Raw genomic sequence first — 56,514 nt, forward strand, 5'->3', positions numbered from 1 at the left:
AGCAAAGACGACAAGGCGCGGCGAAGAACGCGCCGGAGCAGCCCGGACAAGGGATGCAGCAGACAGGGAGACGCGCGATGAGACAACCGACGATGACGCGCCGCGGCCTGCTCGGTGCAGCGGCCGCGCTGGCGCTGGGCTACGGCCATCGTGCACGAGCCGAGGGCGATTGGCCGACCCGCATGGTGCGGCTGATCTGTCCCTATGGCGCCGGCGGCGCCAGCGACATCTCGCTGCGCCTTCTGGCGGCGGAGTTCGAACATCACCTCGGCCAGCAGTTCATCGTCGAGAACAAGCCGGGCGCCGGCAGCCGCATCGCCAACGACCTCGTCGCCCGCGCCGCACCCGACGGCTACACCCTGCTCTACGCCGCCGCGCCCTACGTCACCGCCGAAGCGCTGTTCGGCAAGCTGACCTACGATCCGGTGAAGGACCTGCGCCCCGTGGCCGGCACCGTCGTTGCGCCGATCTTCCTGATGATCAGCGCCAACGCGCCGTTCAAGACGCTGGCCGAGCTGATCGCCTACGGCAGGTCCAAGCCCGAGGGCCTGACCTTCGCCTCGCCGGGTGCCGGCTCGCAGCCGCATCTCGCGGCCGAGCTGCTGTTCCGCGACGCCAAGGTGACCGGCCTCAACATTCCCTTCCGCGGCGACTCGATGGCCTACACCGAGCTGCTCGCCGGCCGCGTCGATGCAACGCTGACCGCGATCAGCACCGCGCTGCCCTACATCCAGGCCGGCCAGTTCCGCGTGCTCGGCGTCGCCGCCACCGAGCCCAGCGCGATCTATCCGCAGGCGCCGCCCCTGCGCGAGCAGGGCCTGCCGAACGTGGTCGCGTCGGGCTGGTACGGCTTCATGGCGCCGGGCGCGACGCCGCAGCCCATCGTCGACCGGCTGTCGCGCGAAATCCTCGCCGATCTCGCCGCACCCGAGGTGAAGCAGAAGCTGCTCGCCCAGGGGCTCGATCCGCAGCCGCGCGACGCTGCAGCATTCGGCCAGTTCATCGCCGACGAAACCAAGAAATGGAGCGCGGTCATCCGCGACGCCGCCATCAAGGCCGAGTGAGTTTCACAAAGATATTCAGGGAGTGGATGTGATGAGGATTGGGACCACCGCGCTGGCCGCGCTTGCTCTGCTGTCGCTCGCGGCAACCGCGCCGGCGTTGGCCGCCGAGAAGAAGTACGATACCGGCGCCAGCGACAGCGAGATCAAGGTCGGGCAGACCGTGCCGCTGAGCGGCCCGGCGTCGGCCTATGCCACCATCGGCAAGGCGCAGGCCGCCTATATGAAGATGATCAACGACCAGGGCGGCGTGAACGGGCGCAAGATCAACCTGATCCAGTATGACGACGCCTATTCACCGCCGAAGACGGTCGAGCAGGTGCGCAAGCTGGTCGAGAGCGACGAGGTGCTGCTGACGTTCCAGATCATCGGCACCGCGCCGAATGTCGCCGTGCAGAAATATCTCAACACGAAGAAGGTGCCGCAGCTGTTCGCGGCCACCGGCGCCTCGCGCTTCACCGATCCCAAGCATTTTCCTTGGACGATGGGATTCAATCCGAGCTACGTCGTCGAAGGCCGCATCTACGGCCAATACATCCTCAAGACCTATCCCGACGCCAAGATCGGCGTGCTCTACCAGAACGACGATCTCGGCCGCGACTATCTCGCCGGCCTGAAGGCCGGGCTGGGCGACAAGGCCGCCAAGATGATCGTCGCCGAATCGTCGTACGAGATCACCGAGCCGACGATCGATTCTCACATCCTGAAGCTGAAGGACGCCGGCGCCGATCTGCTGTTCAGTGCCTCGACGCCGAAGCAGGCGGCGCAGGCCATCAAGAAGGTCGCCGAGCTCGGCTGGAAGCCGGTCCACATCGTCGACATCAATGCCAATTCGCTGGGCGCCACCCTGAAGCCCGCCGGGCTCGAGAATGCCAAGGGTCTGATCAGCGTCGGCTACGTCAAGGATCCGCTCGAAGAAGGCTTCAAGAACGACCCCGGCGTACAGCGCTATCTCGCCTTCATGGAGAAGTACTATCCCGACGGCGACAAGGGCTCGAACTTCAACGTCTATGGCTACATCACCGCCGAGCTCCTGGTCCAGGTGCTGAAGCAGTGCGGCGACGAGCTGACGCGAGAGAACGTGCTGAAGCAGGCCACTAACCTCAACCGTGTCGAGCTCGGCATGCTGCTGCCCGGCATCAGCATCACGACCTCGCCGACGGACTATCGCGTCAACAAGCAGTTGCAGATGATCCAGTTCGACGGCGCCCACTGGCAGAACATCGGCGGCATCGTCACCGACACGGCGGCGGAGTAGCAGCGGGCGTTGCAAACACGTTGCCCGGCCGACCTTGGCGTCGGCCGGTCACAGCCCCCGGATCAGCTCGGCGTCGATCAGCATGCGGTTGAAGCGGCGCGCCTCGGCGCCGTCGCCGCAGGCGTAGAACACACCCTTGCAGCGGAGCATGATCTCCTTCTGCTCGGCAAAGGACGGATCGAGCGGAATGCCGGCCGCCTCCAAGGTGACCAGCGGCAGATAGGCGGCGTCGATCCGGTCCATCACGACCGCGCTCTGGCGCGGCTCGAAATTGACGGCATCGACGGCGTAATAGGTCTGATAATAGCGCGGATCATAGCTCTCGAGCTTCTCGCCGATGCCGGCCTCGTCGAGCTTGGGATCGAGAATGTGCGGCGAGAACTCCGGCTGGTGATCGCCATAGCGCACGATCAGGAACGGCTGGTCGCCGAAGCGCTTCTTCAGGCTGGCGAGGAAGCGCTGATAGTCCGTCGCGCTCATCGCCTGGCGGCGCAGATACTCATCGATCGAAGGCAGATTGCCGGGCGCGCGCCAGGATGGCGTCAGGTCGGGCCGGAACGTCGTCTCCCACGGGAAATGGTTGGCAGCGAGATAGACGAACATGAACAGCGGCTTTCCGCGCGGCCGGTGCTGCATCAGATCGAGCGCGGCATCGTAGAAGAAGCCGTCGGGCTCGACGCCCTTGGCGCCGAGATCGCGCGCGTCGAGGAAACGATCGACGCCGACCGTGGTCTGGAAGCTGCGCGCGCTCATGAAGGCACCCTGCGCGGGATAGAGCGACACCGTGTCGTAGCCGCAATTGCGCAGCGCCAGCGGCAGGCCGCGCTCGACCCGGCCGGACGCGATCCGGGTCACGAAATAGGCGAAGCGGCCGAACGAGCGCGACGACAGGCCGGCCAGCACGTTGTACTCGGTGAACCAGCTCGGCCCGCCATTGCTCTCGGCCATGAACTGCCGCGCCTTGCCGTCGAACGACTTGAAATGGCTGCCATAGCCATCCGGCACCTTGATGCCTGGCGCCGAGCGGATGTCGAAGCTCGATTCGTCGTGGATCAGCACGATGTTCGGCCGGCGCGCGGCCGGATGACAGGAATCCGGGACGAAGGCAGCCAGACTTCGATCAGCCGTGGCGTCGGATTCCATGAAGCCGTTGGCGAGGAAGTCCGACACCGCCGTGACGCCGGAGCGGGCGAATTTCGACAGATAGCCGTCGTCATAATAGCCGCGCCAGGTCTCGTCGCGCCAGTTGAGCGAATACAGTGTCAGCGCGGCGAGACACGCGAGCTTGCCAGCCAGCGCCGGCAGCCGCGCCACGCGGAACGGATCGGCCCACCACAGCAATCCCATCAGCGGCAGCACCACCGCCGCCGCCACCAGCACCGACAGCTTCAGGTTCGGGAAGATCGTGAACAGGAACGCCGCGCTGTCGTGATCGATCAGCATCACGTCGACGAAGTTCGCGGTCATCTGGACCACGGCGTGCTTGAGCTGCGACAGCAGCACCAGCACCACGACCATGGTCAGCGCCAACGCGCCGGACACCGCAGGCCGCCGCAGCAGCACCAGCCAGAAGCAGTTCAGGATGCCCCAGGCCAGCACGAAGCCGAGCCGCGAGCCGAAATCGGTCTCGGTGTGCAGCATCAGGGCCAGCGCCGCGACATGCGGCGCGGCGACGGCGGACAGCCGGACGGCCGCGGAGCGTGTTGCGCTCGCCGCGGCGAGCGTGGTGATCGGTTGGTCGTTCGGGGTCAGTGACATCAGGCGGTCGAATGCAGGCGCCCTTCGCCGGCGCATGCCGACAGATCAAGGAAGCCTATCCTGTCATCCGACCGTAATGAAATCGTCACAAATCACAACAGCCCGGATTTGCACGGAGGGCGGCGTGTCGTCTCGCGCCACGACGAGAGGTGGCATCACTGCCGTCCTCGCGTACCGATCCTCGCCCTTTTTCAATTCTGGGTGCCGGTCTCGAGCAGCCGCTCGCGCACCAGACGCACCGCGCCGCGACTCCAGGAATAATTGGCGCCGAGGCGCAATCCGCTGTCACCGGCGGCGACGAGCGCGCCACTGTCGGCCTGGCGGACACGAAAGCCGATGATGTATTCGGTGCGGCCGATCCGCCGGACGATGCCGAGCAGCGATTGCTGGGCGCCGACGGCGCGGGCCGCCCGGGCCTCGCAATCGTCGCACTCACGCACCGGCTGCCCCGGCTTGATCTCGCCGGCCGCGTCCACCAGGCGATAGCGCCCGGACTGTGCCAGCAGCTGCCGCACCGCGTCGGTCGCCTCCTGCAGCCCCTTCTGGTCGGATTCGGTCTCGCCGAGCGCCGCGCCTGCGCTGGTGTCGTCGAGCTCGAACGGCAGCAGCGCCAGCCGGATCGGCTCCGGCGGCGCCAGTGCGTCACGGACCTGGCGCGAAACGAAGATCGCAGCGCGCTGCCAGGCCTCGTCGCTATCGCCGCGGAAGGTGAAGACCTTGTCGAAGACGACCCGATGGGAGGCGACGTCGATGGCCGCGGCGCGCGCCCACTGCACCAGCGTGGAGAGCTTCTGGACTCCGCCGGTGATCACGACGGTTGCGCCGGCCTCGGCCGCCATCTGCAGCCGGACCTCCGGGGACGCATCGGTGGGACAGGACGGCGCGCAGGACGGGCTGACCGGCCGCAGCCGCGCGTCGGCGGCGACGTCGCTGCGGAGCGCGGCGATGAATGCATCCAGCCGCCGCTGATGCGCTGCGGTCTGATCGACCGGCTCGCCGGACGTGTCGAGATAGCTGAAATCGTCGACCAGCACAGCCGGGACATCGCCGGAGGCGGCGCGGACCGGACCGGCCGCGAAAGCAAGCGCGAGAACGAGACAACGGACGACGCGACGGTTCGACATGGGATCCCCCTGCAGCGATGTCTGGCGATCCAAAGCTAGGCGCAGCGGCGCTATGGCCGCAGCGGCCGCGGTCCCGGCGCGGCACGGGAAATTTTCACGACGGTGACGGCGACCAGGCCGCAGCGCTTTTGGCCCAGGCGGTTCTGCCGTTAAATGCCGGCGGGCAGGGCTACCATGGACGTGCCGAAGATGTGGACCCGCTACGACCTCAAATACCGTCTGACCCTGCGCATCTCGGTGGTCTCGGCGCTCTGCTTTGGGGCGATCTGCGCCTATGTGCTGTTCGACACCGACCGCTCGGTGCATGCGCGCAATGAGCGGATCGCCGAGATCACGGCCAGGACGCTGCAATTGCAGCAAAGCAAGATGCATTGGGTCAACAGCCCGCCGGCCGGCTTTCCCGACCTCGATGCGGTCGCCGCCGCCGCGATGCGACCGGGCCTGTGCATCGCCTATCGCGGCGTCGACGGCGCGATCGTGCAGCGCATCTGCGGCGGCGCCGAGGCGCAGACGGACGATCCGCCCCGCGCCTTCGCGATGCTGTATCGGCGGCTGTTCGATCCAGGCCGGGAAGCGGCACGGCCGGTCAGCTTTCGCGGCGAAAGGACCGGCGATGCCGTCGTCTGGGCCGATGCCGGCGTCATGACCGCGGAGGCCTGGCGCGAGCTCAGCCGGCTGCTGCCCGTGCTCGGGACGGCGCTGGCGCTGCTGTGCATTCTGGCCTACGCCGCGCTGGCCCGCGCGCTGCGCCCGACCCGGCTGATCCGCGCCGGGCTGGAGCGGATCGCGGCCCATGATCTGTCGGCACGGCTGCCGCCGTTCGACCTTGCCGAGCTGTCGGCGATCCGCGATGCCTTCAACCAGCTCGCCGAGGGGCTGGAGACAGCGCTGGCCCAGCGCAGCGAATTGACCCGGCGCCTGATCGCCCTGGAGGACGACGAGCGCCGCCACCTCGCGCGCGAGCTGCATGATGAATTCGGCCAGTCGCTGGCGGCGATCCGGGCGCTCGCGGCGTCGATCCGTCACAGCGCGGCGCAGGATTGCCCCGCTTTGGTGGGCGAATGCGACGGCATCGCGCGCACCGCGAGCGACATGATGGACCAATTGCGCGGCGCGCTGATGCGGCTGCGTCCACCTGATGTCGACGAGCTCGGCCTCGCCGCCAGCCTCGAAGGCCTCGTCGCCGGGTGGAACAGGCGGCAGCACGGCCGCACCGTTTTCGAGATCAGCCTGTCGGGCGGCATCGACCGACTGCCCGGCATCATCGCCACCAACCTCTACCGCATCGCCCAGGAGGCGCTCACCAATGCCGTCAAGCACGCCGGAGCGACGCGCGTGCGGCTGCAGTTGACGCTTCAGGACGGGCCGGCGAGCGCGACCGTGCTCACCGTCGAAGACGACGGTCCCGCAGGTGAAGCTCCCGACAAGCCGGGCATGGGCCTGCTCGGCATGCGCGAGCGCGTCGCCTCCATGGGAGGCCAGATGAGCTTCGCGGCCGCCTCCGGCGGTGGCGCGCGACTCCGCGTCGAGATTCCGCTGCCGGCCCTGCCCGACCTCTCGCCTACCCAGCCGCAAGCGGCATGCGCGGCATGACGGCGCCCGCCGGCACCATCCTGCTGGTCGACGACCATGCCGTGGTCCGCGAGGGCTACAGGTCGATGCTGCAGAAGCAGCCGGGACTGCGCGTGGTCGCCGAAGCCGCCGATGGCGCCGAAGCCTACCGGCTGTTCAAGGAGGTCAGGCCCGATCTCGTCATCATGGACCTGACCATGCCGGGCGTCGGCGGCATCGAGGGTATCCGCCGCATCCGGCAATGGGATCGTAGCGCGCGCATCCTCGTCTTCACGATGCATGAGAATGCGGGCTTCGCGGTGCAGGCGATCCGCGCCGGCGCCCGCGGCTATGTCACCAAGAGCAGCCCGCCGGAGACCCTCGTGCGCGCCGTCATGGACGTGCTCGCCGGCCGCATCGCGATCAGCCCCGACATCGATCACGAGCTCGCGCTCAGCCGGCTCTCCGGCGAGCGGGCGGCCGCCGACGTCCTGTCCGCGCGCGAGTTCGAGGTGATGCAGATGCTGCTGGCCGAACGGACCACCGACGAGATCGCGTCAGCGCTGCATCTCAGCCCGAAGACGGTTGCCAACCTGCACTCGCTGATCAAGGACAAGCTCGGCGTCGCCAGCGACATCGAGCTGGTACGGCTGGCGCTGCGGCAGGGCCTGCTGACCTGAGCCCGCAGGGCTCACGTCAGCGCAGGGAATGTCAGGAGTCGTCGGTGTCGATCTGCGGCGTCGCGGCGGCTTCCGACGCTGGCTCCGTGACGGGATCATCGATCAGGTGAAGCTCGCGCCCGAGCCGGCGCTGCACGCTCATCACGGCGCGGTCGACGTCGCTGATCAGGCTATCGCCGAGAACGACGTGCGGGATCTCCCAGTTGCGGCCACTGCGCACGTCGAGCGCATGAACGGCCGGCACGCGTGCCGTCTCGCACCCCGGCTGCGCGCGAATCTCCTCCTCGACCAGGCGGGTCAGCTCCGCCTGGGTCTTGCCGATGGTCGTCATCGCCGGCATCAGGCCCTGATCACCGGCGTCAGACCGAGCCGCTTGGCAATGATGCGATCGACGGTCCGCTTCGGAAGCACCCGCACGATCCATTGCCTGATAGCATCGGGCGCGATCTCGTAGCGCACCCTGGGCGCCGGCAGGGTCAAGGCGTCGGCCACCCGCGCGGCGATGGTCTCGGCCGGCAGCCCGGTCTTGCCGAGATGCAGCATGAAGCCACGAATCTTCTGCAGCGCCGGGAAGAACGGCGAGGCCTGATACGGCGACAGGTCGACCTCCTCGGCCTTGGCCCAGATCGGCGTCTTCACCGCCCCCGGCGCGATGACGATGACGTCGATGCCGAACAGCATCAGCTCGCGGCGCAGGCTCTCGGATAGCCCCTCGACCGCATGCTTCGAGGTCGAATACGGCGCCATCAGCGGGTTGCCGTTGCGGCCCGCGACCGAGCTGATCATCACGATCCGGCCGCGCTCTCCCTTCATGGCCGGATCGGCGCCGAGCAGCGGCGCGAACGCCTGGGTCGCAATGACCGGACCGATGACGTTCACTTCCATCTGATGGCGAAACTGCTCGATCGGCAGCTCCGTCACCGGCCCCGCGACGGCGATGCCGGCATTGTTGACCAGACCGGCGAGCGTCTCGCCCTTGAGCGCCGCTCGCACCTCGCCGGCGGCCGCCTTCACCGCCGCTTCGTCGGTCACATCGAACAGCAGCGGCGTGAAGTTGGCGCCGAGCTCGCTGCGCAGACGGTCTGCATCAGCCTGCTTGCGAACGCTGCCGAACACGTGGAAGCCACGCGCGAGCAAGAGCTTCGAACAGGCGAAGCCGATGCCGGTGGACGCGCCGGTGATGACGACGGATTTCATGGCGACCTCAACGATTTGCGCGGCGATTATCGCACGGGATGCAGCGCGATGCTGGCGCTGATTTTTCGCGCGAGATCATCCCTCTTCCGAGCCCGCCCTGGAACACCGGGAGACCGCACGCAGCGCACGGCGCATCAGCAAAATGGCCGCGGCAAGAATGGGGTTTAAGTTTCAATGCTTGGGAGGATGACAGCTGACGTGAGATCGAGGGCAGCGAGCAAACTGGATGAAGGAAGGTCCGTGACATTATGAGATCATTAACCTTTCCGTTTCGCTGGCCTGTCGTCGCCGCGTCCGCGGGGAGGTGTTCGGGCCTCATTCCATCGCCTGTCCGGCGAATCTCCGGAAGACCGCGCTCCAGCTCGTCGTCCCCCTCTACGCGTATCGCCTTAATTTTCCGTATCCGTGTTTCTCCGGGGTACTACGTCCTCCGACCCTAACGCGTTGTTATCGCCCGTGCCGAAAACTGCTCCGGCCGAGAGCCTTGCAGCGGGATCACAAGCGCGTCGCTGTCGCTCCGGCCATCCGGACAAACGAGCGCGATCGTGTCACAGCCAGAACAGCTCCCGCCTTCAGAACACTCCATCATCACCGAGCTCGAAGAGGCCGTCCGCAGCGGCCCCTCGGCGAAGCGCGTCAACACGCTGCGCCAGGTCACCAATCTGTTCCTGCATGACGGCGAACGCCTCACCGAGGACCAGATCAAGGTGTTCGACAATGTGCTGTGCATGCTGGTCTCGCGAGTAGAGACCCGCGCGCGGGCCGAGCTCTCCAAGCATCTCGCGCCGGTCGACTACGCGCCCGTCGAATTGATCCAGCAGCTCGCCCGTGACGACGAAATCTCGGTGGCCGAGAGCGTGCTGATGCACTCGAGCCGGCTGACCGAGCATACGCTGGTCGAGGTCGCGGCGACCAAGGGCCAGGATCACCTGATGGCGATCTCCAGCCGTCCGCATCTGACCGAGGCGGTGACCGACATCATCGTCGACCGCGGCGAGCGCCGGGTCATCCGCAAGCTCGCCAACAACCAGACCGCGCGCTTCTCCGATACCGGCTATTCCGGGATGATGGCGCATGCCGAGGACGACGACGAATTGTCCGAGATCATCGGGCTGCGCATCGATCTGCCTACCAAGCACCTGCGCGACCTCCTGCGCCGCGCCACCGAAGCCGTGCGCGCCAAGCTGATGGCCTCGGCGCCGCCGGCGTTGCAACAGGAGATCAAGAAGATCCTCAAGGCGATCGCCGACGTTGCGCGCAGCGACGGCGGCCTGGTCGGCCGCGACTTCACGCTCGCCGAAGAGGCCGTCAAGCGCATGAAGGGGCTGAACGAGCTCAACGATGCCGCCATCGCCTTCTTCGCCGAGACCCGCCGGTTCGGCGAGGTTTCCGCCGCACTCGGCCTGCTCAACAACGTCCCGACCGAGATGATGGCCAAGGTGCTCGAGGGCCCGCGCACCGACATCGTGCTGATCCCCTGCCGTGCCGCCGGGCTGGCCTGGTCGGTGGTGGCGAAAATCCTGACCCACCGGCCGATCAAGCACGCCATCGACAGCGACACGCTCAAGCTCGCGGAACGCGACTACGGCCGCCTGTCGCTCGACACCGCCCAGCGCACGCTGCGATTCTGGATGGTGCACAACAAGGTCGAGAAGTGAGCGGGTGCTCACAAGACGCAATCCTCATCAGCAACGACTCGCGAGCCTCCTCATACTCCGCTGTCGTCCCTGCGAACGCAGGGACCCATACAGCGTGATGTGAATTGGCGGAAAAATGTCTGGATCGTCGTCCTTCGCCACACGACCGCCGGCGGCTATGGGTCCCTGCGAACGCGGGGACGACAGCTATGGTTGTCGCAGGCGGCCGGGCATCATCAAGCCGACCGGCCAGCGTTATCGCCAGGAGATCACCGGGCGCCGGATTGACTTTGGTGCGCCCGCACTCCTACGGTGATCGTGACGGTGCCCCTCGACCGGGGCTCAAAAGGGAATGCGGTGCCGGATGCGTCTCGCAAGAGACGTGATCGAAGGCCGCAGCTGCCCCCGCAACTGTAAGCGGCGAATCTCGCGTCATAGGCCACTGGGAAATCTCGGTCCCGGGAAGGCGACGTGGAGGTGATGACCCGCGAGCCAGGAGACCTGCCGTCAGCCGTGGTCACACGCGAGGATGCCGGTCGGGGCGTTATTGGCATCGTTTTCAGGCAGGTCTGCAAAGGCCTGCGTGAGACCTCGTTCGCGGTGACGTGCCACTGACGTCATGCCGAGGTCACTCGTGTCTCCCGTTCCCCATGCCAGGCGGCATCGCGCCGTTCTGTCGTCGTTCTGCGTCCTCGTGTCGTTTGCGCTGCTCGGTGCTTTCCCGACAGCCGCGCAGCAATCCGCCTCCCCCAACCTTTTGCCGCCGGTCGAGGTTGACGCGCCGCGCCAGCCGGCTGCCGCAGGGCCGGCGGTGTCCGGCGGTTCTCCAACCCGCAACGCCGCGCGACGGCAGACGCCGGCTGCAAAGCCGGCAGTGCCGGCCAGCGCCCCCGTCGCCGTCAGCCCGACCGGCGTTGTGACGCCGGTCGCCAACGTCGCGAATGCGATCACCGTGGTGACCGACAAGGATATCGCCGCGCAGCAGGCCCGCACCGTGCCGGACATCCTGAGCACGGTCCCCGGATTGAACATCGTGCAGGCCGGCGGCCCGGGCGGCCAGACCAACGTCTTCATGCGCGGCACCAATGCCAACCACACCAAGCTCATCATCGACGGCATCGACGCAGGCGACGTCACCAACGGCAACGGCGCGTTCGATTTCGCGCATCTGCTCGCCGCCGACATCCAACAGCTCGAGGTGCTGCGCGGGCCGCAGAGCGGGCTGTACGGCTCCGATGCCATCGGCGGCGTCATCTCGGTGATCACGCGCAAGGGCGACGGACCGGCGCGGGCGACCGCCTCGGTCGAGAGCGGCTCGTTCAAGACCTTCAACCAGAGCGCGGGGCTGAGCGGCTCTCAGGACAATGTCAACTACGCAGTCAACGTCGCGCGTCTGCACGCCGGTGACGTTCCGGTGACCCCGTGGCAATTGCTGCCTGCGGGGCAGAAGGCCATCGGCAACGCCTACGACAACGTCACCGCCTCGTCCAAGCTCGGCGTCGATCTCAACGAGGCCTGGACGCTCAATTCGGTGGTCCGCTACACTGACGCCACCCTGCTGTTCACCGGCGACAGCGGCTTTCCCAGCTTTCCCGACGCCGCCCAGAGCAACCACACCGTCCATCAACTGGCGACGCGCGAGGAAGCCGTATGGTCGCTGCTCGGCGGCCGCATCAGGAACTACTTCGGCGTCAACTATGTGAACAACTGGTCGTCCGATCTGACGGCCGGCAATCCCGTTGCCGCGGTCGCGACCGGCGAGCGCATCAAATATGACTGGCACGCGGTGACCGAGCTCGCCCCGCGCAACAACCTGATCGTCGGCCTGGAGCAGCAGACCGAACGGCTGAAGACCACCGACCTTTCGGCCGAGAACGGCAACAAGGCCGGCTTCGTCGAGCTGCAGACCGAGTTCGCGAAGCGCTGGTTCGTCGTGGCGAGCCTGCGCAACGACATCAACGACCAGTTCGGCGGCCATGGCACCTACCGGATCGCGCCGGCGGTGATCCTGCCGGTCACCGAGACCAAGCTGAAGGCGAGCTACGGCACCGGCTTCAAGGCACCGACCTTGAGCCAGTTGCACCAGGATTTTCCGGCGTTCAACTTCTTCGCCAATCCCAACCTCCGGCCGGAGCAGAGCACCGGCTACGATGCCGGCTTCGAACAGCCGCTGTTCGACGATCGCGTCCGCTTCGGCACGACCTACTTCCACAACAGCATCACCAACCTGATCAATTTCAACGCGACCTTCACCTCCTACGCCAATGTCGGCCTCGCCACCACCGAAGGCACCGAGAGCTTCGTGACGGCGCGGCTCACCGATCGGATATCGCTGCGCGCGGACTACACCTTCACCCGCGCCGTCGACGCGGCCACCGGCCAGCAATTGCTGCGCCGGCCGAAGGAAAAATGGAGCGCCACCGCCACCTGGCTGCCGATCGATGCGCTGAGCCTGTCGGCCACCTTGCTGCGGGTCGGCGACTGGCTCGATGTCAGCCGCGACGGCATGACCACCGGCCTCGTCGCACCCGGCTATGCGCTCGTGAACCTGCGCGGCGACTACGCGCTGTCCGACCAGGTCAAGGTGTTTGGCCGGATCGATAACCTGTTCAACCGTCACACCCAGAACCCGACCGGCTTCCTGGCACCCGGCTTCGGCGTGTTCGGCGGCATCCGGCTCGCGAGCTTCGGCGTGCAGTGATGCAGACCTCCCGAAGCGGCTGACAGCCGCCTCAAAACTGGACTACAATTGCAACAACAGGAGATGTTCCATGACTCTCGACGTCCTCGCCCCCTCTGGTTCCGAGGCTCGCCTCGCGCCCGTCCCGCCGCGGCATGCAGCCGCGTTTTGTTTCGCGCTGCTGACGACCGCCTGTGCGCTGGCGAGCTTCGTGTTCGCCTGCGCGACGCCGTTTGCGGCCTTCGCCGTGATTGCGGCCGCCATGCTTCCGCTGCGCACGGCGCTGCCGGTGATGATCGGCGCCTGGCTGGTCAACCAGGGCATCGGCTTCGGCGCCCTGCACTATCCGGTCGATGCCAACACGCTGGCCTGGGGCGCGATGATCGGCGCCGCCGCGCTCAGCGCCACTGCCACGGCCCGGGGCGTGCTGCAGGCTCTGCGCGCAAGCCCGGCTCCGCTCGCCTTTGCCGCCGCCCTGCTGGGCGCCTACACGGCGTATGAGCTGGTGCTGCTGGCCGCCACGCCCGCACTCGGCGGTGCCGCGAGCTTCACGCTCCCGATCGTCGCCCGCCTCGGCCTGACCAGCGCCGCCTGGCTCGTCGGCCTGGTCGCTGTCAGCGAGATCGTCCGCCTGCTCGCGCCGCTGGCCTCACGCCGCGCGACGTCCTGAAACAGCCTAAGGACTCACCTACCAAACAAAAACGGCGGGCCTCGGCCCGCCGTTCTCAATTCTCAGCAAGTCCTGCGCGAACTCAGTTCTTCGACTTGTCGACCAGCGCGCCCTTCTTGATCCAGGGCATCATGTCGCGCAGCCGGGCGCCGACCTCCTCGATCGGATGCTGGGCGAGCTTGGCGCGGGTCGCCTTGAACGAGGTCTGGTTGACCTTGTTCTCGAGCATCCAGTCGCGTGCGAAGCGGCCGGACTGGATATCGCCGAGCACCTTCTTCATCTCCGCCTTGGTCTCGGCCGTGACGATGCGCGGGCCGGTGACGTATTCGCCATATTCGGCGGTGTTGGAGATCGAGTAGTTCATGTTGGCGATGCCGCCTTCATAGATCAGGTCGACGATCAGCTTCACCTCGTGGAGGCACTCGAAATAGGCCATCTCCGGCGCGTAGCCGGCCTCGGTCAGGGTCTCGTAGCCGGCCTTGATCAGCTCGACCAGGCCGCCGCACAGCACCGCCTGCTCGCCGAACAGGTCGGTCTCGCACTCTTCCTTGAAGGTGGTCTCGATGATGCCGGCGCGGCCGCCGCCGATCGCCGAGGCGTAGGACAGGCCGAGGTCATGGGCGTTGCCCGAGGAATCCTTGGCGATCGCAATCAGGCACGGCACGCCGCCGCCGCGCTGGTATTCGGAGCGGACGGTGTGGCCGGGGCCCTTCGGGGCGATCATCAGCACGTCGAGATCGGGGCGCGGGTCGAGCAGGTTGAAATGCACGTTGAGGCCGTGGGCGAACACGAGCGCGGCGCCCTGCTTCATGTTGTCGTGCAGGTGCTCGCGATAGATGTCGCCCTGCAGCTCGTCCGGGGTCAGCATCATCACCAGGTCGGCCCATTTGGCGGCCTCGGCGACTTCCATCACCTTGAAGCCGGCGCCCTCGGCCTTCTTGGCCGAAGCCGAGCCCTTGCGCAGCGCGATCGCGACGTCCTTGACGCCGGAATCCTTCAGGTTGAGCGCGTGGGCGTGGCCCTGGCTGCCGTAGCCGACGATGACGACCTTCTTGCCCTTGATCAGGTTCAGATCGGCGTCGCGATCGTAGTAGACACGCATTGTCGTTTCCTCTTTGAGATGGCCGGAATTGGCTGAAAAGTCAGACGCTTGGGTGAGGCACGGGCGGCTGCGCCCGGACGAAATCCGGCCCGTGTCTAGAGCATTTTGGGCGTGGTTGGAAACCCCGATCTCGCATGGCGGCCGCCTCCCTCATGCGTCCATGAAGACGGGATAGAGCGAGGCGAGCAGCAGCACGGCCATCAGGATGTTGAAGCCGCGCACCGCGCGTTCGGAACTCAGCAGCGGCCGCAGCGCCGTCCCGAACAGGGTCCAGGTGATGGTCGAGCCGATCGCCATCGCGAAGCTGATCCCGACCTGCAGCGCGACATTGGCAGGGAAGCTGGCGATCGCGGCATAGGCGGTGATGGTGCTGATCACCATCACCCAGCCCTTGGCGTTGACCCACTGGAACAGCGCCGCGCCCCAGAACGACATCGGGCCGCGCGGCGTCGTGTCGTCATCCGGCTTGGCCGATCCGGAGAACGCGATCACCACGGCGAGATAGATCAGGTAGGCGGCGCCAAGATATTTCAGCACCTCCTGCAGCACCGGATAGGAGATGAACACCGTGGCGAGGCCGAAGCCGACGGCCCCGACCATGAAGGCGAAGCCGAAGCTGACGCCCATCATGTGCGGCACCGTGCGGCGGAAGCCGTAGGTCACGCCCGACGACAGCAGCATGATGTTGTTCGGCCCAGGCGTGAACGCCATCACGAACGCGAAGGTGACGAAGGCGATGAGGAGCTGCTGGGACATTCTAATGAGTTCTCTCCGCACAACGACTCTTCACCCTCCCCTGGAGGGGGAGGGTCGATCGCGCATGCAATGCGCGATCGGGGTGGGGTGGGCCGCAGACACGGCTCCGGCGTGGAGGCATCACCCCACCCCGGCTCACATCGCAGCTTCGCGCGATGTGAGCCGACCCTCCCCCTCCAGGGGAGGGTGGCAGCGTGGCCACCTCACCGTCGTGCACAAGCATCAGCGCCTAGCCCTGCCCCGTCGGCTTCTGCAGCACATACGTCGCGTGCATCGGCGCGTGGTAGTCGGCGGAGACGGTCACGAATCCGACCTCGGCGAGCATGCGCTCCATCACCCAGGCGAAGGTCGAGTTCTCGTCACGCATGTGGGTGATGACGCTGTCGCGAGCGAGGTCGTGGTTCTTGATGTTGAAGTCCGCCCACTGCTCGACCGAGCGCTCGGCGCCGTCGGGCATGCTGACATAGACGATGTCGCGCAGGAAGAATTGCGCGCCGGGCTTCAGCGCCGCGAAGATGCGCGCCAGCGCCACCGCCTTCCAGAAGTCCGGCAGATGGTGCAGCGTGAACTCGCTGGCGATCAGGTCGTAGGTCGTAGCCTCATAGGCGAACGACAGCAGCCCCGCCGAATGCATCCGCACCGCGGTACGGCGGTCGCGGCTGTAGATCCGGGTCAGCGCCAGCATCGCCGGCGAGATGTCGATGGCGTCGACCACCGCGCCCAGCAGCGCCGCCTCTGTCGCCAGCACGCCGTTGCCGCAGCCGATGTCGGCCACCCGCCAGCCCGGCTTGACGCCGAGCATCTTCAGAGCGGCGCGCGCGCGCTCGTCGGCATCATCGCCCGAGCCATAGATCGAGGCCACGGCATGGTCGAGCCCGATCCGGTTGCGTTCGTTGTAGTACCAGTCGCGCGCCAGCATGGCTCACATCCCTTCCGATCCCCGCCCGATCGCCGCAATGCCGGTCCTGGCGACTTCCACCAGGCCGAGCGGACGCATCAGATCGATGAATTGCGTGATCTTGTCGGTATTGCCTGTGATCTCGAACACGAAGCTTTCCGTGGTGGCGTCGATCACCCGGGCGCGGAACGCATCCGCCAGCCGCAGCGCCTCGACGCGCGGCTCGCCGGTGCCGCGCACCTTGACCATTGCGAGCTCGCGCTCGATCGCGCGCTTGGTCAGCGTCATGTCGACGACGCGGTAGACCGGGATCATGCGGTCGAGCTGGTGCTTGATCTGCTGGATCACCATCGGCGTGCCGGTCGTCACGATGGTGATGCGCGACAGATGCTTCTGGCTCTCGGTCTCGGAGACGGTGAGGCTCTCGATGTTGTAGCCGCGGCCCGAGAACAGGCCGATGACGCGCGCGAGCACGCCCGGCTCGTTCTGGACCAGCACCGCAAGCGTGTGCGTCTCGTTCGGATCGTGACGCTCTTCCATGAAATAGGCCGATGCTGGCTGGTTCATTGGTGTCCCCGTGCTAGTTCAACCGTCATGGCCGGGCTTGTCCCGGCCATCCACGTCGAGCGTCGAGCGCGCGGTTCGTGGATGCCCGGGTCAAGCCCGGGTATGACGGCGGTGTTTGTGGCGAGTTGCGAGTTCCTCATGCGGCCCCCGCTTCGGCATGCGTGGCCGCGGGCAGCACCCAGCGCCTGAACAGGTCGAGATCGATGTTGCCGCCCGTGAGCACCAGGCCGACGCGCTTGCCGGCGAGCCTGCCCTTTTCCTGCAACGCACCTGCGAGCGGTGCCGCGCCGGCGCCTTCGGCGAGATTGTGGGTGTCGGTCCAGAGAATGCGCACGGCCTCGGCGATCTCGGCGTCGCTGACCTGCACGATGCGCGAGGCGCCTTTAAGAATGATCGCCAGCGCATCGGCATCGGGACTGCGGGTGGCAAGGCCGTCGGCGTGCGTATCGGCGCTGTTGGTCGTCACGACGGTGCGGGCCGCAAACGACAGCGCGTAGGACGGCGCCTCGGTCGATTGCACGCCGACGATCTCGGTCTTCAGGCCCAAGAGATCACGCGCCAGGATGCAGCCGCAGATGCCTGAGCCCTGCCCGATCGAGACGTAGAGCACGTCGAGATCGGGCGCGCTGCGGAACAGCTCCAGCGCGTAGGTGGCGACGCCGCGCACGAGATCGGGATGGAACGACGGCACCATGTGCAGGCCGTCGCGCGCGGCGTGGCGGCCAGCCTCCTCGCGCGCCTCCTGGAAGTCGCTGCCGTGCTCGATCAGCTCGGCGCCGAACGCCGCCATGGCGCGGTTCTTCTCGACCGAATTGCCACGCGGCACGTAGATCGTCACCGGCAGGCCGTTGCGACGGCCGGCAAACGCGACGCTCTGGCCATGATTGCCGCGCGTCGCGGTGATCAGGCCGCGGACGTCCGGCCGCGTGCGCTTGAGGTTGTCGACATAGACCAGCCCGCCGCGCACCTTGAAGGCGCCCGCCGGCGTATGGTTCTCGTGCTTGACGACGACATGCGTCCCCAGCCGCTGCGCCAGCAGCGGCCACGCATGCGCCGGCGTCGCCGGCACCGCGGCCGCGACGATGGCGTGGGCGGCTTCGAGCTCGGCTAGTGTGAACACGGCCACCTCCTCATAACGACTGTCATGCCCGTGAAAGTGGGCATCCAGTACCCACCAGCAGTCGTGAGAGCCACGGCTGCCGCGGCGTACTGGATCGCCCGGTCCCGTCTTCGCCAAGGCTTCGACGAGGCCGCGCGTTCAGGGCGCGCCGAAGCTTTAGCGAAGGCGGCAAGCCGGGCGATGACAGCGGAGTGTTGGGTTGGCATCGCCCTCACGATCAGTCCTCACACCAGCGCCTTGCCGCCGGCGAACGCCGCGGCCGGATCGGACGCTTCCGCGGGCAGGATCATCTCGTTGTGCGCCTTGCCGGACGGAATCATCGGGAAGCAGTTCTCCAGCGCCGCGACGCGGCAGTCGAACAGCACCGGCTTCTTGACCGAGATCATCTCCTTGATCGCGCCGTCGAGATCGCCGGGCTTGCTCACCTGCAGGCCGACGCCGCCATAGGCCTCGGCAAGCTTGACGAAGTCCGGCAGCGCCTCCGAGTAGGAATGCGACAGCCGGTTGCCGTGCAGGAGCTGCTGCCACTGCCGCACCATGCCCATGTACTGGTTGTTGAGGATGAAGATCTTGACCGGCAGCTCGTACTGCACGGCCGTCGACATCTCCTGCATCGTCATCTGCACCGAGGCGTCGCCGCCGATGTCGATGACGAGGCTGTCGGGATGCGCCACCTGCACGCCGATCGCGGCCGGCAGGCCGTAGCCCATGGTGCCGAGACCGCCCGAGGTCATCCAGCGGTGCGGCTCCTCGAAGCCGTAGAACTGCGCCGCCCACATCTGATGCTGGCCGACCTCGGTGGTGATGTAGGTGTCGTGCCCGCGCGTCAGCTCGAACAGCCGCTGGATCGCATATTGCGGCATGATCACGTCGCGGTTCGGCTTGTAGGCGAGCGAGTTGCGCGCGCGCCAGGTGGCGATCTGCTGCCACCACGCCTTGATGTCGGGCTTCTTCGCCTCGGCCCTGAACACCTGCAGGATGTCGGCGAGCACGTCGCCGCAATCGCCGATGATCGGCACGTCGACGCGGATGTTCTTGTTGATCGAGGACGGATCGATGTCGATGTGGATCTTCTTCGAGTTCGGCGAGAACGCGTCGGTGCGGCCGGTGATGCGGTCGTCGAAGCGCGCGCCGACGCACAGCATGACGTCGCAATCATGCATCGTCATGTTGGCCTCGTAGGTGCCGTGCATGCCGAGCATGCCGAGCCAGTTGGTGCCCGACGCCGGATAGGCGCCCAGCCCCATCAGGGTCGAGGTGATCGGGAAGCCCGTCACCTCGACCAGTTCGCGCAACAGCTTCGAGGCCTCGGTCCCCGCATTGATGACGCCGCCACCGGAATAGATCACCGGCCGCTTGGCGCCGGCCAGCAGCGCCACGGCCTTGCGGATCTGCGTCGCATCGCCCTTGACGCGCGGGGCGTAGGAGATGTGCACGTCGGACTTGCGCGGCGGATGATAGGTTCCGGTCGCGAACTGCACGTCCTTCGGCACGTCGACGACGACCGGACCCGGACGGCCGGTGGTCGCGACGTAAAATGCCTCGTGCAGCACCTTGGCGAGATCGTTGACGTTGCGGACCAGCCAATTGTGCTTGGTGCAGGGCCGGGTGATGCCGACCGTGTCGCACTCCTGGAACGCGTCGTTGCCGATCAGATGCGTCGGCACCTGGCCGGTGATGCAGACCAGGGGAATCGAATCCATCAGCGCATCCGCCAGCGGGGTCACCATGTTCGTGGCGCCTGGGCCGGAGGTCACCAGCACCACGCCGGGCTTGCCGGTCGAGCGGGCATAGCCCTCGGCAGCATGGCCGGCGCCCTGCTCGTGGCGGACCAGGATGTGCTCGACCTCGCTCTGCTGGAAGATCTCGTCATAGATCGGAAGCACCGCGCCGCCGGGATAGCCGAAGAGGTGCTGCACGCCGTGGTCGATGAGCGCGCGCACGATCATCGCGGCGCCGGTCATCTGGTTCGGATCGTGGCTCTTGTCGGTCATGGCAGGCTCCGGATCGCTTCTGTCAGCGGCTTGTCGTCTTGGTCGGTCGGTTTTGGTCACTTGGGTCAGGGTCGTTTCGGTCGGATCGCTGGCTTCCAGGCAATAAAAAAGGGCCCTGGAAGGCCCTGCGCACCGCTCGGAATTTGGATGGCCGCTAGCCATCCCCGGCGGTGCGCCTGGGTACGACCACAATAAGGAGGGCGGTAATAATGTTGCGCATGGTGCCGATCGAACTTCCCAAAGGTTGCGCGAACATAGCCGCGGATGCCCCGATGTCAAGGCAAAGCGAGCTCATGAGCGCGATTTTATCAGGTTAACGCGGAATTTGCCGTTCGGCGAGCGGTAATTTGGCCACCCCGATCGTTCCGCAGGAGTGCCCGCGACGGGTCACTCCCAAGGATCGATCAGCGTAAGTCCCAGCCCGGCGAAATCTCCGACGTTACGTGTTGCGAGATCGAGACCATAGGCCGACGCGATACCGGCGATCTGCAGGTCGGCAAGCTTGTTCGGGATCTGATGCAACGGCAGCCCTCGCGACCGCGCTTGTGCAAGCAGCAGTGCTGCCGATTGAGCGGCGGCAGCGTCGAACGCGTAGACCCGGCTTCCGAAGCGGCGGATCGTCCTGCTGACAGCCTTTTGAAGACTGTCTTTCCGCCGGCCGTCATTGAGCAACGCCAGCCCGGCCGCCAATTCGACAATCGTAATGCTCGAAATTGCGGTATTCGCAAAGTTTGCATCAAGCCAACCGATCACTTGCATGGCCGGCGCTAGTTTCTGCACCTCCGAGATAACGTTGGTATCAAGCAGGATCATTCGAACTCGACAGGCCGAATGGGTGCGGACCGAAGCAATTCAAGCTCCGCATCGAGGTCGACGCCCGGTCTCGTAATGTTAAAGAGCCAAGTGCCAAACGGCTCTGCATCATCAGGCGACGATGCTTCCTCACGCGCGAGCTTTTCGAGCGTCTCCCTCAGGTCGGCTTCCAAGCTCTTGCCACGCCGTTCGGCGCGAAGCCGCAACAGCTCCTTGGTCGCATCGTCCACTTTGCGGATCAGGATGTCAGCCATCTATGCCTCCGCCATTACGATATCACGATATCAAAGCTCGCTCAACGCTGCCACCCACGCCCGCGCCTGCTCCGGCGTCATCCACCCGAACTCCGGCAGCTGATGCCGGAACCAGGTGAACTGTCGCTTGGCATAATGGCGGGTGTCGGCCTTGCCGATGACGGCCGCCTCCTCCCGCGTGATCTCCCCGCGGAGATAACGGATCAGCGCCGGCACGCCGTGCGCCTTCATGGCCGGGAGCAGCGGATCGAGCCCGCGGGCCGCCAGCTGTTCAACCTCTTCCAGCGCGCCGCGATCCAGCATCAGATCGAACCTCGCGTCGATCCGCGCATAGAGCGTCTCGCGCTCCGGCGCGATGAACAGCGCCCGATAGCTGCCCGCCGGCAGCAGCGGCGGGGTGGTCTCGGCATGCCACTCGGCCAATGGCCGACCGGTGGCTTCGATCACCTCCAGCGCGCGGGCGACGCGGGTGCGGTCGCGCACGTTCAGCCGCGCGCCCGCCGCCGGATCGCGCCGCGCCAGCTCGGCATGCAGCGCCTCGACCCCGTCGCGGTCGAGCCGCAGGCGCACCGCGTCTCGGACGTCGTCAGGGACGGGAGGGACCGCCGCCAATCCCCGTGTCAGCGCTTTGAAGTACAGCCCGGTGCCGCCGATGAAAATCGGGAGCCGCCCGGCCGCGTGCACCTCGGCAAGAACGACCGCGGCATCCCGGACATAGTGGCCGGCCGAGTAGTTCACGGATGCATCGACGTGGCCGTAGAGCCGGTGCGGCACATCAGCCTCGTCGTCAGGTGTTGGCCGCGCCGTCAGGATTCTCAGGTCACGGTAAACCTGCATGGAATCGGTGTTGATGACGACCCCGCCCGCTTTTTGCGCAAGTTCCATCGCCAGCGCCGACTTGCCGCTGGCGGTCGGCCCTGCGATAAGCACGGCTTTGTTGATCCCTGGCAAAGTCACCTGATGTCTCTCGTCGCCACCTTCATCTGCAATCCCGCCGATCCCGCGCTTGATACCACGATCGTGGAGGCCTTCCTGGCCGTGCTGCCCTCGCCGGGCACGCCGCGCTGGCTGTTCGACGAGGTCGCGATCGACATCCCCTTCGCCCACGACGGCGAGGTCCACAAGCTCGAGGCGCGCCTGCGCGACCTGCGCGGCGACATGCCGATCGACATCGTCGTGCAGCCCGAAGCCGTCCGGCGCAAGAAGCTTTTTCTCGCCGACATGGATAGCACCATGATCGGCCAGGAATGCATCGACGAGCTCGCCGACTTCGCCGGGCTGAAGCCGCGTGTCGCCGCCATTACCGAGCGCGCCATGCGCGGCGAGATCGCGTTCGAGCCGGCGTTGCGCGAACGCGTCGCATTGCTGAAGGACCTGCCGGTGAGCGTCGTCGACGAGGTCCTGACCAGACGCATCAAGCTGACGCCGGGCGGCCGTCATCTGGTGATGACCATGCGCGCACACGGCGCCTATACCTGCCTGATCTCCGGCGGCTTCACGCTGTTCACCAGCGCCATCGCGGCCAAGATCGGCTTCCAGGAGAACCGCGCCAATGAGCTCGTCATCGATGGCGGCAAGCTCACCGGCGAGGTGCGCGAGCCGATCATCGGCCGCGACGCCAAGCTCGCCACCCTGATCGAGCTGCGCGAGTCGTTCGATCTCGACGAGATCGACACCCTGGCGGTCGGCGACGGCGCCAACGACCTCGGCATGATCGAGGCGGCCGGCCTCGGCGTCGCCTATCACGCCAAGCCCGCGGTCTCGGCCGCCGCCTCGGCCCGCATCGACCACGGCGACCTCACCGCCCTGCTCTATGCGCAAGGCTACACGCGCGATCAGTTCGTCGACTGACGAGGCCGCCGCCGTGGCGCGGATGTCAAACGACGCGTGCAAGCGAAGCGCAATACGGCGCCCTCTCCCCTTGTTGTGAGAGAGGACGCATTCATGGGCAGCCGCCAGGCCGTCATTGCGAGCGCAGCGGCGCAGCGAAGCAATCCAGAGTCGGACGCAAGGCAAGCAAAGCCGTTACGAAAAGCCTGATCAGCACATCATTAGGATTTTATTTCAATCCTATGCACTCGCACGTAACTTCATTCCAATCTCATCTCAGATCGCAGATCAGATCATTCGCCCTCCGCATCAAGGCGGGGCGCGCAGTGTCGCTTTAACCGCATCACCAATCGATGAATTGTCAAATCATGCTGCAGCGCATATAAAGCTGACAAGGCTAGGGAGTGTCCAAGGAAACGAAAGCGATTGCACGCGATGCAATCGATCATCGTCACAAAAGGACCTCCCGATGACCATCAAGCACATCATTCCCGGCTCTCTTCTTGCCCTCGCGCTGCTGACCGGCGCGGCTGTCGCCGGTGAGCTGCCGAGCTACGAAGTCGGCGCGCTGCCGGCCACCCCGCACCAGCTTTCTGTCGTCGGTGCATCGGCCGCGCAGCAGACCATCGCCGCAGACAGCGCCGCCTCCCCGCACCAGCTCGCCGTGCTCGCCCAGCACCGTCGCAGCGCCGCTCTCGTCGCTCCGACCACCGTGGGCAGCGTTCGCAACTGAGCGACGCGAGCAACCCATCGTCACATAGGCAGCGCGCGTCTCGCTCGGCGAGGCCGCGCTCCCTATCCGAGAAAACGCGTGGCGTCGCGCGTGGTGAAGATCCTGGACATCCGCTCCGCGGACAGCCCAGACGCCCAGCCCGCTGCACCTTTGGGTCTTCGAGGCCAACATCGCCGCTCTCCGCTTTCATGCCCCGCTCGGCGGCCGCGTCGTCGAGACCAGTCGCACGGACATTCCGGCCGCCGGCGGCAAGACCATCCTGCGCGTGCATTGGCCTGACGCCGAGCAGCTCGCCTAATTTCCCAACCTGGATCTCGCAGGGCGTCGCCGCGCGGGCCATGCATCACCAGCCATTGTCAGCCTGACGCCGCGCGCCGCGCCGATTGCCGGTCAAACCGCATATCCATAACCATTATATGCGCTATTGCGCAAATACGAAAATACGCATATATCGCCGCCATGTCCGATCCCGTCCCGCTGCTCGTCGCTCTGGCCGAGCCGACCCGTCTCGCCGCCCTGCGCATCCTTTGGGACGGCGGCGAGCATTGCGTCTGCGAGCTCATGCAGCAGCTCCGAGCCAGCGCATCGCGCATGAGCCGGCACATGTCCGCCCTCAAGGCCGCAGGTCTCGTCATCGACCGCCGTGACGCCCAGTGGGTCCGGTATCGGCTGAGCCCTGACCTGACGCCCGATCGGCGCGCCATCCTCGACGCCGTCATGGCGGCCATGCCTGAGCCGGACAGGAGCGCAGCATGAAAACCGAAGCTTCAACCTACCCTGACGGATCGGCATCGGCTGCGATCTGGATCATGGCGACGGCAACTGCCGTCGCGATGTGGTTTGCGATCTACTGGCAGCTTGAGGCGCTCTCGGCATGGCTGGTGTCGTTGCTGCCGGTGCCCCGCGGCAGCCATCTGGAACAAGCCACGCGCTTCTTCGTGTTCGACGCGCCCAAGGTGCTGATGCTGATGACGCTGGTCGTATTCGGCATGGGCGTCGTGCGCAGCTTCTTTTCAGCCGAGCGAACCCGCGCATTGCTCGCCGGCAAGCGCGAGGGCCTCGGCAACGTCGCGGCTGCGATCCTCGGCGTATTCACTCCCTTCTGCTCGTGCTCGGCGGTGCCGCTCTTCGTCGGCTTCGTCTCGGCGAGCGTCCCACTCGGCGTGACCTTCTCGTTCCTGATTGCGGCGCCAATGGTGAACGAGGTCGCGCTCGGCCTGCTGTTCGCGCTGGTCGGCTGGAGGATCGCCGCGATCTATCTGGCCTTCGGTCTGGCGGTCGCGATCGTGGCGGGATGGATCATCGGACGACTGCATCTCGAAGGCTGGCTCGAGCAGTGGGTTCGCGACGTGCGCGCAGGACAGGCGGAGCTGCAGCCCGATTCACAGACCGTCGCCGATCGGATCCGGGCCGGGATCGACGCGGTGCGCGACATCGTCGGCCGCGTCTGGGCCTGGATCATCATCGGCATTGCGGCGGGCGCATTCATTCACGGCTATGTCCCGAACGAGCTGCTCGCCTCGATCATGGGCAAGGACCAATGGTGGTCCGTGCCGGCCGTGGTGCTGATCGGCGTGCCGATGTACGCCAACGCTGCGGGCATCATTCCCGTCGTCGAGGCGCTGCTCGGCAAGGGCGCGGCGCTCGGAACGGTGCTCGCCTTCATGATGAGCGTCATCGCGCTTTCGTTTCCCGAGATGCTCATTCTGCGCAAGGTGCTGACGCTCCGGCTGATCGCTGTCTTCGCGGGCGTGGTCGCCGCCGGCATCGTCGCCGTCGGCTATCTCTTCAACGCCCTGTTCTGATGAAAGGACAAGCCCCATGAAGAACGTCAAAATTCTCGGCTCCGGCTGCAAGCGCTGTGTTCAGACCGCAGCAATGGCCTCCTCGGAAGCAAGCAAGCTCGGCATCGAGATCGAGCTGGAAAAGATCACGGACTTCGCCGACATCGCCCGGTTCGGCATCGCCTCGACGCCGGGCGTGGTGATCGACGGCAAGGTCGTCCATGCGGGCGGCCTGCCGAAGCCAGAAGACATGGCGAAATGGCTGTCGGCGTGATGGTGTTGCGTCCGCTGCTCGCAGTGGTCCTCCTGCTCGGCCCGGCTGTCGTGGCGCGCGCCGACGAACCCACGTGGACGCGCCGGATCATCGCGCCGGACACGGCGCTCAAGGCGGCACAGGCGGCGCTCGCGGAGTGCCGCAAACGCGGCTGGCAGACTGCCGTGACCGTGAGCGATCCGTCGGGGCTCGCGCTGGTCACCCTGCGCGACCGTTTCGCCGGCTGGCATACGCTAGAGGCCGCGACGGGCAAGGCGCGGACGGCCGCGAGCTGGCGCGAGGCGACGAGCACGCTCGCAGCCCGCCTGGCACGACCGGATGCTCCGGAACGGGCCATCGTCAACGTTCCCGGCGTTGTCATGGTCGGCGGCGGCATGCCAATAGAGGCCGCTGGCCAGCAGGTCGGAGCGATCGGCGTATCCGGCGCGCCCGGAGGCGACAAAGACGACATCTGCGCGAACGCCGGCATCGAAGCCGTCGCTGCGGACATCGCGTTCTGAGCGCTTGTACCGGCGGATCTCGAACGAGGACGGCCAACGCCGATCATTTTGCCGGAGGATACCGCGTTGTCTGACACGATGCCTCAATTGGACGAAACCTCATTCCGTGCCATCGACCGCGCGAAGCTGCTGGAGCCTGCGCTCTCCTCCCACCCTCCGCGAATCCTGCTGCTCTACGGATCGCTCCGGCAACGCTCGTTCAGCCGGCTGCTGACCGAGGAAGCGGCGCGCATTCTCGTGCGCTTCGGCGCGGAGACACGGACTTTCGATCCGCACGGCTTGCCGCTGGTCGACGACGCCGAGCCGGATCATCCGAAGGTCCGCGAGCTGCGCGACCTCGTGACCTGGTGCGAAGGCATGGTGTGGTGCTCGCCGGAGCGGCACGGCGCGATGACCGGCGTGATGAAGACCCAGATCGACTGGATCCCGCTGTCGCTCGGGGCCGTCAGGCCGACGCAGGGCAAGACATTGGCCGTGATGCAGGTCAGTGGCGGCTCGCAGTCGTTCAACGCGGTCAATCAGCTTCGGGTGCTCGGCCGCTGGATGCGGCTGATCACCATCCCGAACCAGTCATCGGTGCCGAAGGCGTTCGCGGAGTTCGACGACACCGATCGCATGAAGCCGTCGTCCTACTACGATCGCGTCGTTGACGTCATGGAAGAGCTCGTCAAGTTCACACTGCTGACGCGCGACCGGGCGGACTATCTGGTCGACCGCTATTCCGAGCGCAAGGAAAGTGCCGAGGAGCTGTCGAAGCGGGTCAACCAGCGATCGCTCTGAGCCGGCGCCTGCCGTGGAGCGGCTGCCGCCCGTTTAATTCTGAAAAAAATAAATATCTTGCTATTTTACAGAATTCATGATTGTCTAGCGCCATCCCGCCTCACTGCGGAGGGGCGTAGCGCGCGATCGTCACGACACGCGAGGCGGGGAGCGGTGGCCGCGAGAGATCGCAGCATTCTCTTCAATGAGAGTGCGGACGAACGATCGCTCGCGGACGTGAAGTCGCAGCGTCCTGACACCCCGATGCTGGTGTCACGCTCGTGACAATGCTTCGCATTGCATGGGCAATGGTGGCCAACAAGCCCGGCGCACCAGGGAGACTGCGTATAAGCGTGAAGACCGTCGCGCAGGGAATGCCGGTTGAATCGGCTTTGCCTGTGGTACCTGCCGCCTGCATTTTTTCAGCAGGCGGGCCATGGGTGAGGCCTTCACCCGGCATTCCCTGCGCCCTCTGCATTGTCGCGAGGGACGAACTGATTGCAGACCTCGGGCGCGATGCGCCGCGAGAACGCGCCCCCACGTCGATCGCTGTTTGAGCCGTGAATCCGACCAAACCACCGCTGTCGTCCCGCGTCGGACGTGAGGCGCGGGTTTGCTGACAGCGCGCCCCAAACCGCTCCCTGAGGTTATGGGTCCCGGCGTTCGCCGGGACGACAGCGGAGTCTGTAGCTGCCGTAGGGTGGGCAAAGCGGCCGTCCGCAGGGCGGCAGCGTGCCCACCGTCGTGCCGCGAACGCAGAGCCACATGGTGGGCACGGCGCGCGAGAGAGCGTCGTACCAAGCGTAGGTCACGGTGCGCCTTTGCCCACCCTACGCACCGTGCCCCGCGATGTGGAGGCGTGGACTCCTACCCTATTGCAGGCTCAACGCCACAAAGCGCAGCTCGCCGTCGGCGTTGGAGACGAGCAGCAGCACCGACTTCTTGCCGTCCTTCTTGAGCTGGTCGACGCGCTTCTTGATGTCGACGCCCGAGGTCACCGCCTCCTGGGCGACCTCGACGATGACGTCGCCGGCCGACAGCCGCTTCTCGGCGGCATCGGAGGCCTGGTCAACGCCGGTGACGACGACGCCCTTGACGCTGTCCTTGATCTTGTAGCGGGCGCGCAGGTCCTTCGACAACGCGGCGAGATCGAGCCCGAGCGCCTTCTGGGTCACCGGCTTCTCGGCCGGCTCGTCCTTCTTGATCGCCGCCTGCTGCACCTTCTCGGTATCCTCGAGCCGACCGAGCTTGACCTTGAGCGTCTGCTCCTGGCCCTTGCGGATGACGATGACGTCGACCTCCTTGCCGACGGCGGTGTCGGCGACGATGCGCGACAGGTCCTTCGGCTCCTTGATGTCATGGCCGTCGAACTTGACGACGACGTCTCCCGGCTCGATGCCAGCCGGCTTGGCCGGTCCCTTGTCGTCGACGCCGGCGACCAGCGCGCCGCGCGCCGGCTTGATGTTGAGGCTCTCCGCGATCTCGTCGGTGACGCCCTGGATGCGCACGCCGAGCCAGCCGCGGCGCAGCTCGCCGAACTGGCGCAACTGGTCGACGACGCCGGCCACGGTCTTCGATGGCACCGCGAAGCCGATGCCGATCGAGCCGCCCGACGGCGAGATGATCAGCGTGTTGACGCCGATGACCTCGCCCTCGAGGTTGAACAGCGGCCCGCCGGAATTGCCGCGGTTGATGGCGGCGTCGGTCTGGATGTAGCTGTCATAGGGCCCCGACGAGATGTCGCGGTTCTTGGCCGAGACGATGCCGGCGGTGACGGTGCCACCGAGGCTGAACGGGTTGCCGATCGCGACCACCCAATCGCCGAGCCGGAGCTTGTCGGAGTCGCCGAACTTGACGACGGTCAACGGCCGCGGCGGCTTGAACTTGAGCACCGCAAGGTCGGTCTTCTTGTCGACGCCGACCAGCTCGGCCTTGATCTTGGTGCCGTCGTTGAGGATCACATTGATCTCATCGGCATCGGCAATGACGTGGTTGTTGGTGACGACAACGCCCGAGTCGTCGACGATGAAGCCCGAGCCCAGCGAGTTGGTGCGGCGCGGCGAGTTGTCGGCACCGCCCCGGCCGCCCGGACCGCCGCGGCGGTTCTTGAAGAAGTCGTCGAAGAACTCCTCGAACGGCGAGCCCGGCGGCACCTGCGGATTGGCGTTCCGCCCCTCGGACGAGCCGCCCTTGGGCTCGACAGTCTGCGAGGTCGAGATGTTGACGACGGCGTCGATCACCTTTTCGGCGACATCGGCGATCCCCTCCGGCCCCCGCGCCGAGGCCGGGGCCGGCGCGAGCGCCCAGCCCGCGGCAAGAACCGCCGCGGTCAGGATCGGGCGCAGTCGACGGCTGAAAGCAAGGGTTGCGGTCATCGGGCGGATCTCCAGAAAAGTCGGCAAATTCAACCGTTACAGTGCGCCGGAACCGGCGGGGGACGCAAGCACGCCGGATCGGACCGCAGATTCATCATTGAGGGCGACCTAATACGGCAAAATGGCGCAGCCATCGCCTCACAATGGCGTTGGCCGGCCGGCGGACCGTCGTTTGCCGCGGCCGCCCCTCGTTCGGCGAACGCGCAAACGCACAACAATCCGCCGCTCAGATCGGTCGCCGGATCACCCAGATCAGGACCAAACCGGCCACCGCGGAGCCGATGCCGACCGCGCGCAGCACGTTGTCGGGCGTGGTCATCGCAGTCTTCATGGCCCGCCGCATCCACTCCGGACTGGCCGCGAACATCAGGCCTTCGAGCACGAACAGGATACCTAATCCGATGAGGAAATCGGAAAACGCAATGGACCTCATCGGACCCGGACCTCCCGTTCGACCTTCTTGATATGTAACGGGGCGAAGCAACGGCTTCGCCCCGTCCATGTCAACTCCTATTCGCCCGGATCAACCGCCCTGGGCATCAGGCAGGTGCCATCAGGGCTTGGGCGCCGGCACCGCGACGGCCGCGGTCGAGCCGGCGGTGGACGACGTCTCCGCCGCCGGCTTCCCCGAGGGGTTGGCGAAGTAGCGGAAGAACTCCGAATCGGGCCGCAGCAGGAAGCGGGTGTCGCCGGATTTCAGGCCGTTCTCATACGCCGTCATCGAGCGATAGAAGGCGAAGAAGTCGCGGTCCTTGCTGTAGGCCTCGGCGAACAGCCGGTTGCGTTCGGCATCGCCGGCGCCGCGGGTCTGCTCCGCCTGCGAGTTGGCCTCGGCGACGATCACGGTGGCCTCGCGATCGGCCTTGGACCTGATCTCCTGGGCCTTCTGGCCGCCGAACGCCCGGAACTCCTCGGCCTCGCGCTGCCGCTCGGTCTTCATCCGGTTGTACACGGCCTGGCTGTTGGCCTCCGGCAGGTCGGCGCGGCGGATGCGGACGTCCACCACTTGGATGCCATAGGCGTCGGCCTCCTTGTCGAGCTGATCGCGGATCTTGCGCATCAGGCCCTCGCGCTCGTCGCGCACGACTTGCGTGAAGGTGACCTCGCCGAGCACGCGGCGCAACGAGGCGTTGAGCAGCGTGCCGAGCTGGACGTTGGCGGTCTGGATCGAGCCGACGCTCTGGTAGAATTGCAGCGCGTTCTTGATCTTGTAGCGCGCGAAGGCGTCGACGACGAGCCGCTTCTGGTCGAAGGCGATCACTTCCTGCGAGGGGTTCTCGAGGTCGAGGATGCGCTTGTCGATCGAGATCACGTTGTCGATGAACGGCGCCTTGAAGTTCAGGCCAGGCTCGGTGACGACGTCGACCGGCTTGCCGAACCGCACGACCAGCGCCTGCTCGGTCTGCTGCACGGTGAACAGCGAGCTGTAGCCGATGACGACGAGCACGAGCACGGCGACGAGCGCGACGATGCCTGCAACGGGGGACCTCATCGGACGCCTCCCTGCTGAGCGGCCGGTGCCGTACGGCGCGGTAGGAGATCGCCGAGCGGCAGCAGCGGCACGGGGCCGCCGGAGGCACCGCTGTCGAGCACGAGCTTCTCCGAGCCGCCGAGCACGCGCTCCATGGTCTCGAGATAGATCCGTTCGCGGGTCACGTCGGGCGCCTTCTTGTACTCGTCATAGACCTTGAGGAAGCGCGCGCTCTGGCCCTTGGCCTCGGCGATCGCCTGCTCCTTGTAGCCTTCGGCGACCTGCAGGATCTGCGCGGCGCGACCGCGCGCATCCGGCACGACCTTGTTGGCGTAGGTCTGGGCTTCGTTCTGGAGACGCTCGAGGTCGGCACGCGCCGCCTGGACGTCGCGGAACGCCTCGATCACCTGGGCCGGCGGATCGACCTTCTGCATCTGCACCTGGGTGATCTGGATGCCGGAGCCGTAGTTGTCGAGCGTCTTCTGCATCAGCTCCTGCACGTTCTGCTCGATCACGGTGCGGGCGCCGGTGAGAATCGGCTGGATGTTCGACCGGCCGATCACCTCGCGCATCGCGCTCTCGGCCACCGCCTTCACGGTGCCCTCGGGGTTCTGGATGTTGAACAGGAAGTCGGCCGCGCCCTTCGGCTTGATGCGCCAGAGAACGGTGACGTCGACGTCGACGATGTTCTCGTCGCCGGTCAGCATCAGGCTTTCCTCGGGGACATCGCGACCGCCGCGGCCGCGCCGGCCGGGATCGTCATTGGCGGTGATGCCGATCGAGATCGAGTTGACGCGCAGCGCCTTGGGCAGCAGCACGGTCTCGATCGGATAAGGCAGGTGATAGCGCAGGCCCGGCTGCTCATCGCGGACATATTTGCCGAAGCGGAGCACAACGCCGAGCTCCTCGGACTGCACGCGGTAGATGCCGGAGGCGAGCCAGATGATGATGGCGCCGAGCACGATCAGCAGGACGCCGGCGGTGCCGAAGCCGCCACCGGGGATGAACTGCTGCAGCCGGTCCTGGCCGCGCCGCAGAAGATCTTCCAGGTCGGGCGGCCTTGGACCGACCGGTTGCGGTCCCGAGCCCCAGGGCCCCTTCGGACCCTGACCCCACGGGCCTCCGCCCTGATTCTTCCACGCCATCGATCGATCTCCTCCGAGAGGCTGAGTGTGCACCAACGCCGGCCCCGACGGTCGCCGGGTTATAAGGGACGGCTCCGCCCCTTACAACGTAGCGCTCCAGCTAAGCCCGAACCGGGTTTTGTCAATGTAAACAGGGCCGGAAGCGCCGGTTTGCCGCGGCCTCAAATCCGCCACGCGGCCAAACAACGCGACTTCATCATTAACGGACGGTCTTGAACGGCCGTCGCGCCGGTCCCACCGGCAAACGCTCACCGCCGCCGGCGATAGGTGACGTAGGAGAATTCGGCCTGATCGTCAGGCCCCGAGGCATGGCGCTCCCGCGCCACCTCCTCCCATTGGGCCGGGTCGATCGCCGGAAACACGGTATCGCCAAGCGGGCTCGCATGCACCTCGGTGATCTCCAGCCGGTCGGCGATCGGCATCGTCGCAGCAAAGAGCTCGGTGCCTCCGATGACCGCGATCTCCGCGGCTGAACGCCGCAGCGCATCACCACGCGCGATGCCGAGCGCTTCATCGACGGTATGGGTCACGATCGCGCCCGGCGCGCGAAACTCGGCATCGCGGGTGACGACGATGTTGGTGCGGCCCGGCAGCGGCCGGCGCGGAAACGAGATGAAGGTCTTGCGGCCCATCACGATCGGGCGGCCCATGGTCATCGCCTTGAAGCGCTGCATGTCACTCTTCTGCCGCCACGGGATCGCACCGGCGGCGCCGATGATGCCGTTGTCGGCGACTGCGACGATCAGCACGATCTCGATCACGGCGCCCTCTCCGCGAGCTGAGCGAGCGCCTCGCCCATGACCTTGCAGAGCTTCCAGTCGTCCATCAGCTCGGCACCGAGCGACTTGTAGAAGGTGATCGACGGCGCGTTCCAGTCGAGCACCGACCATTGCAGCCGCGCCCAGTTGCGCTCGACACAGGTGCGAGCGAGATGGCCGAGCAGCGCCTGGCCGATGCCGTTGCGGCGGAACGCGGGGCGAACGAACAGGTCCTCGAGATAGATGCCGGGCTTTCCGGCGAAGGTGGAGAAATTGACGAACCAGACCGCAAAGCCCGCGACCTCGCCGTTCCACTCGGCGATGTCGCAGAACAGCGTGGGATGCGCGCAGAACAGCGCCGCGGCGATGTCCGCCTCGCTGGCTGAAACCTCGTGCGAGAGCTTCTCGTAGTCGGCGAGCTCCCGGATCAGCGCGAACACGCTTCCGATGTCGTCAGGCCGGGCGCTGCGGATCGACAGTGGCATGCGTCAGACCGCGACCTCGGCCTTGATATGCGGATGCGGATCGTAGCCGGCGAGCGCGAAGTCCTCGTAGCGGAAGCCGAAGATGTCCTTGACGTCCGGATTGAGCGTCATGGTCGGCAGCGGACGGGGCGCGCGGGTGAGTTGCAGCCGCGCCTGCTCGATGTGGTTGGAATAGAGATGCACGTCGCCGAAGGAGTGCACGAATTCGCCGGGCTTCAATCCCGTCACCTGCGCCACCATCATCGTCAGCAGCGCGTAGGAGGCGATGTTGAAGGGCACGCCGAGGAACACGTCGGCCGAGCGCTGATAGAGCTGGCACGACAATTTGCCGTTCACGACGTAGAACTGGAACAGGCAATGACACGGCGGCAGCGCCATTTTGTCGACGTCGGCTGGATTCCAGGCGGTCACGATCAGCCGGCGCGAATCCGGATTGCGCCTGATCATGTCGATCACGCCTCCGATCTGGTCGATATGGCCGCCGTCCGGCGTCGGCCACGAGCGCCACTGATAGCCGTAGACGGGGCCGAGATCGCCATTGGCATCGGCCCACTCGTCCCAGATGGTGACGCCGTTGTCGTGAAGGTATTTGATGTTGGTGTCGCCCTTCAGGAACCACAGCAGCTCGTGCACGATCGCCTTCAGCGGCAGCCGCTTGGTGGTCACCAGCGGAAAGCCGGCCGCAAGGTTGAAGCGCATCTGATGGCCGAACACCGAGAGCGTGCCGGTGCCGGTGCGGTCATGCTTCTCCGCGCCGTCGGACAGGATGCGTTCGAGCAGGTCGTGATACTGGTGCATGGTGCGCGCTGGCGGCCTTTCGCAGAAGGCGGCGAATTTAACGGCAGGAATCGCCCGGCCCTAGCCTCGACTCGGCCCGGTCACCAATTATACCCCGAAAATTGTCGGCCGCCGCCGCAAATGACAAGGGCGGAACCGCGCGTTCCGCCCTGCCCCTTCCGCCTCGATGGTCGTCTCGCGCTAGCTCGCCGGCTTGAGCACCGCGGTCCACTTGATGATTTCCGCCTTCACCAGCGCCGCCAGCGCTTCCGGCGTGCCGTCCGCAGCACCGGGAATGACGCTATCGAACTCAAGCAGGCGCTTGCGGACGCCCTCGTCGTCGAGCGCCTGGGCAGCGGCGGCGTTGAGCTGGCCCGCGAGGTCAGCCTTCGCTTTCCACGAAAACCTCGTCGCGCTTGCGGCGCAGCGTCGGCAGCACCGCCAGCACCAGCAGCCCCGCGGCAATCGCGAGCAGCACGGCGGACAGCGGCCGCGTCAGGAACACCGACCAGTCGCCGCGCGAGATCAACAGCGCGCGGCGCAGGTTCTCCTCCATCAGCGGCCCCAGCACCATGCCGAGCAGCAGCGGCGCCGGCTCGAAATCATGCTTGATCAGCCAGTAGCCGACGAGGCCGAACGCGCCCGCCAGGACGACGTCGACCGGCGCGTTGTTGACGGAGTAGATCCCGATCGCGCAGAAGATCACGATCGACGGGAACATCAGCCGGTACGGCACGCGCAAGAGCCGCACCCAGATGCCGACCAGCGGCAGGTTGATGATGATCAGCATGAGATTGCCGATCCACATCGAGGCGATCATGCCCCAGACCAGGTCGGGCTGCTTCTGCATCACCTGCGGGCCCGGCACGATGCCGTGGATGGTCATCGCGCCGACCATCAGCGCCATGACCGCATTCGGCGGAATGCCGAGCGTCAGCAGTGGAATGAAGGAGGTCTGGGCCGCCGCATTGTTGGCGCTCTCCGGCGCCGCGACGCCCTCGATCGCACCGCGACCGAACCGCGACGGATCTCGCGCGAGCTTCTTCTCCAGCGTATAGGCCGCGAACGAGGCGATCACCGCACCGCCGCCCGGCAGGATGCCGAGGATCGAGCCGAGCACCGTGCCGCGCAGGATCGCCGGCGTGGAGTCTTTCAGATCCTTCCGGGTCGGCATCAGGCCAGTGATCTTCTTCTGCACGAGGTCGCGGTCCATCTCCGCGCCGGCATCGAGATTGCGGATGATCTCGGCAAAGCCGAACACGCCCATCGCGACGGTGGCAAAGCCCAGGCCGTCGGCGAGCTCGGGAATATTGAAGGCCATGCGCGAGACGCCGGTCTCGATGTCCGAGCCGACCATCGACAGCAGCAGTCCGAGCACGATCATCGCGATCGCCTTCAGCACCGAGCCCTTCGCCAGCACGACTGCGAAGATCAGGCCCAGCACCATCAGCGAGAAATACTCGGCTGGGCCGAACGCCAGCGCGAGCCTGGTCAACGGCGCGCCGAGGATCGCAATCAGCACGGTGGCAACGCAGCCGGCAAAGAATGAGCCGATCGCGGCGATCGCCAGCGCCGGACCGGCACGGCCCTGCTTCGCCATCTGGAAGCCGTCGAGCGCGGTTACCACCGACGTCGCCTCGCCAGGAATGTTGACCAGGATCGACGTCGTCGAGCCGCCATACTGGGCGCCGTAGTAGATGCCGGCCAGCATGATCAGCGCGCCGACCGGCGGCAGGCCGAAGGTGATCGGCAGCAACATCGCGACGGTGGCGATGGTCCCGATGCCCGGGAGAACGCCGACCAGCGTGCCGACCAGCGCGCCGATCAGGCACATCAGCAGATTGATCGGCGACAACGCGACGGCGAAACCGTGGGCGAGATTTGCAAACAGATCCATCACGCCCTCACTGCAAAAGGAAACGCGGCAACAGCGGCATCGGCAACCCCAGCACGTAGGGGAACAGCAGCGCGCAGCCGCCGGTCAGGCAGATGCCGACGATCAGGGCCTCGCGCCAGCGCGTCTCGGGGCTGCCGATCGCCGCGATCAGGAAGCTTGCAAGCCCCGTGACCAATAGTCCGAGCGGGCGAATGGAGACGGCGAAGGTCAGGATCGCGAGCGAGACGAACAGCGGTCCGCGCCAGTGATAGGTCGCAAGCTGCGCGCCTTCACTCACGACGCCGATCACGGCCACGGCAGCTCCGAGCCCCAGCAGCAGCAGACCGAACATCCGCGGCGCAGTTCCGGCACCGAACGAGAAGCCGCGCATGCCCTGCAGATCGCTGGAGGCCCACAGCGCGAACAGCGCGATCGCCATCAGCACGACGCCACCGAAATAGTCCTGCGGCGCGCGTGGACGTGCCATGAATGTGAACACCGCGACCGCGATCAGCGGATAGGTGTAGATGAGAGCCAGCAGAACATCGGAAGACAGCGATGTCTTGCCGCTTGCGGCATATTGCTGCGCCAGGCTCGGGATCGCCATTGACAAGGCCGACGCATGGGCCGCAATGACCTGCAGCGGACCGCGTCCGGATAGTGGCGCCACGAGACCAGCCAAGGCGATCAGCAGTTCGATGATCTGTGGCGCGAAGGCAAGGACCAGAATGATCGATGCGCCGGTCGCGCTGCGGGCGGCCGGCATGCCCGCCGTTTCGCCCGACAATTGGCCCGTGGTCTCGGCCATGCCTCGCCCTCCCCGATCGGCCTTGATGGCCGGCACTGTTTTCGTTCGGCGGCCCGGAGCAAACCGGTCGCGCTTCTATTTTGCCTAGCGACTTTCCCTAGAGAAGGCCAGCAAAACCAAGACAGCCGCCCGCGGCGAGCAGCCAGAGCGGATTGAGTCGCGTCATCGATGCAACGACTGCGGCAAGGACCGTCAGCGTGAACGCCCGCCACGTCTGGTCGGAAGCCTGACCGAGAATCCATGCGCTCGCCGCCATCAAGCCGATCGACAGCGGCACCAGCGTCGCCTGCAGAATGGCGGGCCAGCGCGCATCCCGCGCATTCGAGAGCCAGCGGCTGACAAAATAGGAGAGCACGGCGGTGGGACCGCACATCGCGATCGTCGCGACCGCCGCACCTGCCACGCCTGCGACCGAATAGCCGATCAGGGTGACGATCAGAACGTTGGGCCCGGGCGACAATTGCGAGAGTGCGAACACATCGGCGAACTGTTTGTCGGTCATCCAGTGCCGGACCTCGACTGCAACACGTTGCAGTTCGGGAATCGCCGCAACTGCGCCGCCAACCGCAAACAGCGAGATCAACGCAAAGGTCCAGAACAGTTGGAACAGCGGATTGTCGTCCCCGCTCATCGTGCCCACCGCGTCTTGGCATAGGTGACGGCAAGGCTGAGCGGCACGGCCACCAGCAGAACCTCCTGAAGCGGCAGCCGCACCAGCCCGATCGCCACGAACACGCCGGCCACGAGGACAACGCCCGCCAGGTCGCTCTTCTTGAGGAGCGGCGAGATCATGCGAAGCACCACCGACGCCAACAGGCCCACGGCCACGCAGGACACGCCAGCAAGCCCCCGTCGCCACGTGTCGGCTTGTCCAAAATGACCGTAGATGGCGCCGAGAGAGGTGATCAGCAGCATCGGGGGTCCGAGCAGGCCGACAAAGGCAGCGATTCCGCCCGCGACACCGCGCAACCGCGCGCCGAACACCACGGAGAAATTCACGATGTTGGGTCCAGGCAGGAAATGGCAGAGCGCGAAGGTCGCGTTGAACTCCTCCGCCGTCATCCAGCGATGTTCATCGACGATTGCACGCCTAGCGAACACCAGCACGCCACCGAAGCCCGACAGCGACATTTTCGCGAATGCGAAGAAGAGCGTGCGAAGGCTGGGCGGGTGTTTGGCGATGTCGGCCGCGGGAGGGGCAACCAGCGCAACTTCGGAAGGCATGCCGCACTGTAGGAGGACGAAAACCAGCCTGCCAAGGTCGAACCAGAGGGTTCCCGGCAGCCGCCCACATTTTTGTCGCGTGTCGCGGTGCTTCGGCCCTGTGCATCCGCTGACCGCCGGCCTATATAGGACCTGCCGGCTTGCCGGCTATGGAAATAAATCGCCGTCGAAATAAACCATTCGGACCCGGGGGCGGTACCCGGCGCCTCCACCAAAGCCCACCGACAGATGGGTTTTGGCGGGGGCGAAATAGGATCGACGAGGGCGTAAAGGGCGAGCTTTTTCCCGGTATTGTTCCGCCGTTATCGGGCTACTGCAATAGTTGCCAACGACAACTTTGCTCCGGTTGCTCAGGCTGCGTAACGCAGTTTGAAAGACCACCTTAAAGTCCTAACGGGTTAAGCTCCGTTAGGCGGGGTTCGGAGGCACCTGGCAACAGAAGCCTCCACTTTCAGCTGCCTCCACTTTCACCTGCCCCGCTTTAACCCGTCTCCGCTTCAGGGGCCGTACTGTCTGTCCCCAGTTTTTTGGCGCGGCTTCGGTTCATTCCTTCGTTGACCGGACTTCCGCCAGCTTCTACCCGTTCCCATATCTGGCGATCGACCGGCATGGCTGCTGACCTCAGCGCCGATGCCGGGTACGATGTGATTGACGCGAGTCGGGAATGCTGCTGCCCTGCCGGGCGCGGCGGCCCGAAGCGTCGGGCGCAGCCCCACACGACACAGGACCGATCATGGCGACGGATCATATTCGATACGATGTGCTGGCGCGCGACGCGTTGCGCGGGGTGCTGCGCCGGGTGCTGAGCGACGCTGCCGCCCATGGGCTCCCAGGCGAGCATCATTTCTTCATCACCTTCGTGTCCAAGGCCGAAGGCGTGAAGCTGTCGCCGCGGCTGCTGGCGCAATATCCGGAGGAGATGACAATCATCCTGCAACACCAGTTCTGGGATCTGGTGGTTTCGGAGGATCGGTTCGAAGTCGGCCTGTCGTTCGGCAGCATCCCTGAGCGCCTCGTGGTGCCGTTCCACGCGATCAAGAGCTTCTTCGATCCGTCCGTACAATTCGGACTGCAGTTCGAGCCGTCGGAGGCGATTGCCGAGACGCCGGCCGCGCCGAAACTGCCGGCCGCGCCGGCGCCGTCGGCCGTTGCCGGTCCGTTGCCTGCGACGCCGGCCGAAGCCGGCGACGACAAGCCGCTGCCGCCGGCCACGCCGGGAGAAGGCGCCGAAGTCGTGCGTCTGGACCGTTTCCGCAAGAAGTAGGCGCATTCGCCCCGCGCGGAACGACGGTCGGATCACTAGATTGAAGCATGCTCGAACCGGTCGACGCCGGTTCGCAACCAATCACGGGCATGCTTCATGGCACATTCAGCTAGTTCATCATCGCACGGATCGACGCGCACGGAGACCGACAGCTTCGGCCCGATCGAGGTCGCCGTCGACCGCTATTGGGGCGCGCAGACCGAGCGCAGCCGGCAGAATTTCCGCATCGGCCACGACCGCATGCCAATCGGCATCGTGCGCGCGCTCGCGCTCGTGAAGATGGCCGCGGCGCAGACCAACCGCGAGCTCGGACTGCTCGAGCCGCGCATGGCGGACGCCATCGTCCAAGCGGCGCAGGAGGTCATCGACGGCAAGCTCGACGACCACTTTCCGCTGGTCGTCTGGCAGACCGGCTCGGGCACCCAGAGCAACATGAACCTCAACGAGGTGATCGCCAACCGCGCCAGCGAACTGCTCGGGGGCGAACGCGGGACCAAGAAGCCCGTGCATCCGAACGATCACGTCAACATGAGCCAATCGTCCAACGACTCCTTCCCCACCGCGATGCACATCGCCGCGGCACGGGCGATCTCGGGCCATCTGGTGCCGGCGCTGTCGGAGCTGCTGGCGGCGTTGCGCGCCAAGCAGGACGCGTTCGCGGACATCGTCAAGATCGGCCGCACCCACACCCAGGACGCCACGCCGCTCACGCTCGGCCAGGAGTTCTCCGGCTACGCCGCACAGGTCGAGAGCGCGATCGCAAGAATCGAGACGGCGGCGCGAGAGCTCCTGCCGCTGGCCCAAGGCGGCACCGCCGTGGGCACCGGCCTGAACGCGGATCCGAAATTCGCGAAGCTGTTCGCCAAGCATGTTGCCGACATCACCGGCTGGCCCTTCACCAGCGCCGCCAACAAATTCGAAGCGCTCGCGTCCAACGACGCCTATGTGTACGTACATGGCGCGCTCAACGCGGCGGCCACCGGCCTGTTCAAGATCGCGAACGACATCCGCTTTCTCGGATCGGGCCCCCGCTCGGGATTGGGGGAATTGATCCTGCCGGAGAACGAGCCCGGCTCCTCGATCATGCCGGGCAAGGTGAACCCGACGCAGTGCGAAGCACTCACGATGGTGTGCTGCCAGGTGTTCGGCAATCACACGGCGATCACCATGGCCGGCAGCCAGGGGCATTTCGAACTGAACGTCTACAAGCCATTGCTCGCACATTGCATGATGCAGTCCGTACAATTACTAGGTGATTCAGCGCGTTCATTCAGCGAACATTGCGTGACGGGAATTCGCGCCGACGAGAATCGGATTCGAGAGCTGATGCAGCGCTCGCTGATGCTGGTGACGGCGCTTGCGCCGAAGATCGGCTACGACAATGCGGCCAAGGTCGCCAAATCAGCGCATCAGCACGGCACGACGCTGAAAGAGGAAGCTTTAAGGCTCGGCTTCGTGTCTGAGGACGAATTCGACCGCCTCGTGCAGCCCGAGAAGATGACGCGGCCCGGACGACCCTGACGGTAGCCCCGTAGTACTACGGGGGGTGATGCAATTCTCGCCGTTAACCCCTAAAGGATACTCTCGACTACAAGTTCTGCTGCGTTTGGTGAGTAAACAAATCCCGCTCGCAACGACGCGACTGGCCCTCGAACTATCAGGGAGCGATGACGTGATTGTCTGGAGAACGCCTGGGCTCATCCGCGCAATGCGTATGCTCTCGTCACGACGTTCGATGGCTTAGATGATTGGAGCAAGCATGGGTGATGTCATCAACTTGAAACGTTTCAGAAAGCGCGTGGAGCGCGATGAAGCAGCGAAGGTCGCCGAAAGCAACCGCGCTCGCTTCGGCAGGACGAAGTCCGAACGCGCAAATGACGCGCAACGCGACAAGCGCGCGAACGAATTACTCGATCAACATCGTATCAATGGCGAGGACGCGTGATGAAGTCGCCCGTCGTAAAACGTTCAATCGTGGTTGCTGGCCACAAGACCAGCGTCAGCCTCGAAGAGGCCTTCTGGAACGGCATGAAGGAGATTTCGGGTCTCCGTAACATGACCCTGTCCGAGCTGGTCGGAGAGATCGACAACAATCGCCAGCAGGGCAACCTGTCCTCGGCGATCCGGCTGTTCGTGCTCGACCACTTCAAGAGCCGCGCCGCAGCTTCTTCCGGCCTCGAGCCGAAGGCGGCGGTGGACGCCCGGCACACGGCAGCCGCCGCGGCTCCTTGAGGCAGATCAGACGGCGGTCCGCCCGGCCTGTTTAAAATCGCTCTAAGATGCAGCGGCATTTAACATGCCGCGCTTGACCTCTTGGCACGCGATTGAAAATACAGGCTATGAGCGAAATCTGCGATACAAGGCCGCCTCAGCCGCTCGGTCTTGCCCGGCGAGGCTATACCGGAACAATCCAGCATCTGGCTGCGGGCGGCGCGAGCTCGTCCCTGCCGGACGTCGAATTGGAGAGCCGGCTGATCGAACTGGGCTTCGTCGAGGGCGCCCGGGTCGAAATTCTGCATGAGGGGATCGTCGGGCGCGATCCGATCGCCGTGCGTGTCGACAACATCACCGTCGCGGTCCGCCGGCGCGAGGCCATGGCCGTCATCGTGGCATAGGCCGCGCGGAAAGCGTCGTCATGGAAAGCCCTCTGCTGCATCTGGCCCTGGTGGGTACGCCCAACAGCGGCAAGACCTCGCTGTTCAACGCGCTGACGGGAAGCCGCCAGAAGGTCGCGAACTATCCTGGGGTCACGGTCGAGCGCAAAGAGGGCGCATTCGTCACCCCGCAGGGCCGCCAGGTCTCGCTGGTCGACCTGCCCGGCACCTATTCCTTGCGCGGTCGCAGCCCTGACGAGGAAATCACCAGGGATTTCGTGCTGGGACGTGCCACCGGCGAGGTCCTGCCCGATCTGGTGTTGTGCGTCGCCGACTCCACCAACCTCAGGTTGACGATCCGGCTGCTGCTCGAGCTCAAGAGCACCGGCCGGCCGCTGGCGCTCGTGCTCAACATGTTCGACATCGCCAAGCGGCGCGGCGTCACGGTCGACGTCCCCGCCCTGTCGCTAGCGCTGGGCGTGCCGGTGGTGACGTCGATCGCCGTGCGGAAGGGCGGCACCGACGACCTGCTGCGGCTGACCGACGAGCTCCTCGCCCGGGCGGCCGCGGCCACCGGAGAGCGCGCCAACACCTGGCGTCCTCTCACGGTCCCGGAGCTGCGCGCCACCCAGCGCGAGGCCGACCGTATCATCGCGGAGACGGTCAGCTTGCCCGAGCGGCCCGATACCTGGACTGCCCGGATCGATGCCATCGCGCTGCATCCGGTCGGCGGTCTGCTGATCCTGCTGGCGATCCTGTTCGTGATGTTTCAGGGGGTGTTCGCCTGGGCCCAGCCGCTGATGCAGGTGTTGTCGGCGGCCTTCGATGCGCTCGGCCAGCTCGTTCACGACGAGCTTCCCGAAGGCCTGCTGCAGAGCTTCCTGCAGAACGGCGTGATCTCCGGCGTCGGCAGCGTCATCGTGTTCCTGCCGCAGATCATCATCATCTTCCTGTTCATCCTGCTCTTGGAAGATTTCGGCTACATGGCGCGCGCCGCATTCCTGATGGACCGCATCATGGGCGGCGCCGGGCTGCATGGCCGCGCCTTCATCCCGCTGCTCTCGAGCTTTGCCTGCGCCATTCCCGGCATCATGGCGACGCGCGTGATCGATAACCGCCGCGACCGGCTCACCACGATCCTGATCGCGCCGCTGATGACCTGCTCGGCGCGGATCCCGGTCTATACGCTGATCATCTCGGCCTTCATCCCGCCGACCAAGGTGTGGGGCCTGGTCAACCTGCAGGGCCTGGTGATGTTCGGGCTCTACGCCGCCGGGATCATCAGCGCGCTGCTGGTGTCGTTCCTGGTGAAGTTCTTCCTGATGCGCGACTACCAGCCGGCGCCGTTCATGCTGGAGCTGCCGGACTACAAGATGCCGCGGTTGCGCAGCATCGCGATCGGCGTCTACACCCGCGCCAAGATGTTCTTGCAGCGCGCCGGCACCACGATCTTCGCGATGATGGTGCTGATCTGGTTCCTGGCGTCGTTCCCGCAGCCGCCGGAGGGCGCGACCGAGCCCGCGATCAATTACAGCCTCGCGGCGATGATCGGCCAGGCGATCGCCCCCCTGCTCTCGCCGGTCGGCTTCAACTGGCAGATCGCGGTGGCGCTGGTGCCCGGCATGGCCGCCCGCGAAGTCGCAGTCGCCGCGCTCGGCACCGTCTATGCGATCGAGGGCGGCAAGGAGGCCGCCGAGCAGATCGGACAGGTGCTGGCCAGCAAATGGAGCCTCGCCACGGCGCTGGCGCTGCTCGCCTGGTACATCTTCGCCCCGCAATGCGCCTCGACCCTCGCCGTCATCCGCCGAGAAACCGGCAGCTGGCGCTGGATGGCCGTCACCTTCTTCTACATGTTCGCGCTCGCCTATGCGGCCGCGTTCGCGACCTACCACATTGCGGTCGCGATGGGCGCGGGCTGAGCCCGCGCCCTCCGCGTCAGCGCGCGACGTCGACATGCAGCGCGAAGCCGCGCGCGTCCGGCGCGCCGAGCTCGGGACGAAGCTGCATCGACGGGATCAGATAGTCGCCGTGGTTCTGCCGCCGGTACGGGGTCGGCTGATCCGTGAACAGCGTCCGCATGCGCTCGCGCAGCCGCTCGGCGATCGCGGCAAAGCCGGCATCATCGAGCCGGTTGACCCGGTGCGCCACGAACGCCGGCAGCACGTCGAAGCCGGGATAGAACAGGATGCCGTGGTTGATCGGAAACAGGAGATCGTCGATCGGCCCGTTGATGCCGCGCGCCGAATAATGCTCCTCCCAGCCGCCGGTGGTCACGACCAGCATCGCGCGCTTGCCGGCAAACACACCCTCACCATAGCGGTTGCCCCAGCGCTTGTCGCTGTGCTCGCCGACGCCATAGGTGAAGCCATAGGAATACACCCGGTCGACCCAGCCCTTGAGGATCGCCGGCATCGTGAACCACCACAGCGGAAACTGCAGGACCACCGCGTCGGCCCAGAGCAGCTTGTCCTGCTCGGCCCTGACGTCCTCGGTCAAGGTGTGGGTCTTGAAGGCCTCGCCAGACGCGGTGGCGACGTTGAGAGGCCCGTCCGGCGGCAAGAGCGGGAAGTCGGCGCGGTCGGTGGCCGACTTCCAGCCCATCGCGTAGAGATCTGAGACCCGGATCTCGTGGCCCTGGGCCTTGAGCTCGGCGACGGCGACCTCGCGCAGGGCGCCGTTCAGCGAGCGGGGTTCGGGATGGGCGAAGACGAGCAGCACGTTCATGGCTTGGATCCTTTGCTGGAACAGCCGGAACATAGACGCGCGCCAACTTATCCACTATATGGCATATATCGATAATATTATGCTGTTTTATGGATAAATCAGACATCAGCCTCATCAACATGCGCAGCTTCGTCCGGGTCGCCGAGCGCGGCAACCTGTCGGCCGTGGCGCGCGAGCTCGGGCTGGGCCAGTCCACCATCTCGCGTCACCTTCAGGAATTGGAGGATGCGATCGGCGTGCCGCTGCTCAGCCGCACCACCCGGCGCGTCACCCTGACCGACGAAGGCAGCCGCTACTACACGAACTGCGTCCAGATCCTGCGGCTTATCGAACAGGCCGGCGACGAGGCGCGCGGTGCGCGTGGCGCTGCCAGCGGCATCATCCGGATTTCCTGCACGGCGGCCTTCGGCATCCTGCATGTCGCGCGGCTGGTCTTCGCGTTTCAGGATCTCTATCCGGACATCGCGATCGATCTCAATTTGACCGACGAGCGCATCGACCTCGTGCGGGAGGGTGTCGACATCGCGCTGCGTCTCGCCCCGCTCACCGACAGTTCTCTGAAGCTGCGGTCGCTCGGCCACTCGCACCGGCTGCTGGTCGCTTCTCCCGACTACCTCGCGAGACGCGGCACGCCGCGCACGCCGCAGGAACTGATCGGGCATGACGGCATCCGCATGACCAACGTCGCGGGCAGCGAGTCGCTGGTCGTCATGGGACCCGACGGAGAACGCCATGAGGTGCCGTTCAGAGGCTGCTTCCGCACCAATCACGGACTCGCGGTTCGAGAGGCCGTGCTGTCCGGGCGCGGAATCGGCGGGAGCCATGCGTGGCTGGTCGACGACCTCATCGCGGCTGGCAGGCTGACGGTCATCCTGCCCGACCACCGTTTGCCATCGACTCCCCTCAACATGCTGATCGTCCCGGAGCGCGCCGGCATCGCGCGCGTGCGGCTGCTGATCGACTATCTCGCCGAGGAGATCGTCCGCCTGCCCGGCATCCGGCCCGAGCCCTGAGCTACAGCCGCGGCATCGCGTCCGGCCGCACCTCGCGGGCCTGCGCCGCCAGCCGGATCGCGGCATTGGCCGCACCGAAGCCCTGATAGTTGCGCCGCTGCACGATCTCGAAGAAGAAGCGCTCCTCGAAGATATGGGTGTAGACTTGGAAGAACTCGGCGTCGCCGTCGCGGTCGTACAGGATCTCGTTGGCACGGAGCGCTGCGATCGTCTCGGGCGCAAGATCATACTTGGCTTCGAGATCGTCGTAGTAGTTATCGGGAATGTCGAGGAAGCCGGCGCCGCGGGCGCGCATCTCGGCCACGGCTGCAAAAATGTCGTCGCAGGAGAACGCGATGTGCTGGACGCCGGAACCGAAGAACTCGGAGATGAAACGCGAAGACAAGGTGCGCGTCGCCGAGGAGCCGTTGAGGATGAAGCGCAGGCTGCGATCGCCGTTGACGATCGCCTGGCTCTGCACGAGGCCTCGGGGGTCGGCGATCTCCATCTGCGGCAGCCGCGAGAAGTCGATGATCCCGGCATAGAACAGCAGCCAGGACAGCATCTCTTCATACGGCATCGACTGGGCGATGTGATCGACCGCGACGAGACGGTCGGTGCTCCTGTCGCTGGCGACAGCTTCGAAATCGACGTCCCAGTGCCGCCCGTGCGTATCCAGGAAGTACAACAGGCTGCCGCCGACGCCGTGGATCGCCGGAATTTCCAGTTCCCCCGGCCCGACCGGCTGCGTGAAGGTGCGCGTCTTCAAGGACTGCGCCCGCGCCATGGCACGAGCGGCGCTGTCGACGTCCAGCGCCAACGCGCAGACGCCTGCCCCATGCGTGACGTAATGCGAATGCGCAAAGCTGGCCGGCTCGCAGTTGATCACCAGCTCGATTGCGCCCTGGGACCAGCGCTGCACCGCCTTGCTGCGGTGACGCCCCGTCTTGCGGAAGCCAAGCTGCCCGAACAGTCTCGCCAGAGACTCCGCTTTGTCCTCGCTGACCGCGAATTCCACGAAGCCGATGCCGTGGCTCTTGACCCGAGGCTCGAAGCGCGGCTCCGGCTGGGCGGGCATCTTCCCGGCGAGGTCATCCTGCAACAGCAGCAGCGAGCGCATGCCGTCGAGCGCGGTGCGCGGCGCCGAGCCGGCGCGGAACTGATCGTTGAAGATCTCCAGCGACAGCGGCCCCGTATAGCCGGTCGCGGCCACCGCCTCCATGAACTCCCCGACCGGCAGATCGCCTTGCCCGGGAAAGCTGCGGAAATGCCGGCTCCAGGACAGCACATCCAGTTCGAGCTTCGGCGCATCGGCGAGTTGCACCAGGAAGATCTTGTCGGCGGGAATGGAGCGAATCGCGTTGGTCGGCAGCGCCGGTGCGAGCGCATGGAAACTGTCGAGGATGACGCCGATGGCTTTGTGATCGGCGCGGCGCACGATCTCCCAGGCATCGCGATAGTCATGCACGTGACGGCCCCAGGCCAGCGCCTCATAGCCGACGCGCAGACCCCGCTTCGCGGCGCGCTCGCCGAGCTCGTGGAAATCGGCGGCGGCGCGGTCGATGCCGCCGAGCGAGGCCGGCGACACGCTGCTGCAGATCAGCAGCAGATCCGTGCCCAGCTCCTGCATCAGGTCGAACTTGCGCTCGGCGCGGATGACGTTGCGCGCGCGCTGCGGCTCCGGCATGCCCTCGAAATCGCGGAACGGCTGATAGGCGCAGATCGCAAGTCCGAGGTCGCGGCACATCTGCCCGATCTCGCGCGGCCGCATCCCGAACGCGACCAGATCGTTCTCGAAGATCTCGACCGTATCGAAGCCGGCGGCAGCGATCGCCTTGAGCTTCTCGTCGAGCGCGCCAGAGATGGAGACGGTTGCGATCGAGCGCTGGTTCATGCCGCCGTCTCCTCCATCGCGCCGCCCAGGAACAGCTGGCCGATGCGCGGATCGGCCAGCACGCGATCGGCCTTGTCGATGATGCGGGTGCGGCCGAGCTCGAGCACGATGCCGTAGTCGGAGATCTCCAGCGCCGAGCGCGCATTCTGCTCGATCAGGAGCACCGAGACGCCGCGGTCGCGCAATTGTTTCAGCATGTCGAAGGTCTGATGCACCATCAAGGGCGACAGGCCGATGGAGGGCTCGTCGATCAGCACCAGCTGCGGCTCGAGAAGCAGCCCGCGCGCGATCTCGAGCTGCTTCTGCTCGCCGCCCGACAGGGTCGAGGCCTGACGATCCGCCTTCTTGCGCAGCACCGGAAAGACGTCGAGCGCCGCCTCGACGCGGGCGGTCAGATCGAGATCGCGCGAAGCGGCGACGCCGCCAAGCTCGATGTTGTGACGCACCGACAGCTCGCCGAAGATGTTGCGGCCCTGCGGGATGTAGCAGATGCCGGCGCCGAGCAGCGCGCGCTGGCTCAAGCCGGTGACGTCGCGGCCCTTGAAGACCACCTTGCCTTCGCGCAGCTTGAGCAGGCCGAAGATCGCCTTGAACACGGTCGACTTGCCGGCGCCGTTCGGACCGATGACGGTGGTGATCGAGCCCGCCGGCACCGAGAAGGTCGTGCCGTTGAGGATCGTCATCTTGCCGTAGCCGCCGACGAGGTTCTGGACATCGAGAATGGGATCGCTCATCGCCGGCTCCCTCAGTGTCCGAGATAGGCTTCGATCACGGCCGGGTTGGCCCTGATCTCGTCGGGTTTGCCGATCGCAAGCACCTTGCCTTCCGCCATCACCATCACGCGCGAGCACAGCGACATCACAAACTCCATGTTGTGCTCGATCACGACGAAGGTGGCGCGGCGCTCGCGATTGATCGCGATCAGCCGCTCCTTGAGGTCGCCCAGCATGGTCGGGTTGACGCCGCCTGCAGGCTCGTCGAGCAGCACCAGCCGCGGGCCGCCCATGAAGGCCATCGCGGCATCGAGCAGCTTCTGCTGACCATAGGACAAGCCACCGGCCGGCTCGTTGGCGAGGTGCTCCAGCTTGAAGAAGCCGATCATCTGATCGGCGGTCGTGGTCAGGCCGGCATCCGACGGACCGAACAGGCGCGACAGCATGCTGCCGCGATGCTCCTGTCCCGCAAGGATCAGATTGTCGCGCACCGACAGTTTCGGGAACACCTGCAGCAACTGAAACGTGCGGCTGACGCCGAGCCGGTTCAGCTCCGCCGGACGCTGTCCAGTGACGAGCTTGCCGTCGACCCTGACCTCGCCGGCACTCGGCACCAGCTGGCCGAGGATACAGTTGAACAGGGTCGACTTGCCGCAGCCGTTGGGGCCGATCAGGCCGAGGATCTCGCCCTCGTGCACGTCGAAGCTGACGCCGTTGACGGCGGTGATGCCGCCGAAGCTCTTCTTGACGTCGCGTACGTCGAGGACTGCGGTCATCGCGCGGCCTCCAGCTTGGATTGGGCCGCGGCCCGCAGCGCGGAGGCAGCCTGGGTTCGCCGTGAGCTGAGATAGCGATCGATAATGCCAAGGATGCCGGTGGGCGAGTAGATCAGCAGCAGGATGACCGCCACGGCATAGAGCATCAAATAGTAGCCCTCGGCGAAGCGCAGCCACTCCGGCAGCAGCACCGCGATCATGGCGCCCAGGAACGGCCCGAGCATGAAGCCAGCGCCGCCGACGATCACCATCATCAGGAGGTCGAGCGAAAGCTGCAGGTTGAACGGCACCGGGTCGACATATTGCGTCAGCGGCGCATAGAGCACGCCGGCGATGCCGCCGAGCACGGAGCCGATTGCGAACGCCATCAGCGTGTAGCGCCTGGTGTCGATGCCGAGCGACTGCGCCCGGATCGGGTTCTCGCGCAGCGCCATGAAGGCGCGGCCCCAGGGCGAGCGGATCAGCCACCACATCGCCAGCGTCACCAGACCGAGCGAGCCGAGGCAGAGGTAATAGAACGGCAATGGCTTGCGGGTCGGAAAGCCGAAGATTTCCGGGCGCGGAATGTTGCTGATGCCGTAGATGCCGTTGGTGAGCCAGCTCTCGTTGCGAAACACCAGGAACGCCAAGGTCGAGAAGGCGAGCGTGACAAAGGCGAGATAGTGGTGCTGCACGCGCAGCGCCGGATAGCCCAAGAGCCAGCCGACGGCGAAGCAGATCACGATGACGAGCCCTAGCGCGGCGATCAGTGGCCAGCCATGCGTAGTCAGGATCGCGGCCCCGTAGGCGCCGATGCCGACGAACGCGCCCTGGGCCAGCGACACCTGTCCGGCATAACCGAGCGTGAGGTTGAGCCCCATGGCCGCAATGGTCATGACCGCCCACTGGCTCAGAATATACAGGCCGTAGCGGTTGAAGTTCATCGGGATGATGATCAGACCCGCGATGATGACGAGACCGAGCGCGACGAGAAGCAGTTTGCTGTGCTTGCTCATACCGTACGCTCCTCGGCGCGTCCGAGCAGGCCCTGCGGCCGGAACAGGATGACAAGGATCAGCAGCACCATCGGAACGGCGGCGCGATACTGAGTGGAGACGTAGGCGGCGGCGAGGTTGTCGACGACGCCGATCAGGAGACCGCCGGCAATGGCGCCGCGCACCTGGTTGAAGCCGCCGACAATGGCGGCGATAAACGCGGCCTGCCCGAGCACCTCACCGCTGGAAAACTTCGCGAGATAGATCGGCGTGATCAGCAGCGAGGCCAGCGCCACCAGCACGGCGTTGATCAGGAAGGTCAGGAGGATCATACGCTCGACAGGCACGCCGATGATGCGCGCCACCGTCGGGTTCTGCGCCGCCGCCTGCATCTGGTGACCGAGCGACGTACGGTTCAAGAGTGTGGTCAGGCCGACGACGGCCAGGATCGCGACGGCGAGCACACCGAGGCTCTGCAGCGAAATCGCACGTCCGAGGATCGAGACATCGCCGACCGGCACGATCGAGGGGAAAGGCGAGGCCTCGGCGCTGAAGAACTGCTTCACCGCCTCCTTGATCCCGACCGCCAGCGCCATGGTGGCGATCGCCAGCGGCAGCACGCCATGCCGCAGCATCGGATCGACCAGCAGCATCTTGAAGGCGAGACCGAGCAGCAGTGCCGACAACAGGATGCCGACGAGAACCGCGAGCCAGAACGGCGCGCCGAGATGCATCACCGCGAGCATCAGGAAGGCCGGCAGCATCACGAACTCGCCCTGGGCGAAGTTGATGGTCTGCGAGGTCTGCCACAGCAAGGTGAAGCCGACGGCAACGAGCGCGTAGATGGCGCCGGTGGCGAGACCCGCCACGATCAGGTCGAGCAGATTGGACATCGTTTCCCCCTAAGCCTTTGGGTGACGGCGGCACTAGCATCCCCTCCGGCGCCGCCGGTCGACCGTTGTCCTCAGTTGAGCTTCGGCAGCACCTGCTTCACGACCTGCTTGCCTTCGACCACCTCGACCAGGAAGCCCTGGCGATCGATGTCGCCGTTCTGGTCGAACGTGACATCCATCAGGATATTCGGCTCGGTCGAGGTCTTGATGGTCAGGCCGTGCAGCGTGTCGGCGAAGGCCTTGGAATCCACCTTGCCCATCTTCTCGGTCGTGGCCTTGACCATGTAGATCGCGAGATAGCCCTTGAGGCCGTTGTGATCCGGCACGTAGTTGTACTTCTTCACGAAGCGGTCGCGGAACGCCTTGATGGCCTCGATCGGTGCGTCGGTGGTGAGACCGACATGGCCGCGGGCGCCGTTGGCGGCATCGCCGGCGAGCTCGATCACCTTCTGGCCGACCAGCGTGGTCTCGCCGATCAGCGGCGCGGTCACGCCCTGGCGCTTGATCTCCTTGAGGATGCGCGCGCTCTCTTCCTCGTTGACATAGATGAAGACCGCATCCGGCGCCGCCGCCTTGATCTTGCTGACGTCGGCGGCGAAGTCGGCCTGGCCGGCTTCGGTCGAGAGGTCGGCCGCGACCTTGATGCCGAGACGGTTGAACTCCTTGGTGATGACGTCGCGACCGCCGCGGCCGAAATCATTGTTGACCCAGACCACCGCGACCGACTTCGCCTTCAGCTCATCGTTGATGTACTTCGCGACCTTCGGCATCGACGATTGCTGGCCGAACGAGGTGCGGAACAGGAACTTGTTGCCGGCCTGCGTGAGCTCGGCCGCTTCGCCGCCCATGATCTGGGTGATGCCGGCCTCGGCCGCCAGCGGCGCCGTCACCTTCACCGAGCCGGAATAGCCGGGCCCGAGCAGCACGTAGGGCTCGCCATCGAGCGCCTTCTGCACCTGCGCACGCGCAACGCCGGGGTTCGACTGCGAGTCGGCATGGCTGACCTCGATCTTGCGGCCGAGGATGCCGCCCTTGGCGTTGATTTCCTCGACGGCGAGATCGATGCCGTTCTTCCAGTTGTTGCCGACGGTGGCGCCACCGCCTGAGAGCTCGGCGACATTGGCGATCTTGATGGGGGCGCCGGATTGCGCGAAGGCGGCTCCGGACAGCAGCACGGCTGAGCACAGGCCAGCCAGGGTGATCGATCTCACGTTGTTTCCTCCTCTGTTTCCAAACGCTTGTTTGCGTTTCTTGCTTGAACGACTAGTCCGGCGCGTATTGGCCGGTTTGGTCAGGCGGCGTCAACCGCCGGATATCTCTCCGCCATATGGTTGTCGAACGCCGCGCCCATCGCCTCGGTCGAGGGCACGAGCCCCGTGAACAGCTCGAACGCGTCCGCCGCCTGATAGATCGCGAGCTCGCGCCCGAGCAGGACGTGGGCGCCCCGGGCCTTGGCGGCTTTCAGGAGTGGCGTCCACAGCGGCGAATAGACGGCGTCCGCGACCCAGAGATCGACGCGCAGCAAGTGTTCCGGCACCGGCGTACCGCGGTTCGGCAGCATCCCGATCGGTGTGCCGTTGACGACGCCCACCACCCCCTGCAGCGCCTCTTCGACGCTATCGGCCACCGTGATGGATTTGCCGCCCGGAAGCAGGTTCGCCAGCTTCTCCGCACGCGCACGCTCGGTGTCGTAGATGTGCAAGCCTGCGACGTCGAGGTTCGCAAGCGCGAACGCAATCGCTTTACCAACCCCGCCGGCCCCAATCAGCGCCACGACGCCGCGACCGGTCCGGCTGACCAGCGGCGCCACTGCCCGCTCGAAGCCGGTGGTATCGGTATTGTGGCCGATCAGCCGGCCATCGCGCACGACGACGGTATTGACGGCGCCCATCGCCGCCGCCTTCGGCGCGAGTTCGTCGAGCAGCTCGACCACAGCTTCCTTGTAGGGATAGGTCACATTGACCCCGGCAAAGCCGAGCCGGCGCACGCCTTCAAGCAGCGTCGCCAGACCCGCGCGATCGGCACCGGCCACCTCGATCAGCTGGTAATGGCAGCGCATGCCGAGCGCCGCCGCGGCATATTCGTGCATCGCGGGAGACGCCGAATGCGCGATCGGCGCACCGATCAAGCCGGTCAGGAATTTGCGGGCTTTGAGCGCGGAAAGATCGGGCACGTTCGCTTTTGTCTCTTGCTGCTGTGACGTGCGAGCGTCGCACGCGCGGATTTCGATGCAGACGATAGCGCGTTCGCTCGCTAACACAATTACTCAAATATCGGCTGAACCTAACATCATGTTATTTTTTGCCGCCGCCGGATTTCGCCGGTTTGGCCACCTGACGTCGGCCGGGCTCCAGCGCGCGCATCTCCGCGCGCAGGCAGTCGATGAAGTGTTCGGCGTAGAGCGACAGCGGCGTGCCGCGCTTGACGGCGATGTAGGTGTCGAACCGCGTGGGCTCGGCAATCTTGATCAACTCGATGCCGGGATAGCCGCCATGCGCGACCGTGAACTGGTCGATCACCGCGATGCCGAGCCCGGCCTTCACCAGCGCGCAGACCGTGGTGCCGAAGCGCGCCTTGATCGAGATGTTGTAGCTGAGTTTGTTGCGCGCGAAGATCTCCGCCATGATCCGGCCGTAGGGGTCGTTGGGATCGATGCCGATCAGCGGATAGCGCGTCATCTCGGCAGCCGACACCTGCTTGCGGCCGGCGAGTTCGTGTCCCGGCGGCACGATGCAGAACAATTCGCCTAAGGCCAGCGGCAGGAATTCGAGCCCGGAATGATCGAGCCGGTAGCTCATCGCCACGCACTCGCCCTTGCCCAGCATCAGATAGTCGATCGCTTCCTCGATCTTGAGAATGTTGATGTCGATGCCGAGATCGGGATAGCGGCGGCGGACGCGCTCGATCGCGCGCGGCACCATCACCTGGGAGATGCTGGGCACCGAGCCGACGCGCAGTTCCGACAGCGCGCCGCGGCCGATGTTGGAGATGATGTAGCTGAGATCGTCGACCTTCTCGTAGACGCTGTTGATCTGCTCGAAGATGTTCTGCGCCTCGGGGGTCGGGAAATAGCGGCCGTTCTGGCGCTGGAAGAAACGGATGCCGAGCGAGCGCTCGGTGTATTTCACCAGACGGCTGACGCCCGGTGCCGACACCTTCAGCAGGCGCGCGGCGCCGTTGATGGTGCCCGTCACCATGACCGCGCGGATGACCTCGACCTGTCGCAACGTCATCATCGGCGCGGTCCCCGCACGCCTTCGGCCGGGATCACGGACTGCCCGGCGGCGTCAGCACGACCGGCGGACGCGGCACCGGCCTGGGGCGCGGCGGCAGCGCACCCGGCGCGGGCTTGATTTCGACCGGCGGCGGCAGGGGCGCGACCTGCGGCTGGCTCGATGCCACCGGTGCCGCCGGCTGAGGCGCGGGAGCGGAGAGCGGCTGGGTCAGCGGCGGCACGACGGCGCGGGGGCCGCCGAGCTTGGCGCGCGGCTCACGCCGCGGATCACGCCCGGGCAGCGGCACGTCGGCCGCACTCGGCGCGGCCGGGCCAGCCTCGGGTGGACCAGGCAGCGACGCGGTGGACGACGGATAGGCCGGCGGCACCTCGCCGCGCGCGATCGCATCCAGACGCCGCGTTTCGCGATCGATCGCACGCACCGCGAGCCACGACGACAGCGAGGTGACGTCGACCGCGCGCGTCAGCGCCCCGGACGTGCCGATCACGAACAGCTGGATCTCGGGACGGCTGTTGGCGTTGCCGACGGTGTTCGCGCTCAGGCTGGCGCGAATGTCGGCCTGGTCGGCAGGAATGTCGAAGCCACCGGACACGACGGCGCGGGCGCCCTGCGCTTCGAGCGTGGTGGCGCCGACACGCAGCCGGCCGTCGCGGATGATGAAGGGGATCTGAGCAGACGCGACCGGCAACGTCCCCGACGTCAGCACCGGCTCGATCACCTGCCGCAACTTGCCGTCGTCGCTCACCTGGCCTGCGTCGGCCGCGCGCAACGCCGCATCGAACGCCCGCGGGTCGAGATTGGGGAGCGCCGCATTGTCGAGCGTCACCGTGCCATTGCCCGAGAGCGCGTTGACCAGTGCCTGCACGCTGCGCCCTTCGGCGGCGAGCGTCATCTGCGCCGAAACCTTGCCGGCCGGCATCTTCAGGCTGTGATAGCGCAGCGCGTTGCCGTCGATGCCGGCGAGCTCGACGCGGCCGTTCAGGACGAGACCATTCGCGTTGGAGCGCGCATCGACGGTCGCGGTGACGTCGCCGCCGCCGAGCTTGCCCTTGACGTTCTCGATGGTCAGCGACTGACCGTCGCTCTTGATGGCGCCGCCCAGCGGACGCAGATCAGTGCCGTTCAGAATGGCGCCGCTGAGGGCCTGGAACGAGACCCGCCCGCGCCATCCCTTCAAGAGACCTGCGCCGAGAGGCTCGGCCTGCTCACGCCCGGCCGCGCCGACCAGCACCGAGAACACTTGCGGCACGTCGAGCGCGTCCAGCCCGAGCTCACCATCGATCTGCTTGTCCTCGTCGAGCACCAGGGCGAGCCGGCCGCGCAGCCGCGATCCACCGACCGTGCTGTCGATGTCGTCGAGCGTCACGCGATTGTTGGAAAGACCGAGACGGGAGAACAGGCGGATGTTCTGCGCCGCCGGATCCTGCGGCTTCAATCCGAACAACGGCGACAGATTGGCGCTGCGCAGGCGCAGATTGACGTTGGCCTTGGCGGTGTCCCCCCAGGGATCGACGGAGCCTTGCGCATCGCCATCGAGCCCGGCGCCGGACAGCTTCGCATTCATCCGCAGCGGCGTGCGCCAGCTGCCGGTCACGCTGGCGTCGAACTGGGCCGGACCGTTGCCGGCCGCCGCGACGCGATCGAGCCCGAGCAGCGCCAGCACGACATTGCCCTGCTCGGCCGCGACGCGGCTCTCGATCCCAAGCTCGGTTCGATCGATCGCGTCGACCTCGAAGCTGCGCAGCGCCGCCGCCGACGGTTTGGCCGTCAGCGTCGCCGAGCCCTTGAGTTGCGGCGCATCGAGATCAAGCACCGCCTTGGCCTGGCTGCGGTCGGCAGTGGCAGGATCCTTGGCGAGATCGAGCGTGAGCTTCAACCGGGCAGCGCCGGCAGGCGTGCCGAGTGCATCGAAGCGCGCGGCGATCTGCGGCGCGAACGGCTGCACCAGCGCCGTGATCTCCTTGAGCGAGCCGGCCATCGAGGTCACGACCAGCCGCCCGGTCGCGTCGGCGCGATCGAACCGGCCGGAGCCCTCGCTCGTCACGCCGCCGCTCTGGCCAAACTTGATCTGGTCGATGGCGATGGTCTTGGGATCGTAGGAAAAGCGCGCGGTGAGCGGACGCAGCTCCTGGCCGCTGAGCTTGGCGCGGCCGACGTCGAGCGCCACGGTGGCCTCGGCGGGCCACTCGCCGGTGACGCCGACCAGCGACCGGGTCACGGCCATCGCCGCGTCGAGGTCGAGCCGGTCACCCTTCAGCACCGCTTCGAAACGCGAGCCCGGCCCGGCCGACCGGTTGACGAGAGCGACGCGTCCATCGACGGAGCCGCCGTCGATATCGGCCTTGAGGCTGTCGATCGCGATCCGCTCCGGCGCCACGTTGAGGTCGCCGCGCAGCCGCAGCGGACGCTGGGTGCGGTAGCTGCTGTCGCTGCGGCCCTGCAGCCAGGCCACCAGCGTATCGGGCTCCGACGATTCGAGATCGAGCGCGCCGGTGAAGCCCGATGTCACCGAGGTCGAGATGCCGATGGTCCGGA

At 66.1% G+C, this 56,514-nt stretch carries 55 protein-coding genes, 1 other RNA gene, 1 pseudogene and 1 riboswitch (1 of these 58 running past the window's edge); of the genes and pseudogenes, 22 read left to right on the forward strand and 35 right to left on the reverse strand.

The features are described 5' to 3' along the window. Window positions 1-77 precede the first annotated feature (77 nt). Window positions 78-1,064, forward strand: a complete 987-nt coding sequence (locus QX039_RS05090) for a tripartite tricarboxylate transporter substrate binding protein (RefSeq protein ID WP_315771673.1) — start codon at window positions 78-80, stop codon at window positions 1,062-1,064. A gap of 31 nt (window positions 1,065-1,095) precedes the next feature. Further along, the gene (locus QX039_RS05095) at window positions 1,096-2,319 is read left to right on the forward strand and encodes an ABC transporter substrate-binding protein (protein ID WP_315771675.1); all 1,224 of its coding nucleotides are present in this window, start codon (window positions 1,096-1,098) and stop codon (window positions 2,317-2,319) included. A 48-nt stretch (window positions 2,320-2,367) separates the two neighbouring features. On the opposite strand, the gene QX039_RS05100 is transcribed toward QX039_RS05095, so the two are convergent. Further along, window positions 2,368-4,077 carry a sulfatase-like hydrolase/transferase gene (locus QX039_RS05100; RefSeq protein WP_315771676.1) on the reverse strand — a complete coding sequence of 570 codons (1,710 nt, stop codon included), beginning with the start codon at window positions 4,075-4,077 and terminating at the stop codon, window positions 2,368-2,370. A 191-nt stretch (window positions 4,078-4,268) separates the two neighbouring features. Then, on the reverse strand, window positions 4,269-5,201 hold the full coding sequence (locus tag QX039_RS05105; protein WP_315736901.1) for a DUF2380 domain-containing protein: 933 nt from the start codon (window positions 5,199-5,201) through the stop codon (window positions 4,269-4,271). Between the two features lie 189 nt (window positions 5,202-5,390). Here QX039_RS05105 and QX039_RS05110 point away from each other — a divergent pair, with 189 nt between their 5' ends. Together QX039_RS05110 and QX039_RS05115 are read left to right on the forward strand one after the other, a co-directional pair. Further along, the gene (locus tag QX039_RS05110; protein WP_315737076.1) at window positions 5,391-6,794 is read left to right on the forward strand and encodes a sensor histidine kinase; all 1,404 of its coding nucleotides are present in this window, start codon (window positions 5,391-5,393) and stop codon (window positions 6,792-6,794) included. After that, the gene (locus tag QX039_RS05115) at window positions 6,791-7,432 is read left to right on the forward strand and encodes a response regulator transcription factor (protein WP_315736899.1); all 642 of its coding nucleotides are present in this window, start codon (window positions 6,791-6,793) and stop codon (window positions 7,430-7,432) included. The genes QX039_RS05110 and QX039_RS05115 overlap by 4 nt, the downstream gene beginning before the upstream one ends. Window positions 7,433-7,463: 31 nt before the next feature. Here the strand turns inward: QX039_RS05115 and QX039_RS05120 are convergent, their stop codons facing one another. Both QX039_RS05120 and QX039_RS05125 read right to left on the reverse strand, forming a co-directional pair. Then, on the reverse strand, window positions 7,464-7,772 hold the full coding sequence (locus tag QX039_RS05120; protein WP_315736898.1) for a hypothetical protein: 309 nt from the start codon (window positions 7,770-7,772) through the stop codon (window positions 7,464-7,466). After that, complete coding sequence (locus QX039_RS05125) at window positions 7,772-8,629, reverse strand: SDR family oxidoreductase (RefSeq protein ID WP_315736897.1); 858 nt, start codon at window positions 8,627-8,629, stop codon at window positions 7,772-7,774. Before QX039_RS05125 ends, QX039_RS05120 begins: the two co-directional genes overlap by 1 nt. 545 nt (window positions 8,630-9,174) lie before the next feature. Between QX039_RS05125 and QX039_RS05130 the strand changes: the two genes are divergently transcribed. From QX039_RS05130 to QX039_RS05140, 3 genes are all read left to right on the forward strand, one after another. Further along, window positions 9,175-10,287, forward strand: a complete 1,113-nt coding sequence (locus tag QX039_RS05130) for a DUF2336 domain-containing protein (protein ID WP_315736896.1) — start codon at window positions 9,175-9,177, stop codon at window positions 10,285-10,287. Window positions 10,288-10,571: 284 nt separating this feature from the next. Then, window positions 10,572-10,790: riboswitch (cobalamin riboswitch) on the forward strand. Window positions 10,791-10,885: 95 nt separating this feature from the next. Further along, window positions 10,886-12,967 carry a TonB-dependent receptor domain-containing protein gene (locus tag QX039_RS05135; protein ID WP_409998854.1) on the forward strand — a complete coding sequence of 694 codons (2,082 nt, stop codon included), beginning with the start codon at window positions 10,886-10,888 and terminating at the stop codon, window positions 12,965-12,967. Window positions 12,968-13,037: 70 nt separating this feature from the next. Beyond that, window positions 13,038-13,616 (forward strand): hypothetical protein, encoded by a 579-nt coding sequence (locus QX039_RS05140; protein WP_315771678.1) that lies wholly within the window; start codon window positions 13,038-13,040, stop codon window positions 13,614-13,616. An 82-nt stretch (window positions 13,617-13,698) separates the two neighbouring features. Here the strand turns inward: QX039_RS05140 and ilvC are convergent, their stop codons facing one another. From ilvC to miaA, 9 genes are all read right to left on the reverse strand, one after another. Continuing rightward, window positions 13,699-14,718, reverse strand: a complete 1,020-nt coding sequence (ilvC, locus tag QX039_RS05145) for a ketol-acid reductoisomerase (RefSeq protein ID WP_315736892.1) — start codon at window positions 14,716-14,718, stop codon at window positions 13,699-13,701. A gap of 150 nt (window positions 14,719-14,868) precedes the next feature. Further along, a complete protein-coding gene (locus QX039_RS05150; RefSeq protein ID WP_315771680.1) occupies window positions 14,869-15,474 on the reverse strand; it encodes a LysE family translocator in 606 nt (201 codons plus the stop codon). 229 nt (window positions 15,475-15,703) lie between these two features. Continuing rightward, window positions 15,704-16,393, reverse strand: coding sequence for a class I SAM-dependent methyltransferase (locus tag QX039_RS05155; protein WP_315771682.1), 690 nt, complete (start codon window positions 16,391-16,393; stop codon window positions 15,704-15,706). A gap of 3 nt (window positions 16,394-16,396) precedes the next feature. Continuing rightward, on the reverse strand, window positions 16,397-16,939 hold the full coding sequence (ilvN, locus tag QX039_RS05160; RefSeq protein ID WP_315736889.1) for an acetolactate synthase small subunit: 543 nt from the start codon (window positions 16,937-16,939) through the stop codon (window positions 16,397-16,399). A 136-nt stretch (window positions 16,940-17,075) separates the two neighbouring features. Continuing rightward, window positions 17,076-18,059 (reverse strand): threonine dehydratase, encoded by a 984-nt coding sequence (locus tag QX039_RS05165; protein WP_315771684.1) that lies wholly within the window; start codon window positions 18,057-18,059, stop codon window positions 17,076-17,078. Between the two features lie 224 nt (window positions 18,060-18,283). Further along, entirely contained in the window at window positions 18,284-20,053 is a 1,770-nt protein-coding gene (locus QX039_RS05170; protein WP_315771686.1) for an acetolactate synthase 3 large subunit, read from the reverse strand. A gap of 387 nt (window positions 20,054-20,440) precedes the next feature. Next, the gene (locus QX039_RS05175; protein ID WP_315771689.1) at window positions 20,441-20,866 is read right to left on the reverse strand and encodes a PIN domain-containing protein; all 426 of its coding nucleotides are present in this window, start codon (window positions 20,864-20,866) and stop codon (window positions 20,441-20,443) included. Further along, entirely contained in the window at window positions 20,863-21,120 is a 258-nt protein-coding gene (locus QX039_RS05180) for a FitA-like ribbon-helix-helix domain-containing protein (protein ID WP_315771691.1), read from the reverse strand. Before QX039_RS05180 ends, QX039_RS05175 begins: the two co-directional genes overlap by 4 nt. Window positions 21,121-21,150: 30 nt before the next feature. Continuing rightward, entirely contained in the window at window positions 21,151-22,077 is a 927-nt protein-coding gene (miaA, locus tag QX039_RS05185) for a tRNA (adenosine(37)-N6)-dimethylallyltransferase MiaA (protein WP_315771693.1), read from the reverse strand. 3 nt (window positions 22,078-22,080) lie between these two features. Here miaA and serB point away from each other — a divergent pair, with 3 nt between their 5' ends. From serB to arsH, 7 genes are all read left to right on the forward strand, one after another. Beyond that, window positions 22,081-22,971 (forward strand): phosphoserine phosphatase SerB, encoded by an 891-nt coding sequence (serB, locus tag QX039_RS05190; RefSeq protein WP_315771694.1) that lies wholly within the window; start codon window positions 22,081-22,083, stop codon window positions 22,969-22,971. Window positions 22,972-23,419: 448 nt separating this feature from the next. Beyond that, window positions 23,420-23,683 carry a hypothetical protein gene (locus QX039_RS05195; RefSeq protein WP_315736882.1) on the forward strand — a complete coding sequence of 88 codons (264 nt, stop codon included), beginning with the start codon at window positions 23,420-23,422 and terminating at the stop codon, window positions 23,681-23,683. Window positions 23,684-24,142: 459 nt separating this feature from the next. Further along, window positions 24,143-24,439 (forward strand): metalloregulator ArsR/SmtB family transcription factor, encoded by a 297-nt coding sequence (locus QX039_RS05200; RefSeq protein WP_315771696.1) that lies wholly within the window; start codon window positions 24,143-24,145, stop codon window positions 24,437-24,439. 53 nt (window positions 24,440-24,492) lie between these two features. Beyond that, complete coding sequence (locus tag QX039_RS05205; protein WP_409998857.1) at window positions 24,493-25,488, forward strand: permease; 996 nt, start codon at window positions 24,493-24,495, stop codon at window positions 25,486-25,488. Window positions 25,489-25,504: 16 nt separating this feature from the next. Further along, window positions 25,505-25,741, forward strand: a complete 237-nt coding sequence (locus QX039_RS05210) for a thioredoxin family protein (RefSeq protein WP_315756369.1) — start codon at window positions 25,505-25,507, stop codon at window positions 25,739-25,741. Then, window positions 25,726-26,241: a heme-binding protein gene (locus QX039_RS05215; RefSeq protein ID WP_315771700.1), complete on the forward strand. Its 516-nt coding sequence runs from the start codon at window positions 25,726-25,728 to the stop codon at window positions 26,239-26,241. Before QX039_RS05210 ends, QX039_RS05215 begins: the two co-directional genes overlap by 16 nt. A 78-nt stretch (window positions 26,242-26,319) precedes the next feature. Then, entirely contained in the window at window positions 26,320-27,021 is a 702-nt protein-coding gene (gene arsH, locus QX039_RS05220) for an arsenical resistance protein ArsH (RefSeq protein WP_315771725.1), read from the forward strand. A gap of 851 nt (window positions 27,022-27,872) precedes the next feature. Here the strand turns inward: arsH and QX039_RS05225 are convergent. The 12 genes and pseudogenes from QX039_RS05225 to QX039_RS05280 all read right to left on the reverse strand — a co-directional run bounded on the left by QX039_RS05225 (window position 27,873) and on the right by QX039_RS05280 (window position 37,919). After that, window positions 27,873-29,375, reverse strand: a complete 1,503-nt coding sequence (locus QX039_RS05225; protein ID WP_315736881.1) for a Do family serine endopeptidase — start codon at window positions 29,373-29,375, stop codon at window positions 27,873-27,875. Between the two features lie 226 nt (window positions 29,376-29,601). Next, on the reverse strand, window positions 29,602-29,808 hold the full coding sequence (locus QX039_RS05230; RefSeq protein WP_008960820.1) for a DUF2065 domain-containing protein: 207 nt from the start codon (window positions 29,806-29,808) through the stop codon (window positions 29,602-29,604). A gap of 120 nt (window positions 29,809-29,928) precedes the next feature. Further along, window positions 29,929-30,867, reverse strand: a complete 939-nt coding sequence (hflC, locus tag QX039_RS05235; protein ID WP_315736879.1) for a protease modulator HflC — start codon at window positions 30,865-30,867, stop codon at window positions 29,929-29,931. Continuing rightward, complete coding sequence (gene hflK, locus QX039_RS05240; protein WP_315736878.1) at window positions 30,864-31,991, reverse strand: FtsH protease activity modulator HflK; 1,128 nt, start codon at window positions 31,989-31,991, stop codon at window positions 30,864-30,866. Before hflK ends, hflC begins: the two co-directional genes overlap by 4 nt. Window positions 31,992-32,239: 248 nt before the next feature. Then, window positions 32,240-32,752 (reverse strand): dihydrofolate reductase, encoded by a 513-nt coding sequence (locus QX039_RS05245; protein ID WP_315736876.1) that lies wholly within the window; start codon window positions 32,750-32,752, stop codon window positions 32,240-32,242. Beyond that, on the reverse strand, window positions 32,749-33,234 hold the full coding sequence (locus QX039_RS05250; protein WP_315736874.1) for a GNAT family N-acetyltransferase: 486 nt from the start codon (window positions 33,232-33,234) through the stop codon (window positions 32,749-32,751). Before QX039_RS05250 ends, QX039_RS05245 begins: the two co-directional genes overlap by 4 nt. A gap of 3 nt (window positions 33,235-33,237) precedes the next feature. Beyond that, window positions 33,238-34,032 carry a thymidylate synthase gene (locus QX039_RS05255; protein WP_315736873.1) on the reverse strand — a complete coding sequence of 265 codons (795 nt, stop codon included), beginning with the start codon at window positions 34,030-34,032 and terminating at the stop codon, window positions 33,238-33,240. A 180-nt stretch (window positions 34,033-34,212) separates the two neighbouring features. Then, window positions 34,213-34,392: pseudogene (locus QX039_RS05260) on the reverse strand (tripartite tricarboxylate transporter substrate binding protein BugD); the annotation flags it as partial. A 1-nt stretch (window position 34,393) separates the two neighbouring features. Then, complete coding sequence (locus tag QX039_RS05265) at window positions 34,394-35,908, reverse strand: tripartite tricarboxylate transporter permease (RefSeq protein WP_315736871.1); 1,515 nt, start codon at window positions 35,906-35,908, stop codon at window positions 34,394-34,396. A 7-nt stretch (window positions 35,909-35,915) separates the two neighbouring features. Further along, window positions 35,916-36,695, reverse strand: coding sequence for a tripartite tricarboxylate transporter TctB family protein (locus QX039_RS05270; RefSeq protein WP_315736869.1), 780 nt, complete (start codon window positions 36,693-36,695; stop codon window positions 35,916-35,918). 97 nt (window positions 36,696-36,792) lie between these two features. Beyond that, entirely contained in the window at window positions 36,793-37,326 is a 534-nt protein-coding gene (locus tag QX039_RS05275; protein WP_315736868.1) for a chromate transporter, read from the reverse strand. Next, window positions 37,323-37,919 (reverse strand): chromate transporter, encoded by a 597-nt coding sequence (locus tag QX039_RS05280; protein ID WP_315736866.1) that lies wholly within the window; start codon window positions 37,917-37,919, stop codon window positions 37,323-37,325. Before QX039_RS05280 ends, QX039_RS05275 begins: the two co-directional genes overlap by 4 nt. 95 nt (window positions 37,920-38,014) lie before the next feature. Between QX039_RS05280 and ssrA the strand changes: the two genes are divergently transcribed. The 7 genes from ssrA (at window position 38,015) to feoB (ending at window position 43,696) form a co-directional block, all read left to right on the forward strand. Then, window positions 38,015-38,369: a transfer-messenger RNA gene (ssrA, locus tag QX039_RS05285) on the forward strand. Window positions 38,370-38,652: 283 nt separating this feature from the next. Beyond that, a complete protein-coding gene (locus tag QX039_RS05290) occupies window positions 38,653-39,183 on the forward strand; it encodes an SspB family protein (protein ID WP_315736865.1) in 531 nt (176 codons plus the stop codon). Between the two features lie 96 nt (window positions 39,184-39,279). Beyond that, complete coding sequence (gene fumC / locus QX039_RS05295; RefSeq protein ID WP_315736864.1) at window positions 39,280-40,704, forward strand: class II fumarate hydratase; 1,425 nt, start codon at window positions 39,280-39,282, stop codon at window positions 40,702-40,704. A gap of 238 nt (window positions 40,705-40,942) precedes the next feature. Further along, window positions 40,943-41,128, forward strand: coding sequence for a DUF4169 family protein (locus QX039_RS05300; RefSeq protein ID WP_315736863.1), 186 nt, complete (start codon window positions 40,943-40,945; stop codon window positions 41,126-41,128). Next, a complete protein-coding gene (locus QX039_RS05305; RefSeq protein WP_315736862.1) occupies window positions 41,128-41,415 on the forward strand; it encodes a ribbon-helix-helix domain-containing protein in 288 nt (95 codons plus the stop codon). The genes QX039_RS05300 and QX039_RS05305 overlap by 1 nt, the downstream gene beginning before the upstream one ends. 107 nt (window positions 41,416-41,522) lie before the next feature. Beyond that, window positions 41,523-41,798, forward strand: coding sequence for a ferrous iron transport protein A (locus tag QX039_RS05310; RefSeq protein WP_315713372.1), 276 nt, complete (start codon window positions 41,523-41,525; stop codon window positions 41,796-41,798). A gap of 20 nt (window positions 41,799-41,818) precedes the next feature. Continuing rightward, on the forward strand, window positions 41,819-43,696 hold the full coding sequence (feoB, locus tag QX039_RS05315; RefSeq protein ID WP_315736861.1) for a ferrous iron transport protein B: 1,878 nt from the start codon (window positions 41,819-41,821) through the stop codon (window positions 43,694-43,696). Between the two features lie 16 nt (window positions 43,697-43,712). On the opposite strand, the gene QX039_RS05320 is transcribed toward feoB, so the two are convergent. Further along, a complete protein-coding gene (locus tag QX039_RS05320) occupies window positions 43,713-44,501 on the reverse strand; it encodes an NAD(P)H-dependent oxidoreductase (protein WP_315736860.1) in 789 nt (262 codons plus the stop codon). 89 nt (window positions 44,502-44,590) lie between these two features. Here QX039_RS05320 and QX039_RS05325 point away from each other — a divergent pair, with 89 nt between their 5' ends. Then, the gene (locus QX039_RS05325; protein WP_315771701.1) at window positions 44,591-45,514 is read left to right on the forward strand and encodes a LysR family transcriptional regulator; all 924 of its coding nucleotides are present in this window, start codon (window positions 44,591-44,593) and stop codon (window positions 45,512-45,514) included. A gap of 1 nt (window position 45,515) precedes the next feature. Here the strand turns inward: QX039_RS05325 and QX039_RS05330 are convergent, their stop codons facing one another. The 9 genes from QX039_RS05330 to QX039_RS05370 all read right to left on the reverse strand — a co-directional run. Beyond that, the gene (locus tag QX039_RS05330) at window positions 45,516-47,387 is read right to left on the reverse strand and encodes a bifunctional sugar phosphate isomerase/epimerase/4-hydroxyphenylpyruvate dioxygenase family protein (RefSeq protein ID WP_315736857.1); all 1,872 of its coding nucleotides are present in this window, start codon (window positions 47,385-47,387) and stop codon (window positions 45,516-45,518) included. Then, the gene (locus QX039_RS05335) at window positions 47,384-48,121 is read right to left on the reverse strand and encodes an ABC transporter ATP-binding protein (RefSeq protein WP_315736856.1); all 738 of its coding nucleotides are present in this window, start codon (window positions 48,119-48,121) and stop codon (window positions 47,384-47,386) included. Before QX039_RS05335 ends, QX039_RS05330 begins: the two co-directional genes overlap by 4 nt. A gap of 11 nt (window positions 48,122-48,132) precedes the next feature. Then, window positions 48,133-48,876, reverse strand: a complete 744-nt coding sequence (locus QX039_RS05340) for an ABC transporter ATP-binding protein (RefSeq protein ID WP_315736855.1) — start codon at window positions 48,874-48,876, stop codon at window positions 48,133-48,135. Further along, window positions 48,873-49,871 carry a branched-chain amino acid ABC transporter permease gene (locus tag QX039_RS05345; protein ID WP_315736854.1) on the reverse strand — a complete coding sequence of 333 codons (999 nt, stop codon included), beginning with the start codon at window positions 49,869-49,871 and terminating at the stop codon, window positions 48,873-48,875. The genes QX039_RS05340 and QX039_RS05345 overlap by 4 nt, the downstream gene beginning before the upstream one ends. Next, a complete protein-coding gene (locus QX039_RS05350; protein ID WP_315736853.1) occupies window positions 49,868-50,743 on the reverse strand; it encodes a branched-chain amino acid ABC transporter permease in 876 nt (291 codons plus the stop codon). Before QX039_RS05350 ends, QX039_RS05345 begins: the two co-directional genes overlap by 4 nt. A 71-nt stretch (window positions 50,744-50,814) precedes the next feature. Continuing rightward, on the reverse strand, window positions 50,815-51,954 hold the full coding sequence (locus QX039_RS05355) for an ABC transporter substrate-binding protein (protein WP_315736852.1): 1,140 nt from the start codon (window positions 51,952-51,954) through the stop codon (window positions 50,815-50,817). An 80-nt stretch (window positions 51,955-52,034) separates the two neighbouring features. Beyond that, complete coding sequence (locus tag QX039_RS05360; protein ID WP_315736851.1) at window positions 52,035-52,916, reverse strand: shikimate dehydrogenase; 882 nt, start codon at window positions 52,914-52,916, stop codon at window positions 52,035-52,037. Between the two features lie 121 nt (window positions 52,917-53,037). Further along, window positions 53,038-53,979, reverse strand: coding sequence for a LysR family transcriptional regulator (locus QX039_RS05365; RefSeq protein ID WP_315736850.1), 942 nt, complete (start codon window positions 53,977-53,979; stop codon window positions 53,038-53,040). Window positions 53,980-54,010: 31 nt separating this feature from the next. Beyond that, window positions 54,011-56,514, reverse strand: partial view of an AsmA-like C-terminal region-containing protein gene (locus tag QX039_RS05370; RefSeq protein WP_315771703.1) — the 3' portion only. Its footprint extends 1,264 nt past the window's final position; 2,504 of the gene's 3,768 nt are visible here — the last part of the coding sequence; its start codon lies beyond the right edge, outside the window; it ends in the stop codon at window positions 54,011-54,013.

This window comes from Bradyrhizobium sp. SZCCHNR1043, assembly GCF_032489675.1.
Lineage (GTDB): Bacteria > Pseudomonadota > Alphaproteobacteria > Rhizobiales > Xanthobacteraceae > Bradyrhizobium.

Coding starts and splice junctions, on each gene's coding strand:
- QX039_RS05090 (WP_315771673.1), top strand. CDS start 78: ATGAGACAACCGACGATGACGCGCCGCGGCCTGCTCGGTGCAGCGGCC.
- QX039_RS05095 (WP_315771675.1), top strand. CDS start 1,096: ATGAGGATTGGGACCACCGCGCTGGCCGCGCTTGCTCTGCTGTCGCTC.
- QX039_RS05100 (WP_315771676.1), bottom strand. CDS start 4,077: ATGTCACTGACCCCGAACGACCAACCGATCACCACGCTCGCCGCGGCG.
- QX039_RS05105 (WP_315736901.1), bottom strand. CDS start 5,201: ATGTCGAACCGTCGCGTCGTCCGTTGTCTCGTTCTCGCGCTTGCTTTC.
- QX039_RS05110 (WP_315737076.1), top strand. CDS start 5,391: ATGTGGACCCGCTACGACCTCAAATACCGTCTGACCCTGCGCATCTCG.
- QX039_RS05115 (WP_315736899.1), top strand. CDS start 6,791: ATGACGGCGCCCGCCGGCACCATCCTGCTGGTCGACGACCATGCCGTG.
- QX039_RS05120 (WP_315736898.1), bottom strand. CDS start 7,772: ATGCCGGCGATGACGACCATCGGCAAGACCCAGGCGGAGCTGACCCGC.
- QX039_RS05125 (WP_315736897.1), bottom strand. CDS start 8,629: ATGAAATCCGTCGTCATCACCGGCGCGTCCACCGGCATCGGCTTCGCC.
- QX039_RS05135 (WP_409998854.1), top strand. CDS start 10,886: ATGCCGAGGTCACTCGTGTCTCCCGTTCCCCATGCCAGGCGGCATCGC.
- QX039_RS05140 (WP_315771678.1), top strand. CDS start 13,038: ATGACTCTCGACGTCCTCGCCCCCTCTGGTTCCGAGGCTCGCCTCGCG.
- ilvC (WP_315736892.1), bottom strand. CDS start 14,718: ATGCGTGTCTACTACGATCGCGACGCCGATCTGAACCTGATCAAGGGC.
- QX039_RS05150 (WP_315771680.1), bottom strand. CDS start 15,474: ATGTCCCAGCAGCTCCTCATCGCCTTCGTCACCTTCGCGTTCGTGATG.
- QX039_RS05155 (WP_315771682.1), bottom strand. CDS start 16,393: ATGCTGGCGCGCGACTGGTACTACAACGAACGCAACCGGATCGGGCTC.
- ilvN (WP_315736889.1), bottom strand. CDS start 16,939: ATGAACCAGCCAGCATCGGCCTATTTCATGGAAGAGCGTCACGATCCG.
- QX039_RS05170 (WP_315771686.1), bottom strand. CDS start 20,053: ATGACCGACAAGAGCCACGATCCGAACCAGATGACCGGCGCCGCGATG.
- QX039_RS05175 (WP_315771689.1), bottom strand. CDS start 20,866: ATGATCCTGCTTGATACCAACGTTATCTCGGAGGTGCAGAAACTAGCG.
- QX039_RS05180 (WP_315771691.1), bottom strand. CDS start 21,120: ATGGCTGACATCCTGATCCGCAAAGTGGACGATGCGACCAAGGAGCTG.
- serB (WP_315771694.1), top strand. CDS start 22,081: ATGTCTCTCGTCGCCACCTTCATCTGCAATCCCGCCGATCCCGCGCTT.
- QX039_RS05195 (WP_315736882.1), top strand. CDS start 23,420: ATGACCATCAAGCACATCATTCCCGGCTCTCTTCTTGCCCTCGCGCTG.
- QX039_RS05200 (WP_315771696.1), top strand. CDS start 24,143: ATGTCCGATCCCGTCCCGCTGCTCGTCGCTCTGGCCGAGCCGACCCGT.
- QX039_RS05205 (WP_409998857.1), top strand. CDS start 24,493: ATGGCGACGGCAACTGCCGTCGCGATGTGGTTTGCGATCTACTGGCAG.
- QX039_RS05210 (WP_315756369.1), top strand. CDS start 25,505: ATGAAGAACGTCAAAATTCTCGGCTCCGGCTGCAAGCGCTGTGTTCAG.
- QX039_RS05215 (WP_315771700.1), top strand. CDS start 25,726: ATGGCTGTCGGCGTGATGGTGTTGCGTCCGCTGCTCGCAGTGGTCCTC.
- arsH (WP_315771725.1), top strand. CDS start 26,320: ATGCCTCAATTGGACGAAACCTCATTCCGTGCCATCGACCGCGCGAAG.
- QX039_RS05225 (WP_315736881.1), bottom strand. CDS start 29,375: ATGACCGCAACCCTTGCTTTCAGCCGTCGACTGCGCCCGATCCTGACC.
- QX039_RS05230 (WP_008960820.1), bottom strand. CDS start 29,808: ATGAGGTCCATTGCGTTTTCCGATTTCCTCATCGGATTAGGTATCCTG.
- hflC (WP_315736879.1), bottom strand. CDS start 30,867: ATGAGGTCCCCCGTTGCAGGCATCGTCGCGCTCGTCGCCGTGCTCGTG.
- hflK (WP_315736878.1), bottom strand. CDS start 31,991: ATGGCGTGGAAGAATCAGGGCGGAGGCCCGTGGGGTCAGGGTCCGAAG.
- QX039_RS05250 (WP_315736874.1), bottom strand. CDS start 33,234: ATGCCACTGTCGATCCGCAGCGCCCGGCCTGACGACATCGGAAGCGTG.
- QX039_RS05255 (WP_315736873.1), bottom strand. CDS start 34,032: ATGCACCAGTATCACGACCTGCTCGAACGCATCCTGTCCGACGGCGCG.
- QX039_RS05265 (WP_315736871.1), bottom strand. CDS start 35,908: ATGGATCTGTTTGCAAATCTCGCCCACGGTTTCGCCGTCGCGTTGTCG.
- QX039_RS05270 (WP_315736869.1), bottom strand. CDS start 36,695: ATGGCCGAGACCACGGGCCAATTGTCGGGCGAAACGGCGGGCATGCCG.
- QX039_RS05275 (WP_315736868.1), bottom strand. CDS start 37,326: ATGAGCGGGGACGACAATCCGCTGTTCCAACTGTTCTGGACCTTTGCG.
- QX039_RS05280 (WP_315736866.1), bottom strand. CDS start 37,919: ATGCCTTCCGAAGTTGCGCTGGTTGCCCCTCCCGCGGCCGACATCGCC.
- QX039_RS05290 (WP_315736865.1), top strand. CDS start 38,653: ATGGCGACGGATCATATTCGATACGATGTGCTGGCGCGCGACGCGTTG.
- fumC (WP_315736864.1), top strand. CDS start 39,280: ATGGCACATTCAGCTAGTTCATCATCGCACGGATCGACGCGCACGGAG.
- QX039_RS05300 (WP_315736863.1), top strand. CDS start 40,943: ATGGGTGATGTCATCAACTTGAAACGTTTCAGAAAGCGCGTGGAGCGC.
- QX039_RS05305 (WP_315736862.1), top strand. CDS start 41,128: ATGAAGTCGCCCGTCGTAAAACGTTCAATCGTGGTTGCTGGCCACAAG.
- QX039_RS05310 (WP_315713372.1), top strand. CDS start 41,523: ATGAGCGAAATCTGCGATACAAGGCCGCCTCAGCCGCTCGGTCTTGCC.
- feoB (WP_315736861.1), top strand. CDS start 41,819: ATGGAAAGCCCTCTGCTGCATCTGGCCCTGGTGGGTACGCCCAACAGC.
- QX039_RS05320 (WP_315736860.1), bottom strand. CDS start 44,501: ATGAACGTGCTGCTCGTCTTCGCCCATCCCGAACCCCGCTCGCTGAAC.
- QX039_RS05325 (WP_315771701.1), top strand. CDS start 44,591: ATGGATAAATCAGACATCAGCCTCATCAACATGCGCAGCTTCGTCCGG.
- QX039_RS05330 (WP_315736857.1), bottom strand. CDS start 47,387: ATGAACCAGCGCTCGATCGCAACCGTCTCCATCTCTGGCGCGCTCGAC.
- QX039_RS05335 (WP_315736856.1), bottom strand. CDS start 48,121: ATGAGCGATCCCATTCTCGATGTCCAGAACCTCGTCGGCGGCTACGGC.
- QX039_RS05340 (WP_315736855.1), bottom strand. CDS start 48,876: ATGACCGCAGTCCTCGACGTACGCGACGTCAAGAAGAGCTTCGGCGGC.
- QX039_RS05345 (WP_315736854.1), bottom strand. CDS start 49,871: ATGAGCAAGCACAGCAAACTGCTTCTCGTCGCGCTCGGTCTCGTCATC.
- QX039_RS05350 (WP_315736853.1), bottom strand. CDS start 50,743: ATGTCCAATCTGCTCGACCTGATCGTGGCGGGTCTCGCCACCGGCGCC.
- QX039_RS05365 (WP_315736850.1), bottom strand. CDS start 53,979: ATGATGACGTTGCGACAGGTCGAGGTCATCCGCGCGGTCATGGTGACG.